Here is a 57,671-nt window from a genome sequence, read left to right on the forward strand (position 1 = left end):
AAGATGGGGTATGTAAGATGGATGATGTTGCAAGACCGCTTTCGATAGATAAAAATCTGATTACCTTTTATGTAAGATTGGGTTATGTAAGATGGATGATGTTGCAAGGCTGCTTTCGATAGATAAAATCTGATTACCTTTTATGGAAGATGGGGTATGTAAGATGGATGATGTTGCAAGACTGCTTTCGATAGATAAAATCTGATTACCTTTTATGGAAGATGGGGTATGTAAGATGGATGATGTTGCAAGACCGCTTTCGATAGATAAAAATCTGATTACCTTTTATGTAAGATGGGATATGTAAGATGGATGATGTTATGCGACTTTCTTATTTTCATTTTCTTCTCTCAATTCGCTTTCCATCTTCCATTTTCCGTCTTCCCTTTACCATTTTCCTTCATCCATTTCCTTCATCCGTTTTACCTCAATGTTTGTCAGGATATAAAATCCAATTAATCATTTGATTTTAAGAAATATATTATTACTTTTGCAACCCCGTAATATACCTCGGGATTAAAAAATTAAAAACATAATTATAACAATGAATCAGTACGAAACTGTTATCGTTCTAACCCCGTTGTTATCTGAAGAGGCTGCGAAAGAGGCATTAGCTAAATTCAAAGCAGTTCTAACTGATAACGGAGCCGAAATTATCCAGGAAGATAATTGGGGTTTGAGAAAATTAGCGTATCCAATTGCAAAAAAATCAAATGGATTCTTCAACTTAACTGAATACAAAGCTTCAGGAGATTTGATCGCAAAATTAGAGCTTGAATTAAAACGCGATGAGCGTGTGTTACGTTTCTTAACTATCCGTTTAGACAAACACGCTGTTGCTTACAATGAGAAAAAGCGTAGTGGTGCTTTTAACAAAAAAACTAAGGAGGTTGCAGCGTAATGGCAAGAGAACAAATACAATACGTAACTGCCCCTAAAGTAGAGGATAACCGTAAAAAATATTGCCGTTTCAAGAAAAACGGAATTAAATACATCGATTACAAGGATGCAAACTTCTTGTTGAAATTTATTAACGATCAAGGTAAATTGTTACCACGCCGTTTAACCGGTACTTCGTTAAAATTCCAACGTAAAGTGGCTCAGGCTGTTAAACGTGCCCGTCATATCGGTTTGTTACCTTTTGTTGCTGATCAATTAAAATAGGAGGCTAGAGATATGGAAATTATTTTAAAACAAGATATTAAAGGCCTTGGTGAGAAAGATGATGTAGTTACAGTAAAGCCAGGTTTTGGCCGTAACTATTTAATCCCTCAAGGATTTGCTGCATTAGCTACTTCTTCTGCTAAAAAAGTATTGGCAGAAAACTTAAAGCAAGCTGCTTTTAAACAAGATAAAATTAAGAAAGATGCTGAAGGTGTTGCTGAGCGTTTAGCTGAGGTTAAACTTTCAATCGGTGCCAAAGCAGGCGAAAGCGGAAAAATCTTCGGAGCGGTTAACACCATCCAGATTGCTGAAGCATTAAAAGCCCAAGGCTTTGATGTAGATCGTCGCCGTATTACTTTTGAAACTGAACCTAAGTTTGTTGGCGAATATGTTGCTAACTTAAACTTACACAAAGAAGTTAAAGTTCAGGTTCCTTTTGAAGTAATCGCTGAATAAGCATTCTTTTAATCAATAAAAAAGGCCTCTAGATTTTCATCAAGAGGCCTTTTTTATTGGATGTAAGAGGTAAGAATGTGAGATGGATGATGGTGAAGATTAATTTAGCCATAATTACTGATCTATTACGTTTTATTCAATAAATTGTTTAAACTTAACTACATCTTCCTTTTTCCATCACACATCATCCTTCCTTTTTATCCTTTCGGTGCAGTAGGTCTGATTTCCACCTTGCTGGGCAGCGTTCTTGCCGGCATGGCCAATAAATCAACAATCAGTTTACCCATATCCTCTGGCTGGATTTTCCAGGCATCGTTTTCACTGTCAGGCTGATGATCATTAAAGTGGCTCGCAACCGATCCAGGCATAATGGTGCTTACCTTAACACCATACTTTCTTAAATCAAGCATCACTGATTGGGTAAAGCCTGTTAAGCCGAATTTACTGGCATTATAAGCAGATCCTCCTGCAAAAAAGTTTGTGCCTGCCAGGCTCGAAATGGTAAATATATGGCCCCTGGTCTTTTTAAGCTCTTCAACTGAAGCTTTGATACTATAGAAAACACCCGTTAAATTAGTATCAATCGTTTCTTTCCACAAATTAATGTCTAATTCGTCAACCGGTGCAAAATGACCAATACCAGCATTGGCAATCAGTACATCTAATTGTCCCCATTTTTCGAGTATCAGATTTACAGCATCCTGCTGAGATTTAAAATCTACAACATCTGCTTCAATAGCCAATACATCTCCATGTGCTACCAATTGAGATGCAGCCTGATTTGCGCTGGCAATCGTTCTGCTTGTAATGGCTACCTTATAGCCTTCTTTTAAAAGTGATTCGGCAATGCCGAAACCAATTCCTTTGCTTCCGCCTGTAATTAATGCAACTTTCATGTTGTTGTAACGTATGATATTGAAAAATGTTTACTTAGATTTTTTCAAATTGTGGTGAGGAAGTTCCATGATCTGGATATCTTTAAAATCGACAGGCTGACCTTCGCTTTGTAAAGCAATAAAACCAGATTGAATTGCTTTGCCATCTATTTTAATTTGGGGGTCGTAACGGTTAGCCACCTCTCCACCAATTTGGGGTTTGCTATATTGTAACACCGTATCGCCATTGATGACATGCGTAACCAGCGAATCGCCAAGCACAATCAGTTCAGCAGATACCCACTGGTCACCATCGTATGTTTTTGATTTAGAATCCAGGCAATGGCCATCATACAATTTACCTTTATAAAAAATATCGGTACCTGGCGAACACATATTTCCTGTCGGGCGCGGCCTACCGTCGCTCAAACCACCTAAAAACTGCATTTCAATCGAAATTGGCCAGTCTTGTTCCTTAGGCATTGTTTTCGGATCCTGCGAATGGAACATTAAACCGCTATTACGCAGCGTATAACTGGGTGCCCCTTTTTGCAACTCACCTACAAAACGGTACTTTAACTTTAAATGGTAATAGGAGAAAGGCGTTTTGTAGTAAAGATGGCCAAACTGATCATTGAAATCACCATATTGGTCGTACCGCACCTGTATTATACCATCAACCACCCTAAAAGTATTTCCAAAATTTACATTGTAATCGTGGTGGTGGATTTTAACATTCCAGTCTTTAATGTCTTTTCCATTAAAAAGTGTTATCCACTTTTCAGGTTTGTTATTGTTGTTTTTAATGGTACTGCAGCCCCATAGGGTAACTGCAAAAATAAGATAACTTAGTTTTTTCATTTGGTTAAAATTGATTTCCGGAATTTATGTTGGAGCTGTTATAATTTTATTTATTGCTTTGGTTTCTTAATAAGTTTACAGCAATTACCATCCTTATTCATAAAATGGGAAAGGTAAACGCCATTTTTCCTTATATCCGCCTTTTTTGCTAGCAAGCTATCAAATTTGACTGTGCCATTTCTGATTTCATAGAATTCGGATGGATTGTAATAAATAGAGTCGGGATGCTCAGGAATCTCAATGAGGTCGAAACCGCCGTATTCCAGGACCCCATCATGATCAATGTCGGTAAATGGAACTGGCCCACCTCCTTGATTTTTATCATTATATACACAGTCTGCAATAAACATTACCTTATTATCTTTCGCAATAGAGTATGCTGTAATGTAATTGAAATTAGGTCTTCCATCGTTTTCCAAAAAAAGCAGCAATTTATCATTGCTTTTGATTACCCTATTGTATTTACTTTTGTAAATAAAGTAATGTGTAGTGTCTAGATAAATCTGTTTGCCGTTGAGTGAAATTGCCTCATGGTAGTAATCGTGATTTTTACTATTAAAATATACTCTACTTATCCTGATACTATCTTTGCGATCTATTTTAATAGTGAGTGGACTGTAAGCCGTATCAATTTTATTTGAATCGGGTAATTTATTATTAATTGCGGAAGAAATAGGGTTGATTTTGACCTGTTCTGTTGGTTTTGGATTTCTGCATGCAATGGAGCATAAGCTTACAAGGATGAAAATCATTCTTATCATAAAACTAAGATAGGAAAATGAAGTAGGATTAGTTTATATTCTGCTTTTGAAGGCTAAAAAATATAATCTCTTATCTCTATTTCACATCTTCCGTCCCTTTAATTACCTTTGCACCCATGGCAAAAACACGGGCAACCAAGACCAAAAGCAAAGCAAAACATCCCCTGCTCAAGAGGATTACTAACGTGGCTACAAAAGTATTTATATATTTTTTATTGGTTTCTGTGTTTTGGGTCATTGCCCTTCGCTTCATCAACCCGCCTATTACCCTTTTAATGGTACTGCGGAATATTGAGCGTAAAGCAGATGGAAAACCTTTTAAAACAGAAAAAAAATGGGTAAAATTTGATGATATTTCTGATAACATGAAAAGGGCTGCCGTTTCTGCAGAAGATCAGCTTTTTTTAACCCATATCGGTTTTGATATGAAAGCCATTGAAAAAGCTTTTGCCAGTAATGCCAAAGGGAAGAAGATAAAAGGTGGAAGTACCATTTCACAGCAAACTGCTAAAAATGTTTTTCTTTGGCCTGGCCGATCGTGGATCAGAAAAGGTTTTGAAGCTTATTTTACTTTATTGATAGAACTGTTCTGGAGCAAAGAGCGAATATTAGAAGTTTACCTGAACGTCATTGAAATGGGCGACGGGATTTATGGTGCCGAAGCTGCCGCCCGGGAGTATTATGGCAAATCGTGCACAAAATTAACCAAAAAACAAGCTGCTTTAATTGCTTCCTGTTTTCCAAACCCCAGAAGATGGACGCCTAAAAATGCAACCCCATATATCAGACACCGTCAATACCTGATTTTAAGAAATATGAACAGGTTGGGACCGCTTGATTTTTAGTCTGAAGTTTAAAGTCCTGAGTCTTCAGTCCATTTTTCGACTTAGGACTTTAGACTTGAGCCTATGGACTAACACTAGTCATGATCTTTGTTCCATCTGATTTTTATTCCGCCTTTTTCGTCGTCAATGGCTTTCAGGTGCAAAACGATGCCACGCATACGGGCTTCTCTTCTTTCTGATCTGGTTAGGTTTTCATCTCCCTTTGGATTTCTGAGTGGAATGTCCATCTGAACATTTGTACCGGTACCCAAAGCATAAATACCCTTTACATTAAAGTTTAAAGCACTGGAGTTGATCTGCATCGGACTGATTTCTACCTTATCGCCACGGATATTAAGGGTTCCATCAAGATTTTTGATCTCCACATTTGATAGGTTCCTGTTGGCAAAAGCAAATTTACCTACCTTAACCATCGGCTCGAAATTAACCAGGGCAGCATTGTTCAGGTTAAATACCACTTTACCATTGATTGATCGCGGAAGAATTTTTCCTGCGTGCGATATTCTTCCCGAAATGTTAACCAACGATGATAAGTAACCTTTTAAATTTTTATTGGTAATGGTATTTTGACCGAAGTTATCAAACGAATAGAAAAAATCTTTCACGCTTACATGGCCGATCTTTGAGTTGACCTTAAAACTATTTGATGCCGCTTCCTGCATAATATTTCCATTTAGGGATAACTGACCTCCTGCATGCATCACACTGATTTTGTTAAAAAATATGCCTCCGCCACGTAGCGAAATGTTGGCATCAAGATTTTTGGCCAAAAAATGGTCATAAATGGCTTTATCTACCGTTAAGCGGATATCCATTTTAGAAAGTTCCAGCACATTGCTTAGTTCTTTCGAAACAACTTGTTTATTGCTGCCCGATTTTTTCTTAGCCGTTCTCGGACCTAAGAAAGGTAAAAACTCTTTTAGGTAAAGCTGCGGGCTCGACATTTTTAAGTTCACCAATATTTTTTCAGGTGCTGTATAATAGAGGTTGGCAAAATTGGCGATACTACAGCTCACATTCAACTCACTTTTGCCCAATTGAAAATGTCCATTTTGTATGGATAAATCATTTTGGTTAAAATCGATATTTAAAGCGCTCTTTACTAAATGAAGTTTTCTTGGGATATAAACGATATCGGCGTCTGCAATTCGTATTTTACCGGAAACCACCGGTTTGGTGAACCTGAAATTATCAATATCGGCCTTGCAATAAAGTCTTAAGTCGGCTGTTCCACTTTTAAAATCGAAGTCGTTCGTACCCAATGAATGGTTTAAGTTCGTTAGTGGAAATTGCGAGGTAACCAATCCGGTTGCAATAGGGCGGGAGAGATTGTTAACTGTAAACGTATCGATCTTAAGCGGTGCATTAAAATATTTTGCCGTAAGCCTGTGAAATTTGATGGACGAGTTTTCATCGCCAATAATGCCGCCAACGGTATCACGGTTGGTGAATGAACCATCGAAATTACACGCTGTTAGTTTACCCGCCGGGATGGAAACCACATTATCCCTCACGGTTATGCCTACATTGATCAAAGGATCTCCATATTTTCCTGATCCGTCATCAACAATATTTCCGCGGATATTGATCGGTTTTTCAATTCCAAATTTTAGCAGTTTGGAAGAAATGTTGGGTGATAAGAGTAAAGCAACGTCTCTGAAGAGGATATCATCAACAGCAATGCTAATGGCAAAAGCAGATTTAGCGAGTTCTATTTTGGCGCCAATTTTAAAAGGGTGACCACCAATGTTAAGGATTTCGGGACTCAGGATTATCGCATCCAGATCTCTGCTATAATGTGCATTTAAAGTGCCTTCCAGGGTTTTGTCTTTTAAAAAGCTACCTTTTCGGGTATTAAAGGCAAAACTGTTTACTTTGGTTATTAACTTAATGTTACCCGTCCAGCCGCTATCCGGATATTCCATCCTGCCCTTAATCTGATCAATATTAAAATTAAACAGCTTAAATCTTTTCTTATTATCTAAAACCAAACTCACCTTGTTAAAATCAATTTTTTTCACCTCAAGTGCTGAAGATTTCGTTGACGGTTTTTTATCGGTTTTAGGTTTGCTTTTAAAGATACTGGTATTGCTATAGCCTGTTGAATCAGTATAGATATAAATAGACGCATTGTTAATGGAAATCTGTCTGATATTGATGTTGCCTGTAATAAGGGAGAGTATGTTTAAAGATACATCAATATCCTGTGCCTTTAACAGGTCGTGTTTGTGCTGCGCCCACAGGCTATCCCTTAACAAAACGCCATTCAAAGAAACAGAAACCCCCGGAAAGCTTTTCAAAAGCGTAGGCTCCATGCTGGTGGCGGTAATCTGTCCGTTTAAGTTTTTATTTAATTGCGAGAGGATAGAAGCCAATACTTCTTTTTTATTTCTGCTGATGTAAAAAGCACCCGCCAGCCAGGTTAATATAATCAGTACAACTAAAACCGATACAATTTTTAAAGAGATTTTAAGCCAGCGCTTCATAAACAAGATTTGATTAAACCAATATAATGTTTTCTGCCAGCTAATTGTTTGGCTAACAATAAAAATAGCTGTAATAGTAACAGCTATTATCAATCAGTTAGCCCAGAAGAGATTCCAGATCCGGGTGGTATTGTGATGTAAGGAAATGCGTAATCTTGAAATCGGCCAAACGGTGCTTATAAAAGGGGTCTTCCATCAGGATTTTCTTTAATTCAGCCTCATCTTTGGCAATTGCCAAAATGATTCCACCGGTTCGCGGAACCTTTCTGCCCGAGGCCACAAAAACGTTCTGTTTATAATATTTTTTAAGGTACCGAACATGTGCCCCCATATGCTCATCCAGTTCTTCTAAAGGAACAATATATTTCAGATCAACAATAAACATAATACTTATAACAAATGCGCAAAAACGGTAGAATGCCAGCTGTTTTTAAAGGGAACTTCCCACTTCGTTTCCAGCTCGGCCAGGTTTTGTACCATATTGTTGAATACGGTAGTTTCTGGTGTAACCTGTTTAATATTTACCAAAGTTTCAAAGTCCTCTTTGTTGTTTACCACTACCTCTCCATTTACTTTATAGGCAATATTGAAACGGTTAAAAAGATCCACATGGTATTCCTGTTCAATTTCTTTCATTAAGCGAACAGAGCTATCAATAGAGCAGCCGGTAACGCCAGCCCTACTCTCATCAACGATCAGAATGATAAAAAAGCCATAGCGTATTTCTGCCTTGGCTAATAACTCATTTCCATGTGCTTTCCACTGGTTAGTAAAGGCGGTTAGCTTGTTTAAGATCTCAGTTTCTTCGCCTGAAGTAAATTTGCGATCGCTTTGGTATATCCAAACTCTTGATTGTGGAGAAAAACTCATATACAAATTTACGATTTTAATTAAATTGCTGTGTTAAAAACGCTAGCCCGATGAAAAAGTTTACATGCTGCTTGAAAATATCCCTTATTTCGGCTTCTTGTCTGTTTTTATGCTCTTTTTCTGACCCCGAATCCATGGAGCAATGTGCCAGCTATCTTCAAAAAACCTTTACCGACCACTACGATAGCAGCCAGGAAAGTGACCGGATAAAACGCTACGAATTAAATGTTACCAACAACGGCTTTTGCCGGTACAAGCGATATTTTAATAACGGTAAAACGGAGTATTTCGCATTTAAGCTGTCGAAATTTAAAGATGTGGACTATTATGGTACGACCACCGCAGGAAAATTATATATCCATACCAGAGGTGATGATGTGATTGTGCAGACTTATAAAGACAGGGGAGGTGATGTAGACTCGATGGCGACACAGATTATTATTCCACTAAAAAATATTGAAGCCGAAGATTTAAACCTGATCCGCGATAACCTGAATAAAATTAATGCAGAGGTTTCGATTCTTCAGAAGCCATAGGTAAAGAATTAATATTGGTGATATTACAATTGCTTTGAAAGAATAAACATGAGTTAAATGGCGATGTAAAGATTTTTGATTGTTTTTGGAGCGCAGTGTCATTCGCTTTTTTTAAAGTTATTCCTGCTCTACGCTTTATCCCGATGAGACCTGTGAAACAAGCTAGCACACAAGAAAACAATAATTAACAGTGCTAAAAATCGGGGATGCCGCTCCGATCAGGGCTATAAACTTAAGCTTCTGGCACGGAAAACCGACATAGTAGCAAAAAAATGAGTAAATTAAACCTGATCGAACGGATGCCATTTTTCATGGCAGGAGGTAGAGCAGGAAGAAATTAGCCTATGGATAACTGCAATTGCTTTCCTGAAAAGTAAGGAAGCACTAAACCTCTTGTTGGTCAAAAATTAATAAATAAAAATTAGAATTGTTGATCGTTTTTTGGAGCGCAATGTCATTCGCTTTTTTTAAAGTTATTCCTGCTCTCCGCTTTATCCCGATGAAACCTGTGAAACAAGCTAGCACACAAGAAAACAATATTTAACAGTGCTAAAAATCGGTGATGCCGCTCCAATCAGGGCTATAAACTTAGGCTTCTGGCACGGAAAACCAACATAGTAGCAAAAAATGAGTAAATTAAACCTGATCGAACGGATGCCATTTTTCATGGCAGAGGTAGAGCAGGAATAAATTAACCTACGGAATACTGCTATTGCTTTTCTGGAAATAAAGCAGCAGATGATAATTTTAAGATAATTGTTTGTTTTTGGAGGACAGTCTCGCAGGGCGTCATTCTTCGCGCAGGCGGGTATCTTAAAACATTTGCATTAAGATTACTCATTAATTTTTTGTTTTGAATTAGTGCTAATGAGTATTAAAAGGGTCCAAATCGGGGTAGGAATGACAAAACCTAACCCCTGGGATGACAATTACGCTAATAATACAGCTTGGTAACGTAGGTTCAACAATGGTTACAGTCCGTTTGCCCTTGCCGTAATCTCCGCAATATCCAACACCTTCACTTCCTGTTCTTTATCTTTTAATTTAACACCATCACTTAGCATCGTCATACAGAATGGACATCCTGCGGCAATAACCTGTGGGCCGATTTCTAAAGCCTCGTCAATACGTTCTACGTTGATGTCTTTATTTCCCTTTTCTGGTTCTTTAAACATCTGGGCACCGCCGGCACCGCAACATAACCCATTGCTTTTGCAGCGTTTCATTTCTACCAGCTGCGCATCAAGTACCTCTAAAGCTTTTCTGGGCGCTTCGTAAATTCCATTCCCCCGGCCCAGGTAACATGGATCGTGGTAAGTAATTTTTTTGCCTTTGAAACTTTCACCACCTTCGGCTTTCAGTTTGCCCTCGTTAATTAAATCCTGTATCAATTGCGTATGGTGAATCACTTCGTAAGCGCCACCTAAACCCGGATATTCGTTTTTAATGGTGTTGAAGCAATGCGGGCAGCCTGTAACAATTTTTTTGACGTTATAAGCATTCAATACCTCAATATTGGCCATGGCCTGCATCTGGAAAAGAAATTCATTACCAGCCCTTTTAGCGGGATCACCGGTACAACTCTCTTCTGTTCCTAAAACCGCATATTTAATGCCTACATGATGTAAGATCTTGCAAATGTCGCGGGTAATTTTCTGCGCTCTTTCATCATAACTTCCGGCACAGCCTACCCAAAATAATATTTCCGGTTCTTCACCTGCGGCCATCAACTCGGCCATAGTAGGGACTTTAAATTCCATTTGTCTATTATCTAGTATCAAGTATGAAGTATCGGGTATCAAGACTTCATGTAATTATTTAATTTATTGCCAACTGAAAACTGCCAACTGCGAATTGCTAACTGAAAACTGTCAACCGCTAACTCTCCTGCGCCCAGTTAAAACGATCAGCAGGGGAGTATTTCCAAGGGGCCTGGTTATTCTCAATATTGCCCAGCATCGCATTAATACTGCCTGGTGCCTGCGATTCTTCCATCACAGCAAAACGGCGGAGCTCCATAATAATCTGTAAGGGATCAATATTTACCGGACAGGCTTCAACACAGGCATTGCAGCTGGTGCAGGCCCAGATTTCTTCCCTGCTGATGTAATCGTCCAATAACGATTTTCCATCCTGGTGTTCTGCACCGTGTTTATCAATGTTCTGGCCCACTTCGGTGATCCGGTCGCGGGTATCCATCATAATTTTTCTTGGCGATAAAAGTTTGCCCGTAATATTTGCAGGACATACTGAAGTACATCTTCCACATTCAGTGCAGGTATAGGCATTCATCAGGTTTACCCAACTTAAATCAGTTACGTCTTTTGCACCGAATTTACCTGCTTCTGTTTCTGCCGGTATAAAAGAAGGATCGAGCATTGCTTTTACCTCATTGGTAACCGAAGCCATATTGGTAAACTCCCCCTTAGGTTCCAGATTGGAAAAATAGGTGTTTGGAAAAGCAAAAAGGATATGGAAATGTTTTGAATACGGCAGGTAATTTAGAAAGGCCAGGATACCTATAATGTGAAACCACCAACAGCTGCGTTCTATCATGATTAGGGCACTTTCTGATGCTGGCAAAATGTTCATTAAATACTGGCTTACCGGAAATGCACCAGCAGTGACATAATGGCTGGCGCCCATAACCTGGAGTTTTGCGTCTGCTGCATTCATGAACAGGAAAGCGCTCATTAATAAAATTTCGGTGATGAGGATATAGTTGGCATCAGATTTTGGCCAGCTTTTCATCTCTACGCCACTAAAGCGTTTGATTTTCAGAATATTCCTGCGTACCAGAAAAATAGCACAGGAAACCCAAACGGTAAAGGCCAGGATTTCGAAAGACCCGATCAGAAAATTATATAAACCGCCCAAACCATTAAAAATACGATGAGTGCCGAATAACCCGTCAATCATGATCTCCAATACTTCGATGTTGATAATGACGAAGCCGATGTAAACAAAAAAATGGAGAAAGGCAGGGATAGGGCGAACAACCATTTTAGACTGCCCAAAAGCAACCCGAAGCATGGTCAATAATCTTTTTTGCGGTTGATCTTGTCGATTTACCGGTTTGCCCAGGCGGATATTGCGAATTATTTTACGCAGGTTAACTGTAAACAGCGCAATTGCTGCAAGTGTAAGTACTAGAAAAATGATCTGTGCTACCATGCAATATTAGATTGTAATGCTAAAATAGGATATTAATCCAAATAAATTACTATGCATGCATAAAAAAATGGTAAAAAATTTTTGTTTGTATTCATTCTAAGCAGAGATGATCTTATAGATTTTGAAAAATTGAAAATTAATTAATTGATAATCAGCTTTACAGTTAAATAATGGAAAAAAAATTTTGCTTTTGAAAAAAGAACACTACATTTGCAATCCCAAACGGATGGTGCCATAGCTCAGTCGGTAGAGCAAAGGACTGAAAATCCTTGTGTCCCTGGTTCGAATCCAGGTGGCACCACTTCCAAAAGCCTTTCAGAAATGAGAGGCTTTTTTGGTTTTTGACGGTTTTTGAAATACGAAATACATATTCCCTGGCACAAAGAATTTTACATAAATGAATAAAAATATTTGTAATATATCTTTCTGCTTATCAAAAAGTTGACGTTTTATCTTTGCGTTTGTATAAAAAAAACTGAAATCCTTTTTTGGATTTGAGAAAAAGAACACTACATTTGCAATCCCAAACGGATGGTGCCATAGCTCAGTCGGTAGAGCAAAGGACTGAAAATCCTTGTGTCCCTGGTTCGAATCCAGGTGGCACCACTTCCAAAAGCCTTTCAGTAATGAAAGGCTTTTTTGGTTTTAATATGTTTCTGTAAATCTTATCGCCCGGCTATTTCTTTTACTTTTGCTAAAGCTTTTGGCCATGTTTCCTGAAAAAATTCTACCCATTCTTCAACCATATCCATATCGATCAGTAGTTCAGTTTCGCCATTTTTTTCGTTCAAGGTATAATTTTCGAAAGCTTCGCCCCAATTGTGCAATGCTTCTTTACCATCTCTGATTTCGCCAATATGTTTGATAGACAGGTGTTGATTGGGTATGTTTTCGTGGATCACCGCAAGCATCCCATTTCCTTTGCCATCTCCAAAAATGGCCCGGCTTCCTTTTTTCCAGTCGGTTTCCACTTGCGATCCTTCAGCAAATACAGCAGTCCACTCAGGGTAGGTTTTTAAACCAAAAAGTACCTCCCAAACTCTCTCTCTCGGAGCATTAATCGTGATTTTAAATTGAGTTTTTTCCATAAGTTGTAGTTTAAGTTTTGTGATTCTTTACTAAATTTAATTAAGAATGTATTCAGTATGGTTGACTATTAATTTGTTAGCTCAAATCTGCAACTAAACGGTCTGATTATAGCGGTGCAAAGGCGACAATTTAGGGGGCATAAGGAATAACATTCTTGGTACTTCTTTAAAATATCTTCCTAAATTTAATAATTATCGTTGTGGAAAGTAATTTAATCGGTAGATTTACGTAGTTCATCAATAGCTGGGCATGAGTACACGATATTCTGCATGGGAAGGAGCTGTGGATAGATAAAAGTTTGTTTTGGAACAACCCTAACATTGCCTAATCCGTATATTGAACATTATATTATAATAATTTCTATGAGAAATAAGAGATTCCTTCATCTGGCTGTACTAAGTTTTCTAAGTTTTATAGCCGTTAGTGGCTGCAAAAAGAGCAGTACAGTTCCTGAAGAGCCTGAAACACCTCCCGTTGTAACAACGCCTACTGGAACGCGGGATGAATTGACCAAAGATTCTATCTTTTTATACGGAAAGGAACTTTATTACTGGAATACTTCGCTCCCAACCTATGACGTATTTAATCCAAGGAGATTCAGTTCAAATGAGGCTGAACTATACGCCATGACACAGTATTCCTTAGATCCGGCCACAGGCAAGCCATATGAATATGTAAACAATTCTGGTGAACCTAAATATTCGTTTTTCGACTATACTTCAGCTACAACAGGAAAAACAGGGACACTTAAAGCCGATGTAAATGGCTCGGCAAATGATTATGGCTTTTCTGTTCAGTATAATTATGATAGCACTACAGATTTAAGGGTAAAATATGTATATCCAAACTCGTCAGCGGCATTGCAGGGTTTAACACGGGGTTGTAGGATAACCAGCGTAAACGGAAGAACCGATCTGACCTATCCAGGTGCGGTTAATTTTTTAAACAATGCTATTTTTGGTGCAAATGCTACGGTTACTTTAGCATTTAATGATTTAGCCGGCAATCCGAAAACAGCTGTTGTAACAAGCGGTATATACACGGTTAATCCGATATTGTTTACAAATGTTTATACCGTTGGTACAAAGAAGGTGGGCTACATTGTATTTAATAGTTTTACCAATAATGCCTCTTCAGCCATAAATGCGGTTTTTTCTAATTTTGCTACGCAGGGCGTAAGCGAAGTGGTTGTTGATTTACGCTATAATGGCGGTGGTTATGTTTCTACAGCTATTGAAATGATCAATCTGATGGCGCCAGTGGGAGAAAACGGTAATACGATGTTTACTTCTTATTATAATAACTATTTGCAAAACATTACTACTGCCCAGCGCAAAGCATCCGTTCTGGCGCACCAACCCCTGTTGGATGATGCAGGTAAATTGCAGACTTTTACCACGGGGGTAAACGGAAAATATGCTACCTATGCTGATTTAAATTACTCGCCAACAGCTGCAGACAATGTTGAAAAATTTGCAAAATCAGGTAGTTTAACGTTGAATAGAATCTACTTCATCGTAACGGGCGCTACTGCATCGGCCAGCGAACTCACCATTAACAGCTTAAAACCAGTAATGGATGTAAAGTTGATTGGGCGAACAACTTATGGTAAACCAGTGGGCTTCTTTCCCATCAGGATAGACAAAGTAGATATGTATATCCCTGAATTTGAAACCAAAAATAAACTTGGTGAAGGTGGCTATTATAGTGGTCTTATGGTTGATAAAGAATCGCCGGAGGATTTAAGTAAGGCATGGGGCGATGAAACCGAGACTTTGCTCAATTACGCTTTGACTTATGCGAAGAACGGCAATTTCGTGATTACAGCGAAAAAGACATCCAGTTTAAGTACAACCACTACAGCAGTGCCCAAATTGTCAATAGCTCAATTAAGGGAGTTGGATGAACAACTGGATCCAAATGGCTTTAAAGGAATGGTGATGACACCTCACAAGAAATTTTAATGAAGCTTTAATAAAAATGCCCGCTTGACTAAATATGTTAAGCGGGCATTTTTTGTTTAAGATCATATTTACAACAGTATTTTACTGCTGATATCTTTGTTAATGGTAATATAACCCGGATATTTAACGGGTGTATTGCCCAGCATAAAAGTCGGTCGTATTTTAATAGTTAACAAGCCTAATTTTTCATCTTTTGATGATGATCCTTTTTGAGCCGCCTTTATTATATCGTTAAAAACATTCCCATTAGAAATCAATCCGTAGATATTACTCATCAACTGTACCGGAACAGTAACGGTTTGACCTTGTGCAATGCTCACATTTTGATTAACAATGCCTTCTGCCAGATCGGTATTATTAACCAGTATTTTATATTCAAACTGGTTGATGGCTGCTAAATTGCCTGACGGGTTGGTTATTTCCAAATTCAGGTTTGCTTTTAGAGGAATGTCTTTTCTCAGCAAGCCTAAGGCCACCCCGGGTAAGCTGGTTAGGCTGAAGCTTTGCTGATCCATTAATTTTTTTACGTCTGTTCCTGCTATTGTTACCTGCTTTACTCCGGTAATTTTATAGGTACAGTCTTCCAGGGCTTTTATCTGTTGTGCCTGCCTGTTTATTCCGCAGCCAAAAATGCTTATGGTCAACAAGAAAAGCAATACTTTATTTTTCATATCATTCATAACGGCAAAATACTAAAACTATTTCAGCCACAATATGGGTTTAACCAAAATTAACTTAAGCGCTTGGGGTAGTGGTTTCAATGTCATCGCGTTTTTCCTCATCGTCTGTTTTACTTTTTTCAACCGGTTTTTCCGTCATGTCTGCTTTTTCAGCCTGATCATCTGGTTTTGCTTTTTCGTCAACTTCATCTTCTCCGGTTTTTTGCTCTTGTTCGTTTGGTTGAACTTTTTCCTTTTCAGTTGAAGGCGTAACGGTTTCTATTTCCAGTTGTACATCATCTGTTGGTTTCGGATGATCACTGTTTGGCGTCATTGCTTTTTTATTTTCCATGGTATAAATCTGTTTTATAGTTATAATGGAATTCAATTGTATTTTGTTTGCTTTTATTTTAAAACAACTGGTCGTTTGTTAATTTTGCACAAAATGATAAGATATGGCCATAACCATTAGGAAGATAACACCAGCAGATAATATTGCTACAGCTTCAATGATCAGAACGGTGTTAAGGGAATTTAAAGTAGACAGGCCAGGCACTGTTTATACCGATCCGACAACCGACGAATTGTCCACACTTTTTGAGCAACCTAAATCGGCTTACTGGCTTGCGGAAGAAGGCGGAGCTATTATTGGTGGCTGCGGCATTTATCCAACAGATGGCCTGCCGGATGGTTGTGTTGAACTCGTAAAATTTTATGCCCTTCCAGCTTCACGTGGCAAAGGCATCGGTAGGATGCTGATGGAAAAGAGCATAGAATCTGCTCAGCAATTTGGTTATAATGAGATTTATCTGGAGTCTTTTCCGGAACTGGCCAAAGCCATCACCATGTACGAAAAGGCTGGGTTTAAAAAACTCGCAGGTCCGATGGGTAATTCTGGCCACTACGCCTGTAATATTTGGATGTTACTGGTTTTGTAGCTGGTTTACTGTTGGAAATGGTTAATCGGTTAACAGCATAAATGAATAAATTCACCTCCATTAACCGATTAACACTTTATCTTCATTTTTTAATTTTTGCCAACCCTGTTTTCTTCTTCGCTGGTTCCGGTTTGTCTTTTGCGGGCGGTTTTGATTTTCATATTTCCGAATTTATAAGTGAAACTTAGGTTCACCCTCCGGCTTTCCCATTCATTTTGCCAGTAGGTTTTAATGTTGTTGTACTCCAGGTTTGCCCTGAATTTACTCGTATTAAAAATATCGTTTACTTTTAGTGCCAGTGTAGCATTTTTGTTCCAGAATAATTTTTTAACACCAATATTGAGCTGATAACTTTCTAAGTTGCGAAAAAGACCATTAACCGATGGGGAATCGTAAAAGGCATAGGTGGTTAAGCTATAGTTTTTAGGTAAAGTAATGGTATTATCCATAACCACCGACCAGTTCCAGGAGAAAGCATTAAATCCGTTACCTTGTACAGCTGATTCGGTTCGGTTAAATCCCGCCGAAACTTCGGTACTGTTGTTCCACCATTTGGTTATATCGAAAGGATTCCCCGTTGCCATGTAAAAGTTTGTGGTACGGTTCAGGTTTTCTGGTCTGGAAATGCTTTCTTTCGTAATATCGTTCTGATAAACCACCTCCGATATCGAACCATTGTTAACCGAATAACTTAAAGTCAATATCCTGAAGTTTTTAATGGAATAATTCAATTCGAAACTATTTGCGTAAGAGGGCTGTAGTAACGGATTTCCCTGTAGGGCAGTATAGGGATCGGAATAAAATGTAAACGGATTTAAGCTGCTGTATGATGGTCTGTTAATACTCTTACGGTATGTAGCTGTTATCAGGTTGTTTGAGTCGAGTTTTAGGGATACAAAAACTGTTGGAAAAAGCTTCCAGTATTTTCGGTTGATCAGGGTATTGGTACCGGAAGAACTGCCATTGCCTAAAGTCTGTTCTGCACGTAAACCGGCTTTGATCTGTAGATTTTTAAAATTTTGATCAAGGGAAAGATAACCTGCATTAATGTTTTCGTTGTAAGAAAAGGCGTTGGTTCTGCGGGGATCGGTGATCCAGCCAGCGGTTTTGAGCGAATCGAAACGAACATCGCTCTGCGATTCTACCCAGCTGCTTTTCCAGCCGGTTTCCATTTTTAATGTTTTTGAAAAATTTAGGCTATAGTCGGCCTTGATCGAATAGATAGAAACGTTTCCCATCCCTTTGTTACGCAAATCGATTGTATTGTCGATCAGCTGTTCATTTGCATCAAGATAATTATTGGTAAAAGTTTCGTTTTTGGTGTTATCGAACCTCACATAATCAGCATCAAAGCCTAATTCTCCGCCAAGTGTATCCGTTTTAAAACGGTAGTTCAGGTTAAATGCATGGTTTTTTTCGGTATTGCTTTGTGGGTTGAACATTGATGTACTGCCCATTTTTGCACCTGCAGCATTATAATTTACCGAATTGCTATTAACCTTTGTTTCCTCAGGAGCCGTGAAGCCTTTTACCATCAGCCCTAATGTATGTTTCCCGTTGATGAAATAATCGGCACCGGTAGAATAATTTAAGCTGTTGGTTACCGGATGCCAAAAATTAAGCTGATTATACTGTTCATCGCCTATGGTTCTGTTTAACGTTAGCCTGTTATAGGAGTTATAATGTCCGGCGTCTAGGCGCAGATAAGTACTTACCTTGCCGATATTGTAATTCAGGTTGGTACCTCCAAAAACTTTTTCATAACGCCCATAACCACCGCCCAGATTCATGTTTCCGTTAAATCCCTGCATTTTATTTCTTTTCAGTTTGATATTAATGATGCCTGCTGTACCCGCGGCATCAAAAGAAGATGGGGGATTAGAAATCAATTCTAATTTGCTTAATACAGATCCGGGCAATGATTTTAGGTAAGTGGTCAGTTCCAGGCCCGTCATATAGCTCATCTTACCATCAATCATTATAATAATGCCTTTCTTACCTTTAAGTACGATGTTATCGTCTTTATCCAGTTTTACGCCTGGCGACCTGCTGATTACTTCCAATGCATTATCGCCAGCGGTATTCATCTGTTCTACATTTACAATCACCCGGTCTGCCTTTTGGTCAATTACAGGCATTTTTGATATAATATTTACTTCTTTCAGGTTTTGAGTTTCATCTGCCAGTACAATTAATGGGACTTTTACGGCCATATCTTTTACTTCAAATGGTGCAGACAGGGCTTTTCTATAACCCATCATTAAAGCTTTAATAAGATATCTGCCTGGTTTAACATTACTAAATTCGTATAAACCTTGCTGGTTGGTAACCTGTAAAGTCACCGAAGAAGAATCGGGTAAGTGGATTAAAGCTACTGAAGCATAATCAAGGGCTTTATCTCTTTTATCGGTAATGGTTCCTGATACCTTAGTGTTTTGAGCAAGAGTAGTTTGAAAATTGAAAATAAATAGAACAAGAAGTAGAGATTTAAAAAAGAGGTTCATCATTGTGTTTGTTTTATATTGACGATTCAAAGATGAAGTGCTGGTGAGGTGTTTGAAATTATATAATCCCAACCCTTTAAAATATTATCCCAATCCATTTTTAGGGAATAAATGGCATTCATCCTTAATTTACCCGGGTTGGGATAATTATTTGCACGTTTGGAATAAGAAAATAGGTGGATAAGAAAGCTTTATATAGTTTTAGGGCATGAAAACAATTAAAACCATTTCTATTCATATTTTATGTTGGCTGCTAGTATTGGGTTATTTCTACGGAGGCGCCTTAATTTCCGGAACTACCTTTACCAAGGTTGCATTTAATGTCTCCATGAATTTTATCCAGCTGATCGAATTTTATATCTGCTACCTCTGGGTTTATCCGCGTTTTTTGAAAAAGGGTAAGGTATTGCAACTAATTGGTGCTATTCTGTTTACTATAGCATTATTTATTTCGCTGCGTTACTTAATAGAAGAAGTGCTTTACTTAAAATGGTTTGGTTTCCATAATTATAGTGATGAAGTTACTGCCTGGGGATATATATCTGACAATATTTATTGGAGTATAGCTTTTATTGTGGTGCCAGCTGCTGCATATGGTATTGAGCAGAGCTTTAAATCAGAGCAGGCTAACCGAAAACTTAAAGAAGAAGTGGTTAAGGCGGAACTTTCCTTTTTGAAGTCGCAGATCAATCCACATTTTCTATACAATACTTTAAATTATGTTTATTCGCTGGCTATTCCTGTTTCCGACAAGCTGGCCAATGCTGTTTTGCGTTTGTCAGACCTGATGCGTTACACCTTGAACGACAGCCCGGATGGTAAAGTAGGTTTAGATAAAGAAGTTGAGTATTTGGAGAGTTATGTGGCGTTGTTCAGGATGCGTTTTGAACCCAATTTTTATGTCGATTTTATTGCAGATGGCATCGCTGATCAAAAAATAGCTTCGCTAATATTGATCCCGTTTGTTGAAAATGCTTTTAAGCATGGCGTGGTTAATGATGCGGCGCAGCCAGTACGCATCAGGCTGAAGGTGCAACAAAAAAGACTGAGTTTTGAAGTGAGTAATAAGATCAGCCATGCGCAGAAAGACCACTCAAGCGGTGTAGGTATGGTAAATATCCACCGTAGGTTAGATCTGATTTATCCCGATAAGCATGAGTTGTTAATTTCAAACAACGGCAATACTTACAAAAGTACTTTGATCTTAAATCTCTGATGTATAATTTGTATCATTGAAAACTATGCTAATGTTAACTCATGCTAATCGCTAACCGCTAAACCCTAACCCATGATCCGTTGCCTTGCCGTTGATGATGAATCATATGCTTCAGATATTATTGCTAGCTTTATCAGCAAAACCCCATTTTTAGATTTGGTTGGAACCACTACCAATGCTTTTGAAGCACTTAATCTCGTTCAGGAGGGTAAGGTAGACCTTGTTTTCTTAGATATACAGATGCCAGAGTTAACAGGGATCCAGTTTTTGAAGATCTGTGGTGGTAAATGCAAAGTGATTTTAACCACGGCCTACCCCGAGTACGCTTTAGAGGGGTTTGATCTTGATGTGGTAGATTATCTGCTTAAGCCGATTTCCTATGAACGTTTTTATAAGGCTGCTACGAAAGCACAACAGATTTTAATGCCTGTAATGCCTGCTCAGCAGGAAACTGCTTTAAAGCCGGTAACCCAGGGGAATGATTTTGTTTTTATCAAGGGAGATACTAAAAACAAGTTTATTAAGGTTAATTATGAAGATATTCTTTATATAGAGGGTTTAAAAAACTACGTTTCGGTTTATACCGCCACTCAAAGGGTTGTCACTTACCAGGCTCTGCGCGAGCTGGAAACCGAACTGCCTCAGCCACCCTTTTACCGTATCCATAAATCATATATTATTTCTCTTGAAAAAATCAAGATGATAGACGGCAATACAGTTTATATCAACGATCAGGCTATCCCCATTGGTGAAACTTATAAAGAAGAATTTTTTAAAGTGGTGAGGGAAGGGAAGAAGTAGGGTAGTTTGGTTAATTATATAAATCGGTTAACTGGTTAAATGAGGAATTTAAATATCGTTGAATTGTTAGATTGCTAGGATTCATCTTTCAATTAACCAGTTTGAACAATTAACCGATTAACCATTCTGAACAGTTTTCGGTTGGCAATTCGTAGTTAATCACTTAGCAATGCAACAATTGAACAATCTTTTGGCAATTCATAATTGCAGTTGGCCAATTTAAACAGTTAGCCGGTTAGCCGACCTGTGTATAAATTCTCCCCAATATTTCTTTGGTTTTTTTTAAGTTTGCTGCATAAAGATCAAATCAATCACCATCATGCAAGAAACCAATTCGCTAAATCAGGTTGCAGAATTTCACACTACGTTTAAACATCCCATTTTGGAAAATCCGATAATTCCTTCAAAGCAGCGGGCAAATTTGCGTATTTCGCTTTTAGCAGAAGAACTGAGAGAATTGCAGGAAGCGGTAGAAAATGACGATCTGGTAGAGGTTGCCGATGCCCTTTGCGATTTGCAATATGTTTTGGCAGGTGCTATCCACGAATTTGGTTTGGGTGGAAAATTTAAAACTTTGTTTGACGAAGTTCACCGTTCTAACATGAGCAAAGCTTGTAAAACAGTAGAAGAGGCTGAGCAAACCATCCGGTTTTATTTAGAAAAAGATGGGACCGAATCTTATTATAAAGAAGTAGATGGACTGTTCCTGGTGTTCAGAAAATCTGATGACAAGACTTTGAAATCAATTAATTATTCGCCAGCTGATTTAAAATCACATTTGGTTTAACTACAGATTAGTTACCGTTGAAAAGGCTAAAACAAATCGTAAATGAACTTAAACTAACACAGGCCGGACCTGATGCTGCTTTAATGCGCGAGTTTATTTTTTACTCGCCTAAAATGCCTTTACGCCTGCATCAGGAACAGCTTATTGCCGAATCAAAACAATTTAGCCTTCAGGTTTTTGATACCTATTTTACCAAAGCCAACCTAATCATTAACTGTTTTAGCTGGGGAAATGGAAAACGCAAAGTGTTACTAACACATGGCTGGGCCTCTAAAGCCTTAGATTTTTATGAGCTGATTATTGAACTCCGAAAAATAGAAGACCTGGAAATTATTGCCTTTGATGCTCCTGGTAACGGGAGTTCAATTTCAGAGTTTTCCAACCTGATGTTATATGCAGATTCGGTAAAAGCGATTTCTTTAAACTATGCGCAGCCTGATGTTCTTATCGGGCATTCGCTTGGTGGCATGGCCAATGTAATTGCTTTACAGGAATTAGAGATAACTCCTGAATTGCTCGTTAGCATTGCACCATTGATCAGGCTGAAAGAGAACTTTGAACAGAGCTTACATTCGGTAAACGTAGTTGCAAAAGATCAGGACATTTTTTTTAGCAACTTTGCGAAAGAATTTCCAGTTCCGGCTGAACACTTTAACCTAACCGAACTTTATCAGCCAGGTACTGATTTAACACACTTTTTGGCTTATGATCCAGCCGATCATATTTCAACCCATCAGTTTCTTAAAGAATTCTTAGATAAAAATCCTGCAATAAACGCTAAATCATTTGAGGAGGTAGGACATTATAAAATACTCAGATCGGTTGACGTGATTGAAGCTATTATGGAGAGAATTAATAAATAAACGTCATTTCGACTGAAGCGTAGCGGAATGGAGAAATCTTTTAATGCCAAAACAATCATCTGCGCTTATCTTCTTCAATTCGTTAATAACTATAACACCATTTTGGCCCGTAGATTTAGGTAATCAACGCAGACCAAAATCTTCATTTAATTGGAAAATGCACTAAGGTTAATTTTTTACTAACTATTGCTCCCAACCCCTGTCTTCGGCCTCATCTAATTCCATCGTCCATCCTACATCTTCCATCATCATTCTACATCTTCCATCTGCCATATTATTTCTCATTCATAACAGTGCATAACAGTTAAAGTTGGTGTATATCCTATTTTTAGCGCAACCAAATATACAATCAGCACATGCAGGCAATTTTAGGTGTAATTTTTCATTTTTTCGGCGGGTTTGCCTCTGGAAGTTTTTATATCCCTTACAAAAAAGTCAGAGGCTGGGCATGGGAAAGTTACTGGATCGTTGGCGGAATTTTCTCCTGGTTAATCGTTCCTCCATTGGCTGCTTTTTTAACCATCCCAAATTTTACGGCAATTATTGCCGGCACTAACGGAAGCATTTTATGGCTGACCTATTTTTTTGGCGTGCTTTGGGGCATTGGTGGCCTAACCTATGGTTTAGGCGTTCGTTATTTGGGCGTGTCGTTGGGCAGTAGCATCATTCTTGGACTATGTATGGTCCTGGGCTCTATTTTACCTTCCATCTATTTTGATTTTTTTCCACAGGCAGGTAAAGATACTTTTACGATGTTTTTGCATACCGATTGGGGGCGGATGGTACTGTTGGGGCTTTTGGTGTGCATAGTTGGAATCGTCATCTGTGGTAAAGCAGGTATGATGAAAGAAAAAGAGATAAAATCTGTTGTTGCTGATCCGCATGGTATGGAGGTTAAAACCGAATACAAATTCGGGCTGGGCTTACTTGTAGGGATTGTTTCGGGTGTTTTAAGTGCTTGCTTCAACTTTGGTATCGAAGCGGGAAAACCAATGGCTGATGCAGCCAACTCGATTTGGAAAGCGGCAAATCCTGCTGAAAACGGTAATTTTTTATTTCAGAATAATGTTACTTATGTAGTTGTGCTTTGGGGCGGTTTAACCACCAATTTTATCTGGTGTATGGTGCTAAACGCCAGGAATAAAACTTTTAGCGATTACACCAATGCAAAGAGTCCGCTGATTAAAAACTATGTTTTTTCCGCACTGGCAGGTACCACCTGGTTTTTGCAGTTTTTTTTCTATGGTATGGGCGAAAGCAAAATGGGTAATGGAGCCAGTTCTTGGATATTGCATATGGCCTTTATTATTTTAATTGCGAATGTTTGGGGGCTGATATTAAAAGAGTGGAAAGGTGTATCTCGTAGAACACTGATAACGATTTTGGCTGGCATTTTAACCATCATCATTTCGGTGTTTATTGTGGGTTATGGTAATTCAATAAAAAATTAAAATTTAAACAAAAATATAAGAATGTCAATCAATACGAAAAGTTATAAACACGTAAGCTATCTGTGGGATGAAGAGGAAGCCGCGAAACTGGCTGGCGATGAAGTTGCCCTCTTGATATATCGCTCTAATTTATTGGGTGCAGATTTACGTCTAACCAACTATGGTGGCGGGAATACCTCATGTAAGCTATTGGAAAAGGATCCGCTTACCGGTTTAGAAACAGAAGTAATGTGGGTTAAAGGTTCGGGAGGAGATTTAGGTACCTTAAAGAAAAACGGGCTTGCAGCATTATATGTTGATCGTTTACGTAGCCTGAAAAATATTTACCGTGGTGTAGAACATGAAGATGAAATGGTTGAACTATTTAACCACTGCATTTTCGATTTAAGTTCTAAAGCACCATCAATAGATACACCTTTGCATGGTTTTCTGCCATTTGCACACATCGATCACCTGCATCCAGATGCGGCCATTGCTATTGCGGCTGCTAAAGATGGTAAGCGCATTACTCAGGAATTGTTTAATGGTACGATTGGCTGGGTAGAGTGGAAAAAACCTGGTTTCGAACTGGGCTTGCAGTTAAGGCAGTGTTTAGACGAAAATAGAGGTATCCGTGGTATTATGCTCGGATCGCATGGTTTGTTTACCTGGGGTGATACGGCTTACGAAAGTTACCTGAATACCCTGGAAGTAATCGAAATCTGTTCAGAGTACCTCCATCAGAATTATGGCAAAAAAGGGCCTGTTTTCGGTGGACAGAAAATAGAAAGCGCTGAAGCCGGTAAACGTAAAAAACAAGCGGCTGCAATAGCACCTGTACTAAGGGGGCTGTGCTCTTCAAAACAACACATGGTTGGTCATTTTACTGATGATACCCGTGTTTTAGAATTCATCAATTCTAATGATTTGGATCGTTTGGCACCAATGGGTACGAGCTGTCCTGATCACTTTTTACGTACTAAAATAAGTCCCCTGGTTTTAGATTTAGCCAGCGATGCCGATTTATCAGATATTAAGGCATTGAAAGTTAGCTTGACACCTGCTTTTGAAGCTTACAGGGCGATGTACACTGATTATTATGAAAGCTGTAAGCATCCAAACAGTCCGGATATTCGCGATACCAACCCGGTGGTAATTTTATATCCGGGTATTGGGATGTTTACTTTCTCGAAGGATAAACAAACGGCGAGGGTTGCGGCAGAATTTTACATCAACGCAATAAACGTAATGAAAGGGGCTGAGGCCATTTCGGCATATACATCTTTGCCGCACCAGGAAGCTTTTAATATCGAATACTGGTTACTGGAAGAAGCAAAATTACAGCGTATGCCCAAACCTAAACCGCTTACCGGTAAAATTGCACTAATTACAGGTAGCGCCGGAGGTATTGGTAAAGCGATTGCTAAAAAGTTTGTGGCAGAAGGTGGCGTAGTGATTTTAAATGATATGAATGCCGAGCGTCTGGAAGAAGCGGGTAGGGAATTTGAAGGCCTGTATGGTAAAGATTCGTACAGTACTGTTATTTTAAACGTAACCAGTGACGCCGCTATTAAAAATGCATTTGATGCCGTTGCACTGGCATTTGGGGGGGTAGATATTGTGGTAAATAATGCAGGATTATCCATTTCTAAAACCATTGCCGATCACACTGAAAAAGATTGGGATTTATTATATGATGTTTTGGTAAAAGGCCAGTTTTTTGTAACCCAGGCTGCAACAAATACGATGCAAAAGCAGGATATTGGTGGCGATATCATTAATATTGTAAGTAAGAATGCTTTGGTAAGTGGACCAAATAATGCAGGTTATGGCAGTGCAAAAGCTGCACAGTTACATTTAAGCAGATTAAACGCGGCTGAACTAGGTGCTGATAATATCCGCGTAAATGTGGTTAACCCTGATGCAGTGATTAGCGATAGCAATATATGGGCTGGTGGCTGGGCCGAAGGCCGTGCAAAAGCTTACGGCGTTACGGTTGAAGAACTGCCGGCTTATTATGCAAAACGTACCTTATTGAACCAGATCATATTACCAGATGATATTGCCAATGCCTGTTTCGCTTTTGTAGGTGGTTTGTTGCAAAAATCAACCGGAAATGTTTTAAATGTTGATGGCGGTGTGGCCATGGCATTTGTGCGGTAATATTTAATTACCAGGTCTGTGTCCCTGTAAACCGAAACTTAATAAAGATGGTGGTCTGTGAGGACACAGACCACGTCGGTAGAGACTATCGGTTGGTCTCTCACCGACCGAAAAAGAAGTAATCCCTTTGTAAAAACGGGGATGAGCGAGAATGGCGATTGCATCGTCCCAATAATTAACCTGAAAAAAACTAAATACCCTCATGAATATTGAGCAGAACCAAATAGAAAAACATAACGATTCTCTTTTAACGGCGCATCAACGCAGATTTGCTTTTTTACAAGAGGAATGGGAGCATGTTGATCTCGAAAGCGTAATCCAAAAACTGGTTGATTTTCAGATTGCCATTCCAAGCTGGGCATTAGGTACAGGTGGAACACGCTTCGGCCGTTTTGCCATTGCCGGTGGTGAGCCGCGTAATATCGAAGAAAAAATTGAAGATGTGGGGCTGCTACATGCGCTAAATGGTTCAAGTGGCGCTATTTCACTTCATATTCCTTGGGATATTCCACAAAATGCAGAAGAATTAAGGCAACTGGCTTCGGGTTATGGCCTTAAGTTCGATGCCATGAATTCGAACACCTTTCAAGATCAGGCCGGTTCAGCACATAGTTACAAATTTGGTTCACTGCAAAATGTAAATAAAGATGTCCGTAAGCAGGCCATTGAACACAATATTGAAGTAATTAAGCACGGTATTGCGCTTGGTTCTGACGCATTAACCGTATGGCTTGCAGATGGATCTTGTTTCCCTGGTCAGCTTAATTTTCGCAGGGCTTTTGAGAATACATTAGAGAGCCTGCAAGAAATTTATTCAGCTTTGCCTGAGGATTGGAAAATGTTTGTAGAGTACAAGGCTTTTGAGCCTAACTTTTATTCAACAACAGTTGGTGATTGGGGTCAATCGTTATTATATGCCAGCAAGCTGGGTAAAAAAGCTTACACGCTGGTTGATTTGGGTCACCATCTGCCTAATGCCAACATTGAGCAGATTGTTGCTTTATTGTTGATGGAAGGAAAATTAGGTGGTTTCCATTTCAACGATTCTAAATATGGTGATGATGACCTGACTGCCGGAAGCATTAAACCTTACCAGTTGTTCTTGATTTTTAACGATCTGGTAGAAGGTATGGATGCAAAAGGCATGAACCATGCAAGAGATTTAGGATGGATGATCGATGCTTCACACAATGTGAAAGATCCATTAGAAGATTTATTGCAATCAGTTGAAGCCATTATGATTGCCTATGCACAAGCGCTATTGGTTGATAGAAAAGCATTAAGCGAAGCACAGCAGAATAACGACGTAGCCAAAGCACAGGAAATTTTGCAAAATACTTTCCGTAGCGATTTAAGGGCATTAGTGGCCGAAGCCAGGTTAAGAGCAGGTGCAGCTTTATTGCCAATTGGTTTATACCGTTACTTGAATGTACGCAATACTTTGGTGAATCAACGTGGTAAAACTTCTGCTACCGGTTTATAAAGAGAGATAGAAATGCCTAAACCTGTTATTGCGATATTTGACGTTGGGAAAACGAATAAAAAACTCTTTCTGATCGATGAAAATTACCAGATCGTTTACGAGCGTTCTGCGCGTTTTGTAGAAACTGTTGATGAAGATGGAGAACCATGCGAGAATCTTGAGAGCCTGCGTTCTTCTGTTTATGATTCCTTGCATCAGGTTTTGCAGTTAAAAGAGTTTGATGTTAAAGCCGTTAATTTTTCTACCTATGGGGCCAGTTTTGTGTACCTTGATGAAAATGGTGAACCGTTGACCCCACTTTATAACTACTTGAAATCGTACCCCGAAGCACTTAAGAATTCTTTGTATGTAAAATATGGAGGTGAAGAGAAGGTTTCGTTGGAAACCGCTTCGCCGGTTTTAGGTAGCTTAAATTCCGGTATGCAATTGTACCGATTGAAAAATGAAAAGCCCGAAATATTTAACAGCGTGAAGTGGGCTTTACACCTGCCTCAGTATTTAAGTTATTTGATTACAGGCAAGGCTGTAGCCGATATCACCAGCATTGGTTGCCATACGCAGCTTTGGGATTTTAATAAAAACCAATACCACGAGTGGGTTTCTGCAGAAGAGATTGATGGTAAGTTCGGGACCTTTGCGCCTGCCGATTCGAGTCTGAAAACTGATTTTGAAGGAAAAAGTATTCAGGTTGGAGTAGGCCTGCATGACAGTTCTGCAGCATTGATCCCTTATCTGGCCAATTTTAACGCGCCGTTTGTACTTATCTCAACCGGTACCTGGTGCATCAGTTTAAACCCTTTTAATCAGGAACCTTTAACTGCCGAAGAGCTGAAACAGGATTGCCTGTGTTATATGCACTTTAAAGGTAAGGCAATTAAGGCCTCGCGAATTTTTGCTGGTTACGAGCATGAGGTTCAGCTTAAGCGCATTGCCGGGCATTTCGATCGTGCGGCTTATTTGTTCAAACATTTGAAGTTTAATCCTGCCGTTATTTTGAGGCTGGCCAATAAAATTCCTGAAAACTCAGTCGAACAGCAAGAGTTTTCCGCAAATTCCGCGTTTCCGGCTCGTGATCTCAGCCTCTTCCAAACTGCAGAGGAAGCCTATCACCAACTGATTTTCGACCTTATCAAACAGCAGGTTTATTCGTTAAAACTTGTTTTAAATGCTGGGGTGAAAAGAGTTTTTGTAGATGGTGGCTTCGGAAAAAATGCCATATATATGCATCTTCTGGCTATCGCTATCCCCGAAATTGAGGTTTATGCCTCTTCCGTTTCGCAAGCTACGGCAATAGGTACAGCTTTAGCAATAAATGATGCATGGAACAAAAATCCTGCTCCAACGGATATGATCCAGTTAAAATATTATTCGGCGATACAGCGTACTACACATGTTTAGGAATTTACTTATCTTAGAATTTGCAATATCCATACCGCCATTTTGAAGCCAGAAGATTTAATCCCCTACCTTAATGTTGACGAATATTCGTCTACGCCAAAATATAAGCAATTAACCAATGCCATTTTTGCGGCCATTGAAAGTGGTAAATTGCTTAAAAATAGTTTGTTGCCTTCTATAAATGAATTGAGTTTTAGCCTGGAAATATCAAGAGATACTGCTGAAAAAGGCTATCGTAACCTGAAGAAACTTGGCGTAGTAGATTCTGTACCCGGCAAGGGTTATTTTATTGTCAATACCGATTTTTCCCGTAAACTAAAGGTTTGTCTGCTTTTTAATAAACTCAGCACGCACAAAAAGATTATTTACGATTCTTTTACCAAAACCCTGGGCGAGCGCGCTGCCGTTGATTTTTATATCTACAACAATGATTTTGCCCTGTTTAAAAAAATGATCGTGGCCAAACGTGATGATTATTCACACTTCGTAATCATTCCGCATTTTTTGGAGGGAGGAGAAAATGCGCACGAAATTATCAATACCATACCAAAAGAAAAACTCATTATCCTTGATAAACTGTTACCTGGTGTAACGGGCGATTATGCTGCGGCCTATGAAAATTTCGCTCTGGATATTTATGCAGCTTTAGAACAGGCTTTAGACCGCCTTTCGCATTACCGCACCTTGAAAATTATTTTTCCAAAAAACAGTTATTTCCCGCACGAAATACTCACCGGTTTTTACCGGTTTTGCCAGCAGTATGCTTTTGATCATAAAGTAATTCATAACATCAAAGACGAGGAAATTAGTCCAGGTGATGTATATATTAACCTAATGGAAGATGATCTGGTGACACTGATTGAACGCTTAATTGCACAGCAACTCAGAATCGGGAAAGATGTTGGGGTAATTTCCTATAATGAAACACCTTTAAAGAAGATCATACTGGATGGTATTACCACCATTTCGACTGATTTTAGCGAGCTCGGTGTTCAGGCTGCTGAGTTTGTATTAAGCGGTAAGACTGAAAGGGTAGAGGTTCCTTTCTATCTGAACCTACGCAAATCGTTGTAACATAGCCAAAATTCTTTAACATAGTAAATTAAACTGAAAAAGTTGGAAGTTGTTACCTAATTAGGTAACTTTGTTTTAGCATAATTTGGGTAATGAAAGAAGGATTTATCAGGGATATTCTCTATTTCGAAGCGTATTATTTGGATTTTTATGAAAAGCTAAAGCCGAATGTAAAGAAGAAATTTAACTGGACCTTGCAATTAATTGCTACGCTTGAAAAAATCCCCGAAAATATTTTAAGCATATTACTGGATCTACGGGGCTTTTTGAAATTAGGGTTGAAGTTGGTTCTGATATATACAAGGTGTTCAGTTTTTTTGATAAGGATCAACTGATCATCCTGGTAAATGGATTTCAGAAGAAAAGTCCAAAAACGCCAAAAGGTGAGATCGAATTAGCAGAGAAACTTAAAAAGAAATATTTCGATGGAAAAGAAAAAGAATAAATTGACATCATTTGCTGATCATCTAGACAGCGAATATGGTAAGCGCGGTACTGAAAGTAGAGAAAATTATGAACAAGAATTCGAAAGTTTTAAACTTGGCGCAATGCTACAGGAGCTCCGAAAGGAAAAAGGTATGACACAGGAGCAACTCGCTGAAAAATGTGGTACTACAAAAACCTATATTTCAAGAATTGAGAATAACGCAAGCGACATTAGACTTTCCACTTTAATGAGAATTATCAAAGTTGGTTTAGGTGGACATTTGGATCTCAGCGTGAGTTTATAAAGTCAATTATCCTATTTTAGTTTAATGAGTGAACAGGTAACAGCACATCCGGTAGCAGAACAAAATCCTTATGACTATATTTTAAAGGATTTCAACCTGAAGAATCTGAGCCAGATTGTGATCCTTAAACATTTGAGTGGAATGGTCCATACCGATGTTAAAGGCTTTTATCAGCTTCATCCGGAACAGATTGAGATTGATTTTGCCGCCTTTAGCGATGAGACTTCTGGACTACATTTTCCGATTGTCCAGGTTCAGCAAAATGAAAATACTGTAAAACTCTCCTGCAGATGTACTACACCTAAGCATAAGCTCTGCGAGCACCAGGCGAGGGTTTTGTATAACATCCTTCAAAGGCAGGAGCTGCTCATTTTTTTCGACAGTAACCTGCGGCAACAAAAGCTTGCCAAAATCGCAATCGATTACGGACTAGAAAAAGAAGCGAATCTTGATCTCCTGTTCAATCTCCGTTATGAAAACGGTCAGGTTGCAATCAGGCCCAAAATGGATTCACTCCAGCCATTTAACAAAGAAGTTCAGCAAAATCTACAGGAACTTTTATTGCCAGTAAGTAAATACAAGGCAAAAGTCCCAATCAAAAACGATTCCGATAAAATGATTCTGGTTTTTGGTCAGCATCGCTATTACAATAATTTAATTGTAGAATTATTCGAAGCCAACACCACCAAAAGTGGTAAGGTCAAAAATCCTCTTAAAGGAATTAATCCGGCCGATTTGCTGTTCAAAACCAGTGATCTTGACCAGTTAAAGTTTTATAGTGGCATAACCACTTTTCAGCAGCATTATAATCAAGAACAAAGCGAGGTAGAAATTGAAGCGTTGAAAGCGATTGTGAAAAATCCACTGAAGATTCCTTTTTATCTACAGAATAGTAAGCAGTCCGGGACGATTCAGGCCAATACCATCAGCGCAGTTGAGGCATATCTGCTGGATGTGGATTTACATCTTTCGGTGAACCAACGTGATGATTATTACGAAATTACAGGCAGGTTAATTATTGAGGGAAAATCATACGAGTTGGATAGCCTGGTATTGGTTCACCAGTATTTTGTAAAACTACACCATCAACTTTATTTAATTGGCAGACTAGATTTTTTGCGGGTAATCGGTTTTTTCAAAAAACAGAGTAACAGGCTTATCCTGCACAAAACGAAATATCTGGAGTTTCAAAAAATTATTCTGGTGCCTTTAGAAGGAAGTATCCGCGTGGATTATTCTTATTTAAAGCCCGCCACCAAAAATCAGATTGAAGAAAAAGGTTTTGATCTCGAAAACGAACAATTGATTTACCTTTCGGAATCTGAAGATTATATTCTCCTTACACCGGTAATGCGTTATGGAAACCTGGAGATTCCCGTACGCTCTAAAAAGCAGATTAAGGCACAAGATAAATTAGGGAATCTATTTACCTTGCAACGTGATGAAGCGGCTGAGCTTCAGTTTGTTGGTAACGTTTTGAAGCAGCATCCGTATTTCTACGAGCAGGAAACCAATGATTCTTTTTATCTGCACCGCAAACGTTTTATGGAAGAAACCTGGTTCCTTAACGCTTTTGAAGAATGGAGGAATAAAGGCATTCATATTTTAGGGTTCAATCAACTCAAAAACAATAAACTGAGTGAATTTAAGGCTAAAATTAATATTGAGGTGTTAAGCGGAACAGATTGGTTCGAAACCAAGGTAAAAGTGAAGTTTGGCAAAAAACAGGTGGCACTTAAATACCTCCATAAATCGATCAGAAACAAAAGTAAGTTTGTAACACTTGATGACGGAACCCAAGGCATACTGCCACAAGAATGGATAGAGAAATTTGCAGCTTATTTCAGCGCAGGTGAAGTAACGGAAGATGCCATTCTCACACCAAAAATTAAGTTTGCTTCAATAAATGAGCTTTACGAGGATGCCTTGTTGGATGGGGAAGTTAAAAATGAATTAATACTGTATAAGCAGAAATTTGAAGGAAGCAATTCCATCCAGGAGGTTGAGGTGCCGAAAGGTTTAACCGCAAGCTTACGTCATTACCAGAAAGATGGTTTAAACTGGCTCAACTTTTTAGATGACTTTAACTTTGGTGCCTGTTTGGCCGATGATATGGGATTAGGTAAAACCATTCAGGTTTTGGCTTTCATTTTATCACAGCGTGAAAAAGTTAAACACAATACCAATCTGGTGGTCGTACCCGCCTCTCTGATATTTAACTGGAAAGCAGAAGTAAAGAAGTTTGCACCATCCATAAAAGTGAAAACCATTTATGCTGGTGAAAGGACGAAAACCACGGACACTTTTGATGATTATGAAATTATTTTAACCTCATACGGAACTTTGCTTTCTGATATCCGTTTCCTGAAGGATTATCGCTTTAATTATATCTTTTTGGATGAAGCGCAACTGATCAAGAACCCGGATTCGCAGCGTTATAAAGCAGTTAGGATGTTGCAATCCCGTAATAAAGTGGTAATGACGGGAACGCCTATCGAGAATAATACCTTTGATTTATACGGGCAATTGTCATTTGCCTGCCCGGGTTTGTTTGGAAGTAAACAACAGTTTGCCGATTTATATTCTACCCCGATCGATCAGTTTAAAGATAGTAAAAGAGCAGAGGAACTCCAGAAAAAAATAAGACCGTTTATTCTGCGCAGAACGAAAGAACAGGTTGCGAAAGAGCTTCCGGATAAAACTGAAATTGTGCTGTATTGCGAAATGGGCGAGGAGCAGCGCGAAGTATATGAAGCCAATAAAAAGGAAATCCAGGATTACATTTTGGGTAAACAGGAAGATGAACTGCCTAAAAGCTCGATGCATGTATTGAAAAGCATCACCACCTTAAGGCAGATCTGCAATTCGGCAGCTTTACTGGCCGATGGAAAATCTTATTTGCAGGCTTCCTCAAAAATTGATGTGCTGATGGAACAGATCGAAAGTAAGGCCGGAAGACATAAAATTCTTGTTTTTTCTCAGTTTGTAACCATGCTCGATCTGATTAAAAAACAATTGGAAAATAAAGGGATCAGGTATGAATACCTTACCGGACAAACGCGAAAAAGAGCTGAAGCAGTTGCCTCTTTTCAGGAAAATGCAGATATTCCGGTTTTTCTGATCAGTTTAAAAGCCGGTGGTACCGGGCTGAATCTAACTGAAGCCGATTATGTTTATCTGGTTGACCCCTGGTGGAACCCTGCAGTAGAAAACCAAGCTATCGATAGAGCATACCGGATAGGCCAGCATAAAAATGTTATGGCCGTCCGTTTAATCTGTCCTGATACTATTGAAGAAAAGATCATGAAACTTCAGGCGACTAAAAAGGATTTGGTTAAGAATCTGATCCAAACAGAGGGTAGTTTCTTTAAAAATTTAACTAAGAAAGAGCTTTTGGGCTTGTTGAGTTAAGTATTGCTATTCTAGATCGATCGTCATTTCGAGCGGAGTGCAACGAAGTCGAGAAATCTATTGACCTTAGTTTATTGCTATTTATTCGTGGTGATAATTTTTAGCCTCTTCAACTTACGCGATCGTCATGCTGAATTTATTTTACAAGTAGAAATAGTGTTTTCAATTGCCTTGTAGCTACTACGTGGTCAGCATCTTTCTTGTAAAATAGACCCTGAAATAAAATTCAGGGTGACGAACGTGAGAAGAGATTTCTAAATTCTAACTTCATACTTATAGCCCAAATATGCAGGTATATTTAAACTCTCCACAATCTTCCAATTTTTCTTTTCGGCAATAAATTCAGGGATAGCTAAGCCCGATATTTTGGCTGCCTCCACATAGAAATCCATTTTTGCAGGATGGTTTGGAGAGCAGGCATTGTATGTTTGGCCGAATGCCTGTTTTTCCAAAAGTTTTACCGCAATGCCTGCAGCATCTGCCTGATGAATCAGGTTTACCGGAGCCAAACCATTCGGAGCGTTTGTTTTTCCGGCAAAAAATCTACCTGGGTTACGGTCCGGACCAATCAAACCTGCAAAGCGGATGATCGTGTGATTTTCCGGAAATTGTTCTTTAAATAACATTTCGGCAGCTAAAACAACCTTTCCTGAATCCGTATCCGGAATGGTTTCGCTGCTTTCATTTACTATTTTATTGTCATCAGCATAAACACTCGTTGAACTGATCATTACCACATGTTTTGTTTTTTTTTCCGCTGCGGCCAAAATAGAATTGATCTTATTTGGATAGTCAAGTAGTTCAGCAGAGTTGCGCTTCGGCGGAATACAGATAAACAGCACATCAGCTTCAAAGAAAGTAGCATTGGCAACAACCGATTCTGCCGTAAAATTAACAATAAAGGGTTTTATCTGCTCCGCTTGAAGGATTGCTAATTTCTCCTGACTGGTGGTAGAACCTTTAACGGTATAATTTAATCCGATCAGTTTTTTGGCTAAAGCCAGGCCAAACCAACCGCAGCCCAAAATCGATACGGTTTTAATATTGCTATCCTTTATAATATCTTGAATCATTTGCGCTAAAGATAGGCAGTTAGCGTTATAATTAGCACCTACTTACATTAATTCTGTTTTTTATACATTGTTTTTGATAGTTTTAAAATCCCATCATCATAAGGAGTAGGCTTAAAGTTAAAGGCCTTTTCAAATTTGGTAGAATCGAAATGATAATCGTGATCATACTGGTAATACATTTCTACAGTACCCGCAACTACTTTTTTAAATAAACCGACCAGGCGTAACATTAGTTTGTTAATGGCTAAATATTGAGGTTTGGTTTCATAAATCTTGGCGGCCATTTCTATAAAAGCTTTCCCTTTCATAGGAGCGGCAGTGGGCAGGTGCCAGATCTGGTTGCCCGAATCGGGAGTTTGTCCCAACAGGAATAAAGCTTTTGCTGCATCTTCAATATAGGTAAAACTGTGTAGGGTATCTGGGTTTCCGATCCATTGCGCTTTTTCTTTTTTGGCAAACTTATCAAGTACCATCATATCGAAAAAACTGTTCATTGAATCTGCTCCATAAAAATCTGCAGCACGGGCAATGGTGACGTTTATTTGTCCCATTTTAGCTTCGTTCATTAATTGTTCAGCTATCTTTGCCCTCACTTCTCCTTTTAAACTGCATGGACGGTAGGGCGTATCTTCTGTCATAGGGCCATTTACCAGGCCATACATATAAACATTATCAAAAAAAATTAACCTTGCTCCGGTGTGTTTAATTAAGTTAATTACATTTTTAATAATAACCGGCCATTGTTGTTGCCATATTTTGATGTCATAAACCAGACCAGCGCAGAGGTAGATTACTTTCGAACCTTCAGCTGCTGCGAAAAGTTCTGCTTCATTTAATAAATCAGCCTTAACCCAGCTTACTTTTGGGGTGTTTGTGGCTACTGGTTTTCGGCTAACTAGTCTAATGGTTTCGTTAGCATGGATTAATTCTTTAGTAAGTGCGTTTGCGATTGGTCCGCCGGCGCCAAGTAACGTATGCATATCTTTGTTTTTTGATTGGTTCAAAGTTATGCGACATGGAACGATGAAAACGTTAACAAAAGATAAGGATTCTGGATTATTCAGCATTGAGAACTTCTATAGCTCATTTGCTAAAAAAGTTGTCCGCGCCTTTATTGCAAAAGTGTTCTTTTACGGATACGGGAAAGTGAGACAGGCGTGATACCCAAAAAGTTGGCAATAAAATGTTGTGGGATGCGCTGGAAAATGTCTTTCGCTGTTTTTTCGAGGATAATGTAACGCTCTTCAGGTGTTTGCGTAATAAAGGCGGTTACGCGGTCTTCGTAACAGCAGATGTAATATTCAGCAATTAAACGACCAAAACGCTCCATTTTTAAAGCCAATAGCGGGTGATTTAACATTTGCTGAAGATTTTGATAGGAGATCATGACCAATGCTGTTTCTTCAAGTGCCTGAATGTAGTTGGTGTTGGGTGTGCGTTTCAGGAAACTTTTATAAGCACTCATCCACTCGTTTTCAAAGCTAAAATATCCGGTAATTTCCTGCCCATCTTTAATATGGTAGTAACGAACGGCGCCACGGGTAATAAAGCACATGTAGTCGCATACTTTTCCTTCAACTGCAAAATTTTCTTTTTTGCCTAAGCTGGAAAAACTAAGGTACGGAGTAAAAACTTCCCATTCTGTATCGTTAAACGTTACAAATTGGGCAATACCTTTTCTAAATGCTTCCAGTTGAGCTTGTTTATTCATATCGGTAATTAACTGGCTTAAAGATACGGATTAATCAATTATGGCTAACCTTTGTCCAGATTATAACAGGCCCTGCAGCGTGGCTCGTAACTTTCCTTTTCGCCCAATAAAACCGTAGCTTCATCAGCAACTGTGCGGTAACTATAGAGGGCAGGGTTACCACAGCAAACACAAACCGCGTTTACTTTGGTTACATGTTCGGCAATGGCCATTAAAGCAGGCATAGGACCAAAAGGCTTGCCTGTAAAATCCATATCCAGGCCGGCAACAATAACGCGTATGCCTTTAAGGGCCAGTTTGTTGCACACCTCAGGCAATTCATTATCAAAAAACTGTGCTTCATCTATACCCACCACCTGGGTATTGGTACCCAATAATAAAATGGCCGAAGCGCTATCTACGGGAGTAGAGTTGATCGAGTTTAAATCGTGCGAAACCACAGCTGTTTCATGATAGCGGGTATCGGTACGGGGTTTAAAAATTTCGACATTGAGTTTAGCAATCTGTGCCCGCTTTAGCCTCCTGATCAGTTCTTCCGTTTTACCAGAAAACATAGAGCCACATACTACTTCTATACTTCCTGAAAATTCGCCCCTTCTCCTAAAATTTTGTTCGCTAAATAACATGCTGCTTTTTATTTCCCTTAGTCCGTTCTATAATTTTAAACCGAACAAATATGAGAAATATGCATGATTTTTGGCTACTTAGTTACCAACATGATAGGTTAAAATTTTAATTGTTTCCGCAATAAAGATCTGAAATTATTTTGGGGGAAGTTGGATCAAATTTTATTAATGCTTTTTAAAGAAAAAGGAAATAATGATAAATGCAATAAGGGGTGTAGTAAGTATCCCCAATAGTATGGAGCCGCCAAAACCAAACCAGGTATCTCTTCCATACCTACCCAACGGTTATAAGATAGCGACAGTTATTAAAACAAGTAATATTTCTATTATACCCATAAGCCAAATATAATTATTTATGATTATGGTTAATCATTGGCAAACAATAAAAGATATTATTGGGTTTGTGATATATAATGACCTATTTTAGCAAAAAAGATGTTTATTAAAGGTACTGAAACATCCCCACGCAAGGATACCAGGGATAAAATAAATATGAAAATTATATCTTATTTTTGAACACATAGTTACCAACATAAATCGACTAAAAATTCGTTTTAATTTTATGATGAACCAACAAGATATTTTCAGAAAGATCGGTAGTATTTTAACAGAGTTGAATGAGCAATACCAGTTTTTGGCTCAAAACCCTCAACAATTAAATGAATTGGAACTGGAACTTTTCCTGGCCAATGCCCATTTCCTTTCTGATCATGTTAACATCGTCAAAAAATTAAATGCCACAATCGAAAATAAGCCGACTGAAAATGTAAAGCATACCTTATTGGCCGAACAAAATACCATTGTATTGCCAGAACCTGAAAAAAGTTATGCAAAAGAAGATGAATCTTTCGATCCGCAGGAGCTGGAAGAAGTGGTAACGGCAGAGGAAGAGGAGGAACGGATTGATGTAAAACCTGAACAGGAAGTGCTTGATGATGAAATGATTGAAGAGGAGAAAGCTACCTCGCTTTTGAATGAGGATTTTTTTAAGCCTGACCAGGACGACCATACTTTCGAATTTGTGCTAAATACACATCATAAAAATGATCAGTTTGATTATGAGGCAAATCCGGTTGCGCATGGATCTGTTGACGAAATTTTTGATCGCCCGCTAAGCAAGGAAGAAGCAGAAATTTTGGCACGTAAAAAGATTATTCATGATAAGGAAGCTACCTTAGGGATTCAAGAGGAGCCATTGCAAACTGAAGAAGATGAAATTGGTCCTGAGCCTTTTTTAATTCCGCATGAAGAAGCAGCCGCTGAAACAATTGCTAAAGAGGAGCCCATCGTGGCTGAAAAGGTGGAAGAGCCTGTTGTGGCCGTTAAAGCAGAAGAACCCATCACGGTAGCGACTACCCAGCCAATTGACGCACTAAAGGATGTAAAACTGGATGATCCCATTATTTCGCCTCCGGTAGAAAAGGAGCGCCCCATATTCACACCTGAAGCTGTTCCTGTAAAACCTGTTCCGCAACCTGAAGTGATTAAGCCAGCACCAAGTTTAAACGATTTGCTTGCCAAAACGAACGCAAAAAGCAATGAGCCTGTTAAAGCGCCAATTGCCGATTTAAAACAGGCTATTAATTTAAATGAGAAGTTACTTTTTATTAAAGATCTTTTTAACGGTTACAACTTGGCCTATTCGGAAGTGATTGATATCATTAACAAAATGAGCAGTTTCGAAGCCGCAGATAGTTACCTGCAACATAATTATGCAGCCAAAAATAACTGGGCCAATAAACAGGCAACGGTTGATCAGTTTTACGAACTGTTAAATAGAAGGTTTAGTAAGTAAAGCGGCAAGCCATAGGTATTTAGCGGAGGGCGTTTAGAATAAATTTATAATCGTACTATTAAAAAAAGTCGTTCGACTGAAGCGTAGCGAAATGGAGAAATCTAAATCAAAAGCGCTTTTCAAGATAGATTTCTCGACTGCGTTGCACTCCGCTCGAAATGACGTATTTTAATAAGGGTACTTACGAGTAGGTGTGTTGACTACGGACTCTAGACTAAAGACTTCAGACTAAATAAATCCCATCCGGTTAGAATCCAGTTTCAAAAATATAAACAAGAGGATAGTAAAACTCCATAATGAGGAACCGCCATAGCTGATAAAAGGTAAGGGAATCCCGATTACGGGAATAATTCCGATGGTCATTCCGATGTTGATGAATACGTGGAAAAAAAGGATACAGGCCACACTGTAGCCGTAAACTCTTGAGAAAGTAGATCGCTGCCTTTCTGCAAGATTGATCAACCTGAGCAATAAAAACATATACAAGCCGATTACAACCGAACAACCCACAAAGCCCCATTCCTCACCAATGGTAGAAAATATAAAGTCCGTACTCTGCGCAGGCACATAACCATATTTAGTTTGTGTACCCTGTAAAAAACCGCGTCCCGTTACCTGACCGGAGCCAATGGCAATCTGCGATTGGATGACGTTATAACCAGCACCCTTATTATCGGCTTTAAGGCCTAACATGAGCTCAATCCGGCTACGCTGATGCGGTGCTAAAACTTTTTCATAAGCAATTTTAACTATAAATAAATAGGCGATGGCAATAATGGTGACCAATACGGTCGAAATAATAATCTTCTGTTTCCGCCTGTTATTATAGATAAAAAGTCCGCCGATTGTGGTTAGGATAAGAATTAAGATGTAAGTTGGTACCAAGAAATCTGCTATAAATAGTACAATCATGCCTAGAAAAATCAGCAGGAAATAACCCGATAACCCCTCCCGGTATAATGGGAACATAAAGGCGAGGAAAACCAGTGCAGACCCTGTATCGGGCTGTAGCATAATCAGTAAAAGCGGAGCCAACACGATTAAGCCGGCGATAACGATTGATTTTATATCCCTGAATTTTGGATTAAATGTGCTCACATACCTGGCTAAAAGTAAGGCTGTACCAAACTTGGCGAATTCTGAAGGCTGCAGTCTGAAAGAGCCTATGGGGATCCAGGCCTGGTTTCCACCTACATTTCGCCCTACAAAAAGTACCACAACGAGTAAAAATAAAGTGGCTCCGTAAATAAATGGTGCAAATACATTAAACAATCTGCCGTCAAACAATAAGATTGATAGACCTAATATTAAGCTGGTAATAACAAAAATTAACTGTTTTCCATAACTGCTTCCAAAATCGAATCCTGTTGCTTTATCTGGATTGTAGATAGAAGCATAAACATTGATAAAACCAACTGCACACAAGGCAATATAGATTAAAACAGTAATCCAGTCTACATTAAAAAAGAAACGGTTTCCCTGTTGTTGCATCTTATTTAGGGGTTACAGGTTTATGGTTTATATCGGGTTGATTTACCTTTAGCTTATTAGCAACGGTTTGTTTAAGTAAAGCCGGTTTTACTTTGAGGCTGTCTTTAACTTTTTTTAGTGAATCGGCCCTTTTCAGTTTTAAACTATCCAATCTGGTCGGTTTAAACTTTTTTGTCTTATCAATTAAAGCCGGTAAAAGATTGGTTTCTGCGAATGCTTTTACCGTATAACCATTCGCGCGTGGCTTAATGCTATCGGTTAGATATTTTTCAACAATGAAACTTGATATCGGCGCCGCATAAGAGCCTCCATAGCCTCCATTTTCTACAATTACGGCGATGGCAATTTTAGGATTGTTCATAGGCGCGAAACCAATAAAAACAGAATGGTTTTTGCCATGTGGGTTTTGCACGGTTCCGGTTTTACCGCACATCAGAATGTTGGGAATCTGCGATTCTTTTGCCGTTCCCCAAGGACTGTTCACCGCATCCCGCATGCCATCAATTACGATAGGGAAGTATTTTTCATCTACACCCACATAATTTTTAACCACATACTCCTTTTTTACTACATTTTTATCGCCAATACCTTTAATTAAGTGCGGCTTTAAATAATAACCACGGTTGGCGATAGCTGCCATTACATTGGCCATTTGTAATGGGGTAGAGGTAATCTCACCCTGACCAATAGCCTGCGAAATTACAGTGGTATATCCCCAGCGTTTGCCATAAATCTTATCGTAATGATCGGCCTGATAGAATATACCCTTTTTTTCAAAAGGCATATCGATACCTAATTTCTGGCCAAAACCCCATTTAGAAATCTGCTCATGCCATTTTGCGTAGGTCTGACGCTGGTTTTTCATGCCGTTTTTAGTAATGATGTTCTGAAAAACATGGCAGAAATAGGTGTTGCAGGAGCGGGCAATACCACGTTGCATGTTAATGGTACCATCCACGTGTTCGCATTTTACTTTATGGTTTCCGGCCATGTAATATCCCGGGCAGAAAAAAGTCGTATTTGGATCAATGGCGCCATCTTGCAGGGCAACCAGTGCGTCAACCGGTTTAAATGATGAGCCAGGAGAATACTGTCCGGCAATAGGCCTTACAATCTGCGGGCGGTAGGGGTTTGCAATCAGGCTCATGTAGTTTTTTCCCCAATCTTTACCCACTAACTGGTTAGGGTCATAACCCGGGCTGCTCACAAATGCCAGAATTTCTCCTGTTGAAGGCTCAATGGCCACAATAGCCCCAACCTTATTTTTCATTAATTCTTCGCCAAGGCGTTGGATCCTGATGTCTAATGAAGAAATTAATCGGTCACCTGAAACAGCATTTATATCATATTTACCATTGGCATAACTCCCTTGAGCAACATTTTTAGCATCGTACAGTGTATTGATTACGCCTTTCTCACCTCTCAAAAAATCTTCATATGAGCGTTCAAGTCCACTCTTTCCGATAAAATCGCCCGGTTTATAATAACCTTCTGATTTTTCAATATCATCCGGACTTACTTCTTTAACATAGCCAAAAAGCTGTCCGGCAATGCTATCAGGATAATGCCTGATGGTTCGATCCTGCGTTCTGAAACCCGGAAAACGGTACATGATTTCCTGTAAGCGGGCATAACTCTGTACCGAAATCTGCCTTTCAAAAAATGTAGACTGGTAAGGGGATTGCGCTTTTGCTTTTTTTAACTTTTTACGCACATCCTCTATTGTAATTTCTAAAGCGTTGGCCAGTCCGAGGGTATCAAAAGGTTTAACCTCGTTTGGGATCACCATTAAATCGTAAACAGGTTCATTCTGCACAATTACTTTCATGTTCCGATCGAGGATCGCACCGCGGGCAGGGTATTTATAAATTTTACGAAGTACGTTACTTTCGGCAGAGCTAAAGGCTTTATCGCTAATAATCTGGATATAGAATAGCTTTCCCAATAAAATCAGGGCAACTACAATAAATAATCCCTGAACGATATATTTTCGATTAAATAACTGATCCATTTAGCGTGGTGTTCTTTTATAGAATATAAACTCTACCAGAAAAATAATAAGCAGTGTAAAGATACAACTTAAGCCGCATCTCATTAAGGTATAACCAATTTCGGTGAGCCTAAATGTTTCCAGAAAAAACAACACCAGGTGGTGTGCTGCAACGCAAAGAAAAGCATAAAGAGAAAACCACTGGAAACCCATATAACTTAAGGATGGCTCAGGGTCGTCAATAGCATCGCGGTTTAAACTGATGGAAATAAAAGAAATCCTTACAAACGCCAAAACTACGCAAGCTGTGGCATGTACGCCCATGGTGTCGTAAAAGGCATCAAGTGCCAATCCGGTTGCAAAGGCCAGTACGTACAATAAAATATTAGGGATGCCAAATGGAAGCAGAAGTAAAAACAGTACATAGATGAAAGGAGTGGAGAGATCGTAAAAACCCATATTCTTGAGCAGAAAAATCTGCACAAAAAGCAGTAAAAACCACCTGATCACATTTACAATTATGATTCTACTATTCATTCGGTTTAGCCATGCTTTCTAAAGCTTTTTGCTCATCAGCTCTTTTATCTTTAACCACATATACATATTGCAACGTGCTAAAGTCAGTAAACAAATTTAATTCTGCCGATAAAAAATTATCATTTGTAGCCACATTCGCCTTGCTGATTTTTCCAACCAGGACCCCTGCAGGAAAGGAGCCATAACCGGAAGTAACAACAGTATCGCCAACGTACATTTTAATATGGTTGGGTACCTCTTTTACAAATGCCTTTTTAATATCGAAATTCCCGTCGCCCCAAACCAATGAGCCGAGTGCATGGTTCTTTTTCAGGGTTACACTGATCTTGGTATCTTTATGCAGTAAAGACTGAATAGTGGCCAAATGTGGGGAAACATCACGGATAAAACCAACTACTCCACGTTGAGGTGCAATAACGGCCATACCACTTTTAATTCCATCATCCGTGCCTTTGTTTATCGTCATGATGTTATTGCGCAAAGTAACCGAGTTTTTTACCACTTTGGCTGCCAGATAAGTATATTGTTGATTGGTTACCGTATCCACCACTTTAACATCTTTGGCTGTATCTACGGTAGTTAATCCCAGTAACTGACTTTTAAGTTTAGCGTTTTCTGCGGCCAGACTATCGTTAACCATTCCCAGGTTTAAATACCGTTTAAAAACATTTAGCCTTTCATACGCGGTACCCACGATCTCATTGCTAGAGTTTAGGGTTACGCTCCGCTGATAAGCATTGTTTTTAACCGTGAGGTAGATGCCAACGAAGAAAAAAATGATAAACAAGAAAAATGCGTTATATCTGCTGATGAAAATCCAAAGGTTACGCATTGCTCATGAGATTTTAGATATAAGATGTGAGATATGAGTTTGACTAATTAGTCGCAAATCTCATATCTCACATCTCAAATCTAGGTTATTGCATTAAAAATTTATATCCGCCAATGTTTTTAAGGGCAATGCCGGTGCCGCGCACTACTGCACGAAGTGGATCTTCTGCAACGTGAACAGGTAATTTTGTTTTGGCTGCAACACGCTTATCCAAACCTCTAAGCAATGCACCACCACCGGTTAAATAAATACCTGTTTGGTAAATATCTGCTGAAAGTTCAGGAGGGGTAATTTCTAAAGCTTTTAAAATCGCTTCTTCAATTTTAGAGATTGATTTATCTAAACAGTGTGCAATTTCAGTGTAAGAAACAGTAATCTGCTTTGGTACACCCGTCATTAAATCGCGGCCCTGAACGGCGAAATCAGCAGGGGCATCCTGTAATTCAGGTAAAGCTGCACCAACTTCAATTTTAATTTTTTCAGCGGTACGGTCGCCAATCATGATATTGTGCTGACGGCGGATATAATTTACGATATCAGAATCGAAGTTATCTCCCGCAACGCGGATAGACTGATCGCAAACAATACCTGATAAAGCAATAACTGCAATTTCAGTAGTACCGCCACCTATGTCAATAATCATGTTACCCATTGGCTCTTCCACATCAATCCCGATACCTACGGCAGCGGCCATTGGTTCATGGATCAAATAAACTTCTTTTGCACCGGCAATTTCGGCAGAATCGCGCACGGCACGTTTTTCTACTTCCGTAATACCAGATGGAATACAGATTACCATACGCAAAGAAGGAAACATCCAGCCTTTACCGCCGTTAAGCATACGGATCATTCCCTTAATCATCGCTTCAGCAGCGTTGAAATCGGCAATTACGCCATCTTTTAATGGACGGACAGTTTTAATATTATCGTGGGTTTTTCCCTCCATTTGCATGGCCTGGCGGCCAATTGCAATAACTTTATTTGTAGTACGATCGAAAGCAACAATAGATGGCTCATCTACCACTACTTTGTCGTTATGTATAATCAGGGTATTCGCGGTGCCTAAGTCAATGGCAACTTCTTGCGTAAACCAGTTAAATAATCCCATGTATAAGGTATGTTTTCTTTATTTGATCAAATCTATACTATTCCTAATGTAAAAATAGGATTTTTATTGTTTTAAGTTTTATTTTCTCCTGTTATTAAATTGTTTTTAAGGCAATTAAAATATTGTGAAGATAAAGCTCATCATTTTTAGTTTCGGATTCTTGTGAAGGTAAGGTATGGACATATAACCTTTCGCCTTCAAAGCCTCAACCTTCTACCTTTCTTAGTGTTTAAAGTGTCTTACCCCGGTGGTTACCATTGCAATACCTTTTTCGTTTGCTTTTGCAACAGAATCTGCATCTTTGATTGATCCACCTGGTTGCAAAACAGCAGTAATTCCCGCATCGGCAGCAATCTCCACACAGTCCGGGAAAGGGAAGAAAGCATCAGAAGCCATTGCGGCACCCTTAACGCTGAAACCGAAAGAAGCCGCTTTTTCAATCGCCTGTCTTAAGGCATCAACACGCGAAGTCTGGCCCACACCACTTGCAATTAACACATCATCCTTAACCAAAACAATGGTATTCGATTTGGTGTGTTTTACAATTTTGTTGGCAAAGAATAAGTCTTTCAGTTCTTGTTCGGTTGGCGCTTTATCGGTAACCGTTGTCATTTGCTCCGGACCTTCGATAATTAAATCTTTATCCTGCTCAATCACACCGTTTAATAAGGTTTTAAATTGTTTTTTGCTCAATTCAACCTCATTGCGCTGTAAAATAACACGGTTTTTCTTTTTGCTGAACAGCTCTACTGCTTCTGCCTGATAAGAAGGCGCAATCAATACCTCAAAAAACAGGTTATTGATTTCTTCTGCAGTTTCAAGGTCAACTTCAACGTTGGTGATCAGTACCCCACCGAAAGCCGAAACAGGGTCACAGGCTAAAGCGTCAATCCATGCTTGTTTAACCGTTGGACGTGAGGCAATACCACAGGCATTGGTGTGTTTCAAAATGGCAAAAGTTGGGTCTTCAAATTCATCGATTAAAGCAACAGCTGCATCTACATCAACCAGGTTGTTGTAAGAAAGTTCTTTGCCGTTAAGTTTGGTAAACATGGCATCTAAATCGCCATAAAATACACCACCTTGATGAGGGTTTTCGCCATAACGTAAAGTTTTGGCTTCCGTAACACTCTGTTTAAAAACATCAAGTGGCTCTTCGGTATTAAAATAATTGAAAATGGCAGTATCGTAATGAGAAGAAGTATGGAATGCTTTTTTAGCATATGCCTTACGCTGTGCTAAAGTGGTTTCGCCATTCTGTTCTGCCAATTGAGCTTCTAAAGTAGGATAGTCATTTTTTGATGCGATAATCACCACATCATTGAAATTTTTTGCTGCGGCACGGATCAGTGAAATACCACCTATGTCTATTTTCTCGATAATTTCTTCAGGTGTTCCACCTGCTTTTACAGTTTCTTCAAATGGATATAAGTCAACAATAACCAGGTCAATTTCAGGAATTTCATATTCGGCAATCTGCTCCTGGTCGCCAGTTAACGCCCTACGGTTTAAGATTCCGCCAAATACTTTTGGGTGTAAGGTTTTAACGCGTCCGCCTAAAATAGATGGATAACCGGTTAAATCTTCAACCGCCGTAACAGGAAGGTTTAAATCTTTGATGAATTGTTCTGTTCCGCCCGTAGAAAATAATTGTACCCCTTGTGCGGCCAACAATTTTACCAATGGCTCTAAACCATCTTTATAATATACTGAGATTAAAGCGTTTTTGATTTTAATGGATTGACTCATTCTACTGAAAATTTTGAGCCGCAAAGGTAGTAAAATCGGATGGTTTTTTTATTATGTTGGATAGGCAAAAAAACAATAAGGTTTGCCACGGCTGTTTCGGTTTTGTTTAAGGTAGAGTTGATACTAGCTACTTCAAAAACACAGAGAAAGAAACTGATAGATCAAATGTTTAAAGGGTTACGGTAAACCTTTGAGTTAGATCTATTTTAATAATTGGGAATAGCGGGGCTGTATAGACTTTTTACTAAGAAAAATTAATAAATAGATTGTAGGGTTTTATTATTCTAAAATTAAGGTTTTCCATAGCCTTATTTTTAGTCAAAATGTTCCATTCGATTGATTAATGCTCATTTCTGCCAAATGATAAATATGATAAACTAGTCGATAGGTCATTGGGTTTGAGGCGAAAGTATATTGAAAGTATGGCAGTGGTTTTCAAGCTAATCTATATTGAATAGTATTTACTTTTATAAAAATATTTCAGTATATTTTTATCATCCCAAAAAAAGATACTATATTTGTGCTAATAGTACTCGCCACGCTACCCGTCAGAACAGCGTCCCAGGGCGGGTCTTTTGCTTTTATAGCGTTTTCATTCTTTCGAAATGAACTCCCTGGTTCGGTTTTAAAAGCGTTTTTTAGCGGGTTTCTATTTTTGTTGTAAAACTATCTCTCTATGATTTATAATAAAAAAACATTTACCATTGAGGAGCACATTGCACAACTTAAAGAAAGGGGATTGGTCATCGCAGACCATGCCCTAGCTACCCATTACCTGTCGCATGTGAGTTATTATCGTTTAGCGGGCAATTGGTGGCCCATGCAATTGGATAAAGAACAGCATATATTTAAACCAAATAGTAAATTTGAAGATGTTATTCACCTTTATAATTTTGATAGGGAACTACGGATTTTAATTTTTGACGCGATCGAAAAGATTGAGATTAGTTTACGTACAAAGTTAATTTACCACTTGTCTCATGAATTTGATCCCTGGTGGTTCCAAAACATAGCTATATTTAAAGATAGCGGCGCTCTTGTAGAAACACTTGCCAGTTTGAAAGAGGAAATAGACCGATCGAAAGACATTTTCATCAAAGAACATAAAAAGAAATATAAAGAAGATTTAAGGTTTCCTCCAGCCTGGAAATCTTTAGAAATGACCAGTTTCGGTTCACTTTCTAAACTGTATGGCAATCTTAAAAATACTGTCGAATCAAAAGATGTTATTGCCGAAGAATTAGGAGCCGTAAACCATACTTACCTTCCCAGTTGGTTACAATCTATTGCACAAATAAGAAATTACTGTGCACATCACAGTAGATTATGGAATAAAAATCTTCCTGGAACTCCTAAAATATTGTCTAAGCCTCCTTTTCGTTGGCTGATTGATGTGCCAACAGATACACAAAAGTTGTACCTTCATTTATCTATTATCAGGTACATGCTTAATATCATAGCGCCAGAAAATTCATTTGTGCTAAAAACGAAAGAATTGTTAATCAAATACCCATCGGTAGATCCAAATGCATTAGGCTTTAAGGCAGATCGGAAAAACGAAGCACTTTGGAATTAAATTGCTAAACAAAGCGAGCAAATGTTAGAAGAACAGTTAATTGCCAATCTGCAGAAGTTTGGTTGCGGTTATATTATCATCTTTTTATCTGATCAAAATTTCTACGCTAACTTTGGTATCCCAGTAACTTTCTGATTTGGTATAAGAACCGTTCTATTAACCTTAAATCCTGGGTTACAATTTCTGCATTGCCCTTTAATTCTTTGTCAAAAGTAAGGGTTTTATTATACGAGGTGGTTAAACCTTTTGGTAAGTTCACGTCTACATAGTAGTTTCCTTTTTCATCTGGGGTGAAAGAAATGTTCTGCACGCTGCCTTCTAAAATCCCATATTCCTGAAAACGGTAATTGTCCAGTTTGATCAGCACTTTTTCGCCCCGTGCTATTTTACCTGAGTTGGTGGCTGGCACAAGTAGCCTGCCAATGAGCGCCTTTTTATTATCCGGAAGAATGGTTAATATGGCATCGCCCCGTTTTAAAAATTGATTTTCGCCCCAGAACTGCTGGAAACTTGCGATACCGTCTGTTGATGACGTGATTAAATAATTTTGCTGCCACTGCCTCAACGATTTTTTTAATTGTTCAAATAACTGTAAGGTTTGTAAAGCAAAATTACTCTTGTCTTTCTCATGATTGATGTTTATTCCACTTCTGGTTTTATTAAGGTTTGCAATGGCTTCTTGTGTTTGTGATAGGGAAATTTCTATGTTTTGTATGCTTTGTTCGGCCTGTATAAATTTAATTTTTTCATTTTCGAATTCGGCGGTAGAGATTACTTTTTGATTAACAAGCTGCAACGTTCGCTGATAATTTTTCTTAATCAGTTCAAATTTGGCCAGCTCCAGTTTTTTTTGATTTTTTAGCGCAAGTTCCCTGCTTCTGTTGGCTGTAATATTTTGCTCGGTCGCTTTGTTTTCTGGTTCGTAGGGTTTAAGTGATGCAAATAACTTTTCGTCCTGGAATGCCTTTTCAAAACTGTTATAATCGCTTTGGAGCTCGCCCAATTTAAATGTTGATACCTTATTTACCGGAAAAGACGCCATCTGGGCCGGAGGTGTTGAGTCGATTATTCTGCTGAGTTGCAAAATGTCGTCATAGTTTGCAGTCGATTGCAGCACCATTAAAACCTGATTTTTATGAACCCGTTCGTGATCTTTGATCAAAATTTTTTCCAGTTTAGAATCTATTCTCGCTTCAAGCTTTTCTGGCGGGTTTTGTGAGGTTATTACAATGGTAGCGGGTACAAATTCCGGGTATTTGATGAAGTAACTCATCAGCAAAATCATGAACAGAATACCCAGTATGACCGCATTGCCCCAGCGGAACATCCAATGTGGAGGGTCTGATAATACATCCTGAACAGCTTCAGAACGGAGCTGTATCTCATCTAGTTTATCTTTTTTAGTTTCCAAGTTCGAGCTGATTTTTGATTAATCGATAATATTCACCTTTTTTTGCCACCAGTTGATGGTGGTTGCCTTCCTCTACCACTATCCCTTTATCCAGCACAATAATCTTATCGGCATGTTTAACCGTTGATAGGCGGTGTGCAATAACTACCGCAGTTTTTCCCTTAAAGAACTGCGCTAAATTTTCAATAATGATTTTTTCGTTGTTGGCATCCAATGCACTCGTCGCTTCATCAAAAAAGATATAATCGGGGCTTTTGTAAACTGCCCGGGCAATAAATAATCTTTGTTTTTGGCCACCGCTCATGCCAATACCTTCGTTGCCTATTTTAGTGTTGTAGCTTAAGGGTAAATCTTCAATAAATTCCTTGATATTGGCTATCTCGACCGCTTTTCTCAGTTTTTGCTTATCGATCATATCTTCGCCAATGGCGATATTATCGGCAATGGTATCATTGAACACATAACTTTCCTGCATCACTACGCCGCAGTGCTTTCGCCAATGGCTGGGCGATATACTTTTGAGGTCTGCTCCGCCAATCTGAACATCACCTTTTTCCGGATCGTAAAATTTGGTAAGCAGTTTTAATAGCGTGGTTTTGCCGCTGCCGCTGGTGCCCACAATTGCTGTGGTTTTTTGATAGGGGATAACCAGATTCAAATCCTGGAAAATGAATGTATCTGAGCCAACATATCTAAAGGATACCTTATTTAGTGTAATGTCTTTTTGTGGGATTTCTGTAATATATTGCTCATCAGTACTTTCTTCGTCTTTTTTATCATGAATTTCACCAAGTCTTTCCAAAGATATTTTGGCATCCTGAGTCTGTTTGATAAAATCGATCAATTGTAACAAGGGGCTATTTAACTGACCGATAATGTATTGCACAGAAAGCATCATACCTAGTGTGAGATTTCCATCCAGTACCAGTTTGGCTGAAAGAAAACTTACTAAAATATCTTTAATCTGGTTGATAAAACCACCGCCAACAGATTGCCACTGCTCTAAGGAAAGGGCCTTTATTCTGATTTTAAATAACTTTACCTGTAAAAATTCCCATCCCCATCTTTTTTGCTTCTCCGCATTATGCATTTTTATTTCCTGCATGCCGTTAATAAGCTCAATTACTGTGCTCTGCTCCTGCGAAACCTGTGAGAACATTTTGTAGTCCAGTTCTTTTCTTTTTTTGAGGAAAAAGGTAATCCACGCCACATATAGGATAGCGCCGATTAAATAAACTGCAAAGAGGCGATAATCATACATGAGCAATACAATGCTGAAAATGATCAGGTTAACCATAGAAAACAGTGTGCTTAGCGAAGAGCTTGTCAGCAATTGTTCTATCCTATGGTGATCGTTGATGCGCTGCATAATGTCTCCCGTCATTCTGGTATCAAAGAAACTGATGGGAAGTTTCATTAACTTGATGAAGAAATCGGAAACGATAGAGATATTTATTCTGGTAGAAAGATGCAGTAAAATCCAGCTACGGATAATATCAATACCCATTTTACCTATAAAGAGCATTACCTGTGCCAGCAAAACCAGGTAAATAAAATTGATATCCTGATTTTGTATTCCCACATCTACCACACTTTGGGTAAGAAAAGGAAAAATCAGCGATAGCAAACTTCCGGCAAGTAAGCCAAAGGCAAGCTGTATAACTAGCGATTTATACTTTAACAGATATCTGGATAGAAAAGCGAAACTTGTCTTCTTTTCTTCATCTTCAAAGTCATCCTGATAGAATGAGGGGCTGGTTTCCAGAACAAGTGCAACGCCTTCCTCGGTCTCGTCGTTTGCATTTTCACCAATCCAATGTTTAATAAATTCCTCTTTTTTATAAGTAATTAAGCCATAGCTAGGGTCTGAAATATAAACTTTTTCGGCTTTGTCAATTTTATAAACCACCACATAATGATTTTTGTTCCAGTGTACAATGCAAGGTAAAGGCGCATCTGCAACCAGGGTTTTAAAATCTATTTTAACCCCTAAAGTTCTAAAACCTAAACTTTCCGCTGCATTGCTAAGCCCCTGAAGGCCGCTACCTTCTCTGGTTGTTTCGGTAAGTGTTCTCAGATGCTGAAGCGGAATACTTTTATTATAGTGTTTAGCTATAATACGTAAACAAGTAGGGCCACAGTCTTTTGCATCGGGTTGTTTATAAAAAGGGAATTTTTTAGGCATCGTAGTTTAATTGCTGCATGCTGTAACTTTGTATTGCTTTTTGCTTAAGCGGATTTAAGCTCCATTCTTCCCACTGGCTGGTATAGGGGTTGTAACCACATTTTAAGGGTTTTGAAATGTCTAAGCCATCATTATTTTTATGTGTTTGCTCTGTAAAAGCTCTGCAATCTGTACAGATGTTTCGAAACTCGCAGTCTTTGCAAATCTGAATTCCGGACTTGGTTAGGTTCCAGTATTTTTTAAAATCTTCATGGAGGATTGCTTCTTCTAAAGTGGTCGTGTTGATGTTTCCGAAGCTATTGCACATTGCAGGACAGTTTTTAATATTGCCATTTATATCGATACCTATTTTTTTATGAAGGCAAGAATTATGGTTAATGGCTTCTAAAACCTTCAGCATGTTTGTTTCAAAGTATTTTAGATCTACTTTTCCGCAAGAATTTATTTTTAAATGTTGATCGGTAAAAACCAGGTTGAATTTAAAAGTATCTGTAACCTCGAAAGCAGCATTATCACATTTATGGAATATCAAGCTGTAGATTCTTAAACATTTTTCATCCAGTTTTTTTACGAAATCATCATTTACGTCCTCATGGTACAACGAAAAAATTTCTATGCTTTCTAAGCAAGAGTCGTTAAATGTGTCTTCTAATGTCAAAAAATCCATCAATGAAAGTTTGCTTTCACAATAGATTACCAAATGTCTTATTCCTAAATTTTCAATAGATTGCACCAACTGTGGCGAAAACATTAAATCAGCAGTTTCGATAAATATATTAGAGATGGTGCTGCTATCGCTAAAGTCCGTTTGTAATGGTGGAAAGTTTTCGTCCCAACTGTTTTCAGTAATAAAACCGTACTCTTTTTCTACTAAAAAGTTCAGGTATTCCTGTAGCATTTCTTTTGATTCCTGATCATAAAGCGCAAATACATCTTCAATGGAATTCGATTTTAACTCTTCAATTATATTATTCAATTCTAAAGACTGCAACTCAGAATAGTTACGTTGTAAATCAGAAATTAAGATTCTGTTAACGCCTTTTGTGATCAGGATATCGCTAAATAAGTTGAAGTACCTCATAATAATCTGCTAATGGGCTTATATGGTTTTACCAGCATAAGGAAGTTGGTTTGATATCGCTTGCACGTAGCATAAAGCACATCATCACCTTTTTGACTATTTTTTTTACCCCTATATTCATCTACAAATTTGAATGTTAGGGGCAGCTTATTTTTATCTTCGATTTTATATCTCATAAATATTCGGCTATAGCTTTCTCTGCACCATAATTACACATGGAGCTGACTCCTAAGAATTGACCAACCGTGTTGACCTCCAAAAAATAAAATTTCTCTTCACTTTTTATGAAATCTATTGAGCCACAGTTTATATCCAGTAACTCCATTAATTGACGGGTTTTCCTTTCAATTTCTATAGGAAGATTGTATCTGACATTTCGGTTGGGTTTTTCAAGATTGTACTTTCTGAAATCGGTTTTGGTTCGCTCATCATTTTGAGAGATTATTGCCGTGGAAAAAAATCTTCCGTTCAGGTAAAAGCTTCTGATTTCGAAATCCTTTTCAATTTTTTCCTGAAAAAAGGTAATAAAGAAGCTATCTTCTTCCTGGCGATCGATAACATGCGTATACATAATGCTTTCCCCATAATTCTGGTAAGCGTCAATCGTTATATTTCCGGTCAATGGCTTTATTATTGTTTTATCCAAAACCACATCACACGTATTCTCCGCAAGGTAATATTCGGGAACATCCAGCCCTGTTTTTTTTGCCTGCTCTAATACAAACAGTTTGTTTACAGCGCTGTTGCTTTGTTTATTGATGTGCTTTTTGGATTCAAGTGTTTTGATTACATAATCATGCAGCCAATGTTGGTGCTCCTGCATGTGAATGTTTACCGAATGATTGTCGTAGTGGAAATTTTTAAATTTTAAACCTCCTCTTCTGTACCATACACTACTGATTTCATCGAGGTAAAAACAGTTCCTATCGCTTTCTATATAAATCCTTTTCTCTTTGGTTTTGATCTCAAAAACTTCGTCTTCCTGTACCCGGATAAATTTTTTACCCATTGCCAAAAGCCATTTGATCACTTCATTGGTGGTGGTCTCCTGTTTCTTGGATATAATTAAAATCATCTTTATTTAATTGGCCAGTGAATGATCTTGATAGGGCGCCCTGTTAAGAAGGCAGCCCATATCTTTTCATAGGATTTGATTAAATGTAATTTCTGCAGAAGTGATAGCAGAAATTACATTTAAACAATTTTAGTAGTTGTGAACAGGTTCACCAGGTGCAAGACGACGGATTTCCCTGTAAATATATCCACCTGTACCATTCGGTCCCTCATAGTGATCATACTCTATACATCCTTCACCCACAAACACATTGGATTGAATAGAGGTGTAGCCTCCCATTGCTCTTCCGCCGTTGGTTGAAGATAAATCAGTAAGTTTTTTGTTTTCAAGTGAAGAAAAATCTTTCTTCATTCCTTTTAAGTTTTTCATTTTACTAGTTTTTATTGTGAGCAGAATCCAAAATCCTGTTCTGCAGATTTTGTACATTTTCCTGTTAAAACCCAGTCGTTTATAAATGACACGAGTTAAGGCTTAACTTGAATTTGCTTAGTTAGCGCCGTTCCAGTTTCCTATGTCAGAACTTGGGGCTGAAACAGCAGATTGACATGTTCTTCCGATATACTTGCCGCCATTGCTTTCGTAAGCGTCATATTCCACAGTTTCACTTGGGTATTGGCCCGGACAGGCAACGTTTGATCTGATAAGATACAAACCACCTTGTACTGTGCTTAAATCTTGGAGTCTTTTGTTTTCCAAAGAAGAAAGGCTCTTCTGCATTCCTTTTAAGTTTTTCATTTTATACAGTTTTATTGATTAGGTAAACACGCCATCTCACCCTGGCGTTTGGGCTTTTGCTTATAAGCTTTATTAATATGATTTGTACGTCTACAAAAAATATATACATAGCCTATTTCATTTTGTGATTTGGAAGCAAGCACGCGTTATTGCTTAACCACATTTAAACTTCCCTAAAAAGGAACACCGATACAAGGGGGAATTGATATATGGTAGAGTTGAACTTACATTCGTTAATGTTTTAAATAAAAGCGCTAAACATTAAAGAGGTTGTGTTTCCAATTTTTAATTGGATTAGTTGATCGGGGTAATTGAATCCATTATCGAAAGCCCGCTTTGAAATTTTTCAGTTCTCAGCGAGATTTTTGATTGTTTAAATAGCAGATTGCATCGTTCATGCTTATCTACTCTTTTATAGAAGGTGCGGTAGGATTTGCCGGAAAGAAAGACTCGGTTTTAAATGCGATTGGTCATTAATCGTCTTTTAAGACGACAAACAAAAAGCAATTGTTGCCTGTTGCTGGCACTTACAAATTATAAATTTGAGTATAATTCGGTAAAAGGCGGATGATCAATAAGGCAGGGTAGTTTCCAGAATGTAAGAAACATGTTGCGGCCAATTAATGATGTATCACATTAAAAACAGTGTTAATTCGGATCTTTTACCAGTACTGTGTTAATGCTTTAACATCTTAACTATTTGCTGATTTTTTTGACAATGCTTTCCACCACGCGCGGATAATGCAGGTGCTCCAGTTGCTGTCCCTTAAATTTTATCATTTCCAGACTGTCGTTTTTGTCTATCCGGTAGCGGGCCTGGTGAATGTACTCGCCTTCATCGTAATTTTCGTTAACATAATGAATGGTTATTCCGCCTTCAGTTTCGCCAGCAGCCATTACCGCCTGGTGAACATGGTCGCCATACATGCCCTTTCCGCCAAATTTAGGAAGGATTGCAGGGTGGATATTCACAATTCTGCCTGGATAAGCATGGATCAGGTTTTTAGGAATCAGCCAAAGGAAACCTGCCAGCACGATAAAATCAATTTCAAGATTTTTCAGCAGGTCTACTACCTCATCGGTTTGGTAGAACTCATTTCGATCGAAGATATGGGTGGGAATTTCAAAATTATCAGCTCTTTGCAATACATATGCATCGGCATTGTTCGTTAACACCAAAGATATTTCTATTTCATTGCTCCGCTTAAAATGCTCCATCAGCTTTTGGGCATTAGAGCCGGAACCTGATGCAAAGATGGCTATTCTCTTTTTCACTCAAAATCGTTTTGCCCAAAAATAGTATTTTTAAGACTGTTTTCTCTATGTAAAAGAATTTTTATTCAATCAGGTTAAAGTATTATTAATGAATAATTTTAACTTATTTTTGCTGTTCGAAAACAGGGTTTGGTTTTAATGAAAAAAAAGTTAAAAGTGTTTTGTGATTTAAAAACATTAATCCTATATTTGCAACCCGAATTATAGGAAACGAATAAGAAAAATAAAAGGCTAAATAGAAATGGCAAATCATAAATCTTCATTAAAAAGAATTAGAGCAAACGCAACAAAACGTTTACGTAACAGATATCAGGCAAAAACTACGCGTACTTTCATTAAAAGATTACGTGCTGCAGAAGATAAAAAATCTGCATCGGATTTATTGCCTAAAGTAATCTCTATGTTAGATCGTTTAGCTAAAAAGAACATCATCCATAAAAATAAAGCGGCAAATAACAAATCAAAATTAACGAAATTCGTTAACGGTTTAAAATAAGCCATTTTTTTACGATATTAGGAAGGCATCCCAACGATAAGTTAGGATGCCTTTTTTTATCTTCAAAAATGGAAAACTACGAACAGAAGCTAGGTATAAAGTTATGGGCTGAAGAAGATCGGCCCCGTGAAAAACTTTTGTTGCATGGCAGAAGACATTTAACGGATGCTGAACTCATCGCCATTTTAATTGGCTCTGGTAATAAAAACGAAACCGCTGTTGATTTAAGTAAAAGAATTTTATCTTTTTACGATAACAATTTAACCAAGCTGGGTAAGGCTTCCATTCTGGAACTTTCGAGGTTTAAAGGAATCGGTGAAGCCAAAGCATTAACGATTATTGCTGCTTTAGAGCTTGGCTTACGACGGAAAGAAACCACAGAGGAA

Annotated in this window: 52 protein-coding genes and 2 tRNA genes (1 of these 54 running past the window's edge); 25 read left to right on the forward strand and 29 right to left on the reverse strand. The window is 38.5% G+C overall.

What is annotated here, in order from left to right; translation table 11 throughout:
• Positions 1-544 precede the first annotated feature (544 nt).
• Genes rpsF through rplI form a run of 3 tightly spaced genes read left to right on the forward strand, consistent with a single transcriptional unit; the run spans position 545 to position 1,620 of the window.
• Positions 545-901 (forward strand): 30S ribosomal protein S6, encoded by a 357-nt coding sequence (gene rpsF, locus BM107_RS09495; RefSeq protein WP_090982636.1) that lies wholly within the window; start codon positions 545-547, stop codon positions 899-901.
• Positions 901-1,164, forward strand: coding sequence for a 30S ribosomal protein S18 (gene rpsR / locus BM107_RS09500; protein WP_010599582.1), 264 nt, complete (start codon positions 901-903; stop codon positions 1,162-1,164). Before rpsF ends, rpsR begins: the two co-directional genes overlap by 1 nt.
• A gap of 12 nt (positions 1,165-1,176) precedes the next feature.
• Positions 1,177-1,620 carry a 50S ribosomal protein L9 gene (gene rplI / locus BM107_RS09505; protein ID WP_090982638.1) on the forward strand — a complete coding sequence of 148 codons (444 nt, stop codon included), beginning with the start codon at positions 1,177-1,179 and terminating at the stop codon, positions 1,618-1,620.
• A 197-nt stretch (positions 1,621-1,817) separates the two neighbouring features.
• On the opposite strand, the gene BM107_RS09510 is transcribed toward rplI, so the two are convergent.
• Genes BM107_RS09510 through BM107_RS09520 form a run of 3 tightly spaced genes read right to left on the reverse strand, consistent with a single transcriptional unit; the run spans position 1,818 to position 4,108 of the window.
• Positions 1,818-2,516, reverse strand: coding sequence for an SDR family oxidoreductase (locus BM107_RS09510; RefSeq protein WP_090982640.1), 699 nt, complete (start codon positions 2,514-2,516; stop codon positions 1,818-1,820).
• 30 nt (positions 2,517-2,546) lie between these two features.
• Positions 2,547-3,356 carry a 3-keto-disaccharide hydrolase gene (locus tag BM107_RS09515; protein ID WP_090982642.1) on the reverse strand — a complete coding sequence of 270 codons (810 nt, stop codon included), beginning with the start codon at positions 3,354-3,356 and terminating at the stop codon, positions 2,547-2,549.
• A 50-nt stretch (positions 3,357-3,406) separates the two neighbouring features.
• On the reverse strand, positions 3,407-4,108 hold the full coding sequence (locus BM107_RS09520; RefSeq protein WP_090982644.1) for a hypothetical protein: 702 nt from the start codon (positions 4,106-4,108) through the stop codon (positions 3,407-3,409).
• A gap of 125 nt (positions 4,109-4,233) precedes the next feature.
• On the opposite strand from BM107_RS09520, the gene mtgA reads away from it, so the two are divergent.
• A complete protein-coding gene (mtgA, locus tag BM107_RS09525) occupies positions 4,234-4,962 on the forward strand; it encodes a monofunctional biosynthetic peptidoglycan transglycosylase (protein ID WP_090982646.1) in 729 nt (242 codons plus the stop codon).
• A 74-nt stretch (positions 4,963-5,036) separates the two neighbouring features.
• On the opposite strand, the gene BM107_RS09530 is transcribed toward mtgA, so the two are convergent.
• The 3 genes from BM107_RS09530 to BM107_RS09540 form a co-directional block, all read right to left on the reverse strand.
• A complete protein-coding gene (locus tag BM107_RS09530; protein ID WP_090982648.1) occupies positions 5,037-7,448 on the reverse strand; it encodes an AsmA family protein in 2,412 nt (803 codons plus the stop codon).
• Between the two features lie 97 nt (positions 7,449-7,545).
• Positions 7,546-7,833, reverse strand: a complete 288-nt coding sequence (locus tag BM107_RS09535) for a YciI family protein (RefSeq protein ID WP_090982650.1) — start codon at positions 7,831-7,833, stop codon at positions 7,546-7,548.
• 5 nt (positions 7,834-7,838) lie between these two features.
• Entirely contained in the window at positions 7,839-8,318 is a 480-nt protein-coding gene (locus BM107_RS09540; protein ID WP_090982652.1) for an ABC transporter ATPase, read from the reverse strand.
• A 50-nt stretch (positions 8,319-8,368) separates the two neighbouring features.
• On the opposite strand from BM107_RS09540, the gene BM107_RS09545 reads away from it, so the two are divergent.
• The gene (locus BM107_RS09545) at positions 8,369-8,854 is read left to right on the forward strand and encodes a hypothetical protein (protein ID WP_090982653.1); all 486 of its coding nucleotides are present in this window, start codon (positions 8,369-8,371) and stop codon (positions 8,852-8,854) included.
• A gap of 971 nt (positions 8,855-9,825) precedes the next feature.
• On the opposite strand, the gene BM107_RS09550 is transcribed toward BM107_RS09545, so the two are convergent.
• Positions 9,826-10,614, reverse strand: coding sequence for a (Fe-S)-binding protein (locus BM107_RS09550; RefSeq protein WP_090982655.1), 789 nt, complete (start codon positions 10,612-10,614; stop codon positions 9,826-9,828).
• Between the two features lie 118 nt (positions 10,615-10,732).
• Complete coding sequence (locus BM107_RS09555; protein ID WP_090982657.1) at positions 10,733-12,028, reverse strand: 4Fe-4S dicluster domain-containing protein; 1,296 nt, start codon at positions 12,026-12,028, stop codon at positions 10,733-10,735.
• Between the two features lie 228 nt (positions 12,029-12,256).
• Here BM107_RS09555 and BM107_RS09560 point away from each other — a divergent pair.
• Both BM107_RS09560 and BM107_RS09570 read left to right on the forward strand, forming a co-directional pair.
• Positions 12,257-12,329: transfer RNA gene (locus tag BM107_RS09560), tRNA-Phe, on the forward strand.
• A 232-nt stretch (positions 12,330-12,561) separates the two neighbouring features.
• Positions 12,562-12,634: transfer RNA gene (locus BM107_RS09570), tRNA-Phe, on the forward strand.
• Positions 12,635-12,693: 59 nt separating this feature from the next.
• Here the strand turns inward: BM107_RS09570 and BM107_RS09575 are convergent.
• Entirely contained in the window at positions 12,694-13,116 is a 423-nt protein-coding gene (locus tag BM107_RS09575; RefSeq protein WP_090982662.1) for an SRPBCC domain-containing protein, read from the reverse strand.
• Positions 13,117-13,479: 363 nt separating this feature from the next.
• On the opposite strand from BM107_RS09575, the gene BM107_RS09580 reads away from it, so the two are divergent.
• Entirely contained in the window at positions 13,480-15,081 is a 1,602-nt protein-coding gene (locus BM107_RS09580) for a S41 family peptidase (RefSeq protein ID WP_134203986.1), read from the forward strand.
• A gap of 68 nt (positions 15,082-15,149) precedes the next feature.
• Here the strand turns inward: BM107_RS09580 and BM107_RS09585 are convergent, their stop codons facing one another.
• Together BM107_RS09585 and BM107_RS09590 are read right to left on the reverse strand one after the other, a co-directional pair.
• Positions 15,150-15,752 (reverse strand): hypothetical protein, encoded by a 603-nt coding sequence (locus BM107_RS09585; protein ID WP_090982879.1) that lies wholly within the window; start codon positions 15,750-15,752, stop codon positions 15,150-15,152.
• Positions 15,753-15,816: 64 nt separating this feature from the next.
• Positions 15,817-16,092 carry a hypothetical protein gene (locus tag BM107_RS09590; protein WP_090982664.1) on the reverse strand — a complete coding sequence of 92 codons (276 nt, stop codon included), beginning with the start codon at positions 16,090-16,092 and terminating at the stop codon, positions 15,817-15,819.
• 103 nt (positions 16,093-16,195) lie between these two features.
• On the opposite strand from BM107_RS09590, the gene BM107_RS09595 reads away from it, so the two are divergent.
• Positions 16,196-16,678: a GNAT family N-acetyltransferase gene (locus BM107_RS09595; protein WP_090982666.1), complete on the forward strand. Its 483-nt coding sequence runs from the start codon at positions 16,196-16,198 to the stop codon at positions 16,676-16,678.
• Positions 16,679-16,767: 89 nt separating this feature from the next.
• On the opposite strand, the gene BM107_RS09600 is transcribed toward BM107_RS09595, so the two are convergent.
• Positions 16,768-19,185 (reverse strand): outer membrane beta-barrel family protein, encoded by a 2,418-nt coding sequence (locus tag BM107_RS09600; RefSeq protein ID WP_090982667.1) that lies wholly within the window; start codon positions 19,183-19,185, stop codon positions 16,768-16,770.
• A gap of 205 nt (positions 19,186-19,390) precedes the next feature.
• Between BM107_RS09600 and BM107_RS09605 the strand changes: the two genes are divergently transcribed.
• From BM107_RS09605 to BM107_RS09660, 12 genes are all read left to right on the forward strand, one after another.
• Positions 19,391-20,398 carry a sensor histidine kinase gene (locus tag BM107_RS09605; RefSeq protein ID WP_090982670.1) on the forward strand — a complete coding sequence of 336 codons (1,008 nt, stop codon included), beginning with the start codon at positions 19,391-19,393 and terminating at the stop codon, positions 20,396-20,398.
• Between the two features lie 72 nt (positions 20,399-20,470).
• Positions 20,471-21,199, forward strand: coding sequence for a LytR/AlgR family response regulator transcription factor (locus BM107_RS09610; protein ID WP_090982672.1), 729 nt, complete (start codon positions 20,471-20,473; stop codon positions 21,197-21,199).
• Positions 21,200-21,518: 319 nt separating this feature from the next.
• Positions 21,519-21,986, forward strand: coding sequence for a pyrophosphohydrolase domain-containing protein (locus tag BM107_RS09615; protein ID WP_090982674.1), 468 nt, complete (start codon positions 21,519-21,521; stop codon positions 21,984-21,986).
• Positions 21,987-22,003: 17 nt separating this feature from the next.
• Positions 22,004-22,849, forward strand: a complete 846-nt coding sequence (locus tag BM107_RS09620; RefSeq protein WP_090982676.1) for an alpha/beta fold hydrolase — start codon at positions 22,004-22,006, stop codon at positions 22,847-22,849.
• Between the two features lie 356 nt (positions 22,850-23,205).
• Entirely contained in the window at positions 23,206-24,300 is a 1,095-nt protein-coding gene (gene rhaT, locus BM107_RS09625) for an L-rhamnose/proton symporter RhaT (RefSeq protein WP_090982678.1), read from the forward strand.
• A 21-nt stretch (positions 24,301-24,321) separates the two neighbouring features.
• Positions 24,322-26,442 carry a bifunctional aldolase/short-chain dehydrogenase gene (locus BM107_RS09630; RefSeq protein ID WP_090982680.1) on the forward strand — a complete coding sequence of 707 codons (2,121 nt, stop codon included), beginning with the start codon at positions 24,322-24,324 and terminating at the stop codon, positions 26,440-26,442.
• Positions 26,443-26,644: 202 nt separating this feature from the next.
• Entirely contained in the window at positions 26,645-27,925 is a 1,281-nt protein-coding gene (locus tag BM107_RS09635) for a sugar isomerase (protein WP_090982682.1), read from the forward strand.
• 12 nt (positions 27,926-27,937) lie between these two features.
• Positions 27,938-29,323 carry an FGGY-family carbohydrate kinase gene (locus tag BM107_RS09640; RefSeq protein WP_090982684.1) on the forward strand — a complete coding sequence of 462 codons (1,386 nt, stop codon included), beginning with the start codon at positions 27,938-27,940 and terminating at the stop codon, positions 29,321-29,323.
• A gap of 42 nt (positions 29,324-29,365) precedes the next feature.
• Positions 29,366-30,397, forward strand: a complete 1,032-nt coding sequence (locus tag BM107_RS09645; RefSeq protein WP_090982686.1) for a GntR family transcriptional regulator — start codon at positions 29,366-29,368, stop codon at positions 30,395-30,397.
• Positions 30,398-30,668: 271 nt separating this feature from the next.
• Positions 30,669-30,842, forward strand: coding sequence for a type II toxin-antitoxin system RelE/ParE family toxin (locus BM107_RS25080; protein ID WP_244278779.1), 174 nt, complete (start codon positions 30,669-30,671; stop codon positions 30,840-30,842).
• Positions 30,823-31,128 carry a helix-turn-helix domain-containing protein gene (locus tag BM107_RS09655; RefSeq protein WP_090982688.1) on the forward strand — a complete coding sequence of 102 codons (306 nt, stop codon included), beginning with the start codon at positions 30,823-30,825 and terminating at the stop codon, positions 31,126-31,128. The genes BM107_RS25080 and BM107_RS09655 overlap by 20 nt, the downstream gene beginning before the upstream one ends.
• Positions 31,129-31,152: 24 nt before the next feature.
• Entirely contained in the window at positions 31,153-34,539 is a 3,387-nt protein-coding gene (locus tag BM107_RS09660; protein WP_090982691.1) for a DEAD/DEAH box helicase, read from the forward strand.
• Positions 34,540-34,793: 254 nt separating this feature from the next.
• Here the strand turns inward: BM107_RS09660 and BM107_RS09665 are convergent, their stop codons facing one another.
• From BM107_RS09665 to BM107_RS09680, 4 genes are all read right to left on the reverse strand, one after another.
• On the reverse strand, positions 34,794-35,612 hold the full coding sequence (locus tag BM107_RS09665; protein WP_090982693.1) for an NAD(P)H-binding protein: 819 nt from the start codon (positions 35,610-35,612) through the stop codon (positions 34,794-34,796).
• A gap of 47 nt (positions 35,613-35,659) precedes the next feature.
• Positions 35,660-36,592, reverse strand: a complete 933-nt coding sequence (locus BM107_RS09670; RefSeq protein ID WP_159435216.1) for an NAD-dependent epimerase/dehydratase family protein — start codon at positions 36,590-36,592, stop codon at positions 35,660-35,662.
• Between the two features lie 131 nt (positions 36,593-36,723).
• Positions 36,724-37,323, reverse strand: coding sequence for a Crp/Fnr family transcriptional regulator (locus BM107_RS09675; protein ID WP_090982697.1), 600 nt, complete (start codon positions 37,321-37,323; stop codon positions 36,724-36,726).
• Positions 37,324-37,367: 44 nt separating this feature from the next.
• A complete protein-coding gene (locus BM107_RS09680; protein WP_090982699.1) occupies positions 37,368-37,949 on the reverse strand; it encodes a thymidine kinase in 582 nt (193 codons plus the stop codon).
• Between the two features lie 562 nt (positions 37,950-38,511).
• Between BM107_RS09680 and BM107_RS09685 the strand changes: the two genes are divergently transcribed.
• Positions 38,512-39,744, forward strand: a complete 1,233-nt coding sequence (locus BM107_RS09685; RefSeq protein ID WP_090982702.1) for a hypothetical protein — start codon at positions 38,512-38,514, stop codon at positions 39,742-39,744.
• A 228-nt stretch (positions 39,745-39,972) separates the two neighbouring features.
• Here BM107_RS09685 and rodA read toward each other — a convergent pair whose 3' ends face one another.
• The 6 genes from rodA to purH form a co-directional block, all read right to left on the reverse strand.
• A complete protein-coding gene (rodA, locus tag BM107_RS09690; protein WP_090982704.1) occupies positions 39,973-41,235 on the reverse strand; it encodes a rod shape-determining protein RodA in 1,263 nt (420 codons plus the stop codon).
• A gap of 1 nt (position 41,236) precedes the next feature.
• Complete coding sequence (gene mrdA / locus BM107_RS09695; RefSeq protein WP_090982706.1) at positions 41,237-43,246, reverse strand: penicillin-binding protein 2; 2,010 nt, start codon at positions 43,244-43,246, stop codon at positions 41,237-41,239.
• The gene (locus BM107_RS09700; protein WP_090982708.1) at positions 43,247-43,762 is read right to left on the reverse strand and encodes a rod shape-determining protein MreD; all 516 of its coding nucleotides are present in this window, start codon (positions 43,760-43,762) and stop codon (positions 43,247-43,249) included.
• Entirely contained in the window at positions 43,755-44,594 is an 840-nt protein-coding gene (mreC, locus tag BM107_RS09705) for a rod shape-determining protein MreC (RefSeq protein ID WP_090982710.1), read from the reverse strand. The genes BM107_RS09700 and mreC overlap by 8 nt, the downstream gene beginning before the upstream one ends.
• Positions 44,595-44,679: 85 nt before the next feature.
• Complete coding sequence (locus BM107_RS09710) at positions 44,680-45,702, reverse strand: rod shape-determining protein (protein WP_010601761.1); 1,023 nt, start codon at positions 45,700-45,702, stop codon at positions 44,680-44,682.
• 222 nt (positions 45,703-45,924) lie between these two features.
• Positions 45,925-47,451, reverse strand: coding sequence for a bifunctional phosphoribosylaminoimidazolecarboxamide formyltransferase/IMP cyclohydrolase (gene purH, locus BM107_RS09715; protein WP_090982712.1), 1,527 nt, complete (start codon positions 47,449-47,451; stop codon positions 45,925-45,927).
• 676 nt (positions 47,452-48,127) lie between these two features.
• On the opposite strand from purH, the gene BM107_RS09720 reads away from it, so the two are divergent.
• Entirely contained in the window at positions 48,128-49,027 is a 900-nt protein-coding gene (locus BM107_RS09720) for an Abi family protein (RefSeq protein WP_208864369.1), read from the forward strand.
• A gap of 106 nt (positions 49,028-49,133) precedes the next feature.
• Here BM107_RS09720 and BM107_RS09725 read toward each other — a convergent pair whose 3' ends face one another.
• The 7 genes from BM107_RS09725 to purN all read right to left on the reverse strand — a co-directional run bounded on the left by BM107_RS09725 (position 49,134) and on the right by purN (position 56,789).
• The gene (locus BM107_RS09725; RefSeq protein WP_090982714.1) at positions 49,134-50,438 is read right to left on the reverse strand and encodes an HlyD family secretion protein; all 1,305 of its coding nucleotides are present in this window, start codon (positions 50,436-50,438) and stop codon (positions 49,134-49,136) included.
• Entirely contained in the window at positions 50,428-52,623 is a 2,196-nt protein-coding gene (locus tag BM107_RS09730; RefSeq protein WP_090982716.1) for a peptidase domain-containing ABC transporter, read from the reverse strand. Before BM107_RS09730 ends, BM107_RS09725 begins: the two co-directional genes overlap by 11 nt.
• On the reverse strand, positions 52,616-53,704 hold the full coding sequence (gwsS, locus tag BM107_RS09735; RefSeq protein ID WP_090982718.1) for a grasp-with-spasm system SPASM domain peptide maturase: 1,089 nt from the start codon (positions 53,702-53,704) through the stop codon (positions 52,616-52,618). Before gwsS ends, BM107_RS09730 begins: the two co-directional genes overlap by 8 nt.
• Before the next feature lie 172 nt (positions 53,705-53,876).
• Positions 53,877-54,779 (reverse strand): grasp-with-spasm system ATP-grasp peptide maturase, encoded by a 903-nt coding sequence (gwsG, locus tag BM107_RS09745; protein WP_090982722.1) that lies wholly within the window; start codon positions 54,777-54,779, stop codon positions 53,877-53,879.
• Between the two features lie 129 nt (positions 54,780-54,908).
• Positions 54,909-55,148 (reverse strand): TIGR04139 family peptide modification target, encoded by a 240-nt coding sequence (locus BM107_RS09750; RefSeq protein WP_145856209.1) that lies wholly within the window; start codon positions 55,146-55,148, stop codon positions 54,909-54,911.
• A gap of 117 nt (positions 55,149-55,265) precedes the next feature.
• Positions 55,266-55,514 (reverse strand): hypothetical protein, encoded by a 249-nt coding sequence (locus tag BM107_RS09755; protein ID WP_090982726.1) that lies wholly within the window; start codon positions 55,512-55,514, stop codon positions 55,266-55,268.
• Between the two features lie 696 nt (positions 55,515-56,210).
• On the reverse strand, positions 56,211-56,789 hold the full coding sequence (purN, locus tag BM107_RS09760) for a phosphoribosylglycinamide formyltransferase (protein WP_090982729.1): 579 nt from the start codon (positions 56,787-56,789) through the stop codon (positions 56,211-56,213).
• 241 nt (positions 56,790-57,030) lie between these two features.
• Here purN and rpsT point away from each other — a divergent pair, with 241 nt between their 5' ends.
• Both rpsT and radC read left to right on the forward strand, forming a co-directional pair.
• Complete coding sequence (rpsT, locus tag BM107_RS09765; RefSeq protein ID WP_029277289.1) at positions 57,031-57,285, forward strand: 30S ribosomal protein S20; 255 nt, start codon at positions 57,031-57,033, stop codon at positions 57,283-57,285.
• Positions 57,286-57,353: 68 nt separating this feature from the next.
• Positions 57,354-57,671, forward strand: the 5' portion of a protein-coding gene (gene radC, locus BM107_RS09770; protein WP_090982731.1) for a RadC family protein. Its footprint extends 381 nt past the window's final position; only the first 318 of its 699 coding nucleotides appear in the window; its start codon is at positions 57,354-57,356; its stop codon lies beyond the right edge, outside the window.

It is taken from the genome of Pedobacter suwonensis, assembly GCF_900111825.1.
Taxonomy (GTDB): domain Bacteria; phylum Bacteroidota; class Bacteroidia; order Sphingobacteriales; family Sphingobacteriaceae; genus Pedobacter; species Pedobacter suwonensis.

Excerpts from the sequence above, each read along its gene's own strand:
- BM107_RS09530 (WP_090982648.1), bottom strand. The coding sequence starts at position 7,448 with ATGAAGCGCTGGCTTAAAATCTCTTTAAAAATTGTATCGGTTTTAGTT.
- purH (WP_090982712.1), bottom strand. The coding sequence starts at position 47,451 with ATGAGTCAATCCATTAAAATCAAAAACGCTTTAATCTCAGTATATTAT.
- BM107_RS09575 (WP_090982662.1), bottom strand. The coding sequence starts at position 13,116 with ATGGAAAAAACTCAATTTAAAATCACGATTAATGCTCCGAGAGAGAGA.
- BM107_RS09600 (WP_090982667.1), bottom strand. The coding sequence starts at position 19,185 with ATGATGAACCTCTTTTTTAAATCTCTACTTCTTGTTCTATTTATTTTC.
- rhaT (WP_090982678.1), top strand. The coding sequence starts at position 23,206 with ATGCAGGCAATTTTAGGTGTAATTTTTCATTTTTTCGGCGGGTTTGCC.
- BM107_RS09670 (WP_159435216.1), bottom strand. The coding sequence starts at position 36,592 with ATGCATACGTTACTTGGCGCCGGCGGACCAATCGCAAACGCACTTACT.
- rodA (WP_090982704.1), bottom strand. The coding sequence starts at position 41,235 with ATGCAACAACAGGGAAACCGTTTCTTTTTTAATGTAGACTGGATTACT.
- BM107_RS09655 (WP_090982688.1), top strand. The coding sequence starts at position 30,823 with ATGGAAAAGAAAAAGAATAAATTGACATCATTTGCTGATCATCTAGAC.
- mrdA (WP_090982706.1), bottom strand. The coding sequence starts at position 43,246 with ATGGATCAGTTATTTAATCGAAAATATATCGTTCAGGGATTATTTATT.
- mreC (WP_090982710.1), bottom strand. The coding sequence starts at position 44,594 with ATGCGTAACCTTTGGATTTTCATCAGCAGATATAACGCATTTTTCTTG.
- BM107_RS09630 (WP_090982680.1), top strand. The coding sequence starts at position 24,322 with ATGTCAATCAATACGAAAAGTTATAAACACGTAAGCTATCTGTGGGAT.
- BM107_RS09545 (WP_090982653.1), top strand. The coding sequence starts at position 8,369 with ATGAAAAAGTTTACATGCTGCTTGAAAATATCCCTTATTTCGGCTTCT.
- BM107_RS09675 (WP_090982697.1), bottom strand. The coding sequence starts at position 37,323 with ATGAATAAACAAGCTCAACTGGAAGCATTTAGAAAAGGTATTGCCCAA.
- BM107_RS09665 (WP_090982693.1), bottom strand. The coding sequence starts at position 35,612 with ATGATTCAAGATATTATAAAGGATAGCAATATTAAAACCGTATCGATT.
- BM107_RS09660 (WP_090982691.1), top strand. The coding sequence starts at position 31,153 with ATGAGTGAACAGGTAACAGCACATCCGGTAGCAGAACAAAATCCTTAT.
- rpsT (WP_029277289.1), top strand. The coding sequence starts at position 57,031 with ATGGCAAATCATAAATCTTCATTAAAAAGAATTAGAGCAAACGCAACA.
- BM107_RS09730 (WP_090982716.1), bottom strand. The coding sequence starts at position 52,623 with ATGCCTAAAAAATTCCCTTTTTATAAACAACCCGATGCAAAAGACTGT.
- BM107_RS09550 (WP_090982655.1), bottom strand. The coding sequence starts at position 10,614 with ATGGAATTTAAAGTCCCTACTATGGCCGAGTTGATGGCCGCAGGTGAA.
- BM107_RS09635 (WP_090982682.1), top strand. The coding sequence starts at position 26,645 with ATGAATATTGAGCAGAACCAAATAGAAAAACATAACGATTCTCTTTTA.
- BM107_RS09590 (WP_090982664.1), bottom strand. The coding sequence starts at position 16,092 with ATGGAAAATAAAAAAGCAATGACGCCAAACAGTGATCATCCGAAACCA.
- BM107_RS09700 (WP_090982708.1), bottom strand. The coding sequence starts at position 43,762 with ATGAATAGTAGAATCATAATTGTAAATGTGATCAGGTGGTTTTTACTG.
- BM107_RS09555 (WP_090982657.1), bottom strand. The coding sequence starts at position 12,028 with ATGGTAGCACAGATCATTTTTCTAGTACTTACACTTGCAGCAATTGCG.
- gwsS (WP_090982718.1), bottom strand. The coding sequence starts at position 53,704 with ATGAGGTACTTCAACTTATTTAGCGATATCCTGATCACAAAAGGCGTT.
- BM107_RS09520 (WP_090982644.1), bottom strand. The coding sequence starts at position 4,108 with ATGATTTTCATCCTTGTAAGCTTATGCTCCATTGCATGCAGAAATCCA.
- BM107_RS09750 (WP_145856209.1), bottom strand. The coding sequence starts at position 55,148 with ATGAAAAACTTAAAAGGAATGAAGAAAGATTTTTCTTCACTTGAAAAC.
- BM107_RS09595 (WP_090982666.1), top strand. The coding sequence starts at position 16,196 with ATGGCCATAACCATTAGGAAGATAACACCAGCAGATAATATTGCTACA.
- gwsG (WP_090982722.1), bottom strand. The coding sequence starts at position 54,779 with ATGATTTTAATTATATCCAAGAAACAGGAGACCACCACCAATGAAGTG.
- BM107_RS09535 (WP_090982650.1), bottom strand. The coding sequence starts at position 7,833 with ATGTTTATTGTTGATCTGAAATATATTGTTCCTTTAGAAGAACTGGAT.
- BM107_RS09615 (WP_090982674.1), top strand. The coding sequence starts at position 21,519 with ATGCAAGAAACCAATTCGCTAAATCAGGTTGCAGAATTTCACACTACG.
- rpsR (WP_010599582.1), top strand. The coding sequence starts at position 901 with ATGGCAAGAGAACAAATACAATACGTAACTGCCCCTAAAGTAGAGGAT.
- BM107_RS09605 (WP_090982670.1), top strand. The coding sequence starts at position 19,391 with ATGAAAACAATTAAAACCATTTCTATTCATATTTTATGTTGGCTGCTA.
- BM107_RS09540 (WP_090982652.1), bottom strand. The coding sequence starts at position 8,318 with ATGAGTTTTTCTCCACAATCAAGAGTTTGGATATACCAAAGCGATCGC.
- mtgA (WP_090982646.1), top strand. The coding sequence starts at position 4,234 with ATGGCAAAAACACGGGCAACCAAGACCAAAAGCAAAGCAAAACATCCC.
- BM107_RS09640 (WP_090982684.1), top strand. The coding sequence starts at position 27,938 with ATGCCTAAACCTGTTATTGCGATATTTGACGTTGGGAAAACGAATAAA.
- BM107_RS09755 (WP_090982726.1), bottom strand. The coding sequence starts at position 55,514 with ATGAAAAACTTAAAAGGAATGCAGAAGAGCCTTTCTTCTTTGGAAAAC.
- BM107_RS09710 (WP_010601761.1), bottom strand. The coding sequence starts at position 45,702 with ATGGGATTATTTAACTGGTTTACGCAAGAAGTTGCCATTGACTTAGGC.
- BM107_RS09610 (WP_090982672.1), top strand. The coding sequence starts at position 20,471 with ATGATCCGTTGCCTTGCCGTTGATGATGAATCATATGCTTCAGATATT.
- BM107_RS09585 (WP_090982879.1), bottom strand. The coding sequence starts at position 15,752 with ATGAAAAATAAAGTATTGCTTTTCTTGTTGACCATAAGCATTTTTGGC.
- rplI (WP_090982638.1), top strand. The coding sequence starts at position 1,177 with ATGGAAATTATTTTAAAACAAGATATTAAAGGCCTTGGTGAGAAAGAT.
- BM107_RS09680 (WP_090982699.1), bottom strand. The coding sequence starts at position 37,949 with ATGTTATTTAGCGAACAAAATTTTAGGAGAAGGGGCGAATTTTCAGGA.
- BM107_RS09515 (WP_090982642.1), bottom strand. The coding sequence starts at position 3,356 with ATGAAAAAACTAAGTTATCTTATTTTTGCAGTTACCCTATGGGGCTGC.
- BM107_RS09720 (WP_208864369.1), top strand. The coding sequence starts at position 48,128 with ATGATTTATAATAAAAAAACATTTACCATTGAGGAGCACATTGCACAA.
- BM107_RS09510 (WP_090982640.1), bottom strand. The coding sequence starts at position 2,516 with ATGAAAGTTGCATTAATTACAGGCGGAAGCAAAGGAATTGGTTTCGGC.
- rpsF (WP_090982636.1), top strand. The coding sequence starts at position 545 with ATGAATCAGTACGAAACTGTTATCGTTCTAACCCCGTTGTTATCTGAA.
- BM107_RS09685 (WP_090982702.1), top strand. The coding sequence starts at position 38,512 with ATGATGAACCAACAAGATATTTTCAGAAAGATCGGTAGTATTTTAACA.
- BM107_RS09580 (WP_134203986.1), top strand. The coding sequence starts at position 13,480 with ATGAGAAATAAGAGATTCCTTCATCTGGCTGTACTAAGTTTTCTAAGT.